The organism is Corynebacterium sp. KPL2861, from assembly GCF_040225475.1.
In the GTDB taxonomy this organism is placed as follows: Bacteria; Actinomycetota; Actinomycetes; order Mycobacteriales; family Mycobacteriaceae; genus Corynebacterium.
Window position 1 is genome coordinate 1 of record NZ_JBEHFW010000002.1, and the last position, 56,509, is coordinate 56,509.

Genomic DNA, 56,509 nt, shown 5'->3' on the forward strand with positions numbered 1-56,509 from the left:
CAATCGGTCGGCCGTACTGGTGTCTGCTTTGACAATGCGATGGCCGAGTCGTTCTGGTCGACATTGAAGACCGAATTCTACGATCGGAAGAAATGGCGAACCCGTGACGAAGCCCGGAAGGCGGTGGCTCGCTGGATTGAGATTGTCTACAACCGGCGCCGTCGACACTCAGCCATCGGGATGGTAAGCCCCGTCGATTTCGAAGCCCAGCTCGCTGATCAAAATGGTAATAAGAAAACCGCTGCTTAACCCCTAAGCAGCTTAACTACGTGTCCACGATTTGCGGGCAACCCCAAAAGGCATATGACGATGACCGCTGCACCACATTCTATCGACCCGACAACCTACTTGGATGATCTGCTCGCTCAAGCCTCCCCTGACTTGATGCGCCAGATGCTGCAAGGGTTTATCAACCAAATCCTCTCCGCCCAGGCCGACACCGTCTGCGGCGCCGAATACGGCGTTGCCTCCACCGAACGCGTCAACCACCGCAATGGGTACCGCCACCGCGACCTTGACACCCGTGTCGGCACGATCGATGTCGCAGTACCGAAGTTGCGTCACGGCGCATTCTTCCCAGACTGGTTGTTAGAACGCCGTACGCGGGCAGAACGGGCCTTATCGACCGTCATTGCAACCTGCTACCTCAAAGGGGTTTCCACCCGCAGAATGAACGACCTGGTAGCCACGTTGGGTATTGCCAACATGTCGAAATCCCAAGTTTCACGCATGGCAGAAGAACTCGACGAGATGGTCGCCGATTTCAAAAACCGTCCGCTCGATCCCGGCGGCTACGCCTACCTGTCCTGCGACGCGCTGACAATCAAAGTGCGCGAAGGCGGCCGTGTGGTCAAATGCTCAGTGCTGCTTGCTACTGGGGTCAACGCTGACGGGTATCGCGAGATGCTTGGCATGCATGTCGCCACCACGGAATCCAACGCGTTGTGGAAAGGCTTCTTCCAGGACCTAAAAGCCCGCGGACTTACCGGCGTATTCCTTATCACCAGTGATGCCCACGAAGGCATCCAACACGCCATTTCCGAAGTACTACCTGATGCGTCGTGGCAGCGCTGCCGCACCCATTTTGCGAAGAACCTTTACGAGAAGGTCCCGAAGACACAATGGCCTATGGTCTCTGCAATGTTCCAGACCATCTTTCAACAACCAGATGCCCAATCCACCTGGTCCCAAGCCCGTGAGGTAGTCGATCTACTAGAGCCGAAGTTCCCGCAAGTTGCGACCTATCTGGAGGAATCACTCGATGAAGTATTAGCGTTTACCGCAGCCCCGAAGTCGGTGTGGTCGAAGGTCTGGTCGAATAACCCCACAGAACGGTTAAACCGGGAAATCCGCCGGCGCACCGATGTTGTGGGCATCTTCCCGAACCGAGAATCCATCATCCGGCTTGTCGGTGCGGTCCTAGCCGAGCAACACGACGATTGGATCCAACAAAAACGCTACATGTCACTGACCGCACTCGAACACACCAGACACCTCATGCACCGCACAGGAGACGCCAATGGTGACCACACCCAGCTAACCGCCTGACCTCAAACACAGAACTGAATACCGAGCCGAAAGCACAAACGGCTACACCACTACACGGGACTTGACCTCAAGGGGATACGATTTTTTGCGAGGATCCAACCTATCGCGGAACTTTGGAAGCGTTATCGCTCAAAGGTATTAGGACGCATGCGATTCCACGGGCCGCTCTCGGGACTTCAAGCCTAGAGAGATATTTAGGCGGGACGCATGACGAAGTTTTATATTGTCAGGCCAGTGTACATAACCCCACAGGAACGATTTTATCTGAAGAGCGTGTAACAAAGCTCGCTGAGTATGCACTGCACTATAAAGTAAAAATTATTGAGGATTGCAGTAGTTTTGATCTCACATTAGGAATTTCGGTAGGTAGGACATTGGCCGGACGTATTCCGGATGACAATCACTTATTGATTGGAACCCTCTCGAAGCTTTTTTGGGGAGGTTTGCGTATTGGTTGGGTTCGTAGCTCTGAAAACAATATTCACATGCTACGCGAGGTTAGAAAAGTGTCAGATTTGGCTCCACCAGTATTCGAGCAGCTAATCGCGGTTAAACTATTGGATAAAGCCAAGGAGGCTCGAAGCGAGCGTCGCAAAATGCTCACAAAAGGTTTCGAGCTTACAACACGATTTGTTTCTGAATTACTACCCGAGTGGGATATCTTGCCGGTCGATGGAGGCACTTCCATTTGGATAAATACTCACCGAGACGCTACAACGTTGGCGTCCTTCGCTGCATCAGCTGGAGTGCTTTTAGCACCAGGGAGTATGTTTTCACCTTCGAACGGATTCGCAAGTTTCTTGAAATTTCCTATTTGGCGTAACGAGGAAATCCTTTCTAGAGGGCTTCACAAAATCGCGAATAGTGTGTGAAGGGGTCCAGACCTTATGCGTTGGGGCACAAGGGGGCATAGACGCTGACTAAACGACGCATTCGCGAACAAGTCTGCTCATGTACCTGGGTTCACCCCGCGTGTCCATAATGAATCGCGGCAGAGGTAGCCTGAGAACCATGAGAAGCTTGTGGAATCATTTCCGGCCATTTTGCGTGTCAGCCTTGATAGTCATCGTGCTCGGGGTTCTGTTTAATGACTATCACTGGGCACTGACTTTAATGGTCACAATTTTGCTCATAGGCGTTGTTTTATCGCTGGCGGATTATGCTTCCGAACGGCGTCGAAAGAATAAGGACAAGTGATGAATCGGAAATTGCGGTTGTCGTTGGCTACCGGATTTCTCGGTGTGGTTTTGGTCATCGCGGCGCCTATTTTAATTAACATGGGAATTGATACTGCCGATGCTGGGCAGCAATCAGGCAATGCTGTGGTTCCATTGCTTTTAGCGGGCCTCGGGACCGTGCTGGTGATCCTCGCGCTGGCCCGTTCCGGTCCTGTATTTGAAAAAATATAAAAGCCGAGCGCTAGAAGCGCTAGTTTTGGTGCTGCACTCCTTGCGGGACCTGAAGTGGTCCCGAGGTCACTCTCTTTGAATCAACCTACTGGTTGATTCAAAGTTCAACCGCCTCTGCGATTCAAAGCCGGACAAGTCGGGGCAAGATATGTATTTAGAGAACTTGATCCCCTCGGCTATACAGTCACAGCGATGACTGGGAAGGAGTAATAATATGAAGGCTTTGTACAGGGCAGCGATTTTCTACCTCGTCTTGGGCTTGGTCGCCGGCTTGTTTTATCGGGAGTTTACGAAGCTACAAGATTTCCCGGAAGGCGAATATACGCAGCTAAGCGTGGCTCACACCCACTTGCTGGCGCTAGGCTTCATGCTATTCCTTATCTTCTTGGCGTTGGAAAAGGTCTTTGCACTGTCGCGGCACCACCAGCTGTTCAACTCGTTCTTCTGGCTCTACAACGTAGGCGTGGTGCTCACCGTCGGCATGCAAATTTCACACGGCATATTGACGGTGTTGGGCAAGGAATCCAATGAGATGATTTCGGGCATCGCCGGGCTGGGCCACATCTTTATCACGGTGGGGCTGACGGTCTTCCTCGTAAATCTGGGGCGGGCCATCAAGGACCCGGATGACGGCAGCGCCAATGCTTCGGTGAACGCCTAACAATGAGCGAGCACAGCGCACAAGAAAACGTCACAGCGCCTACTCGCCGCGATCGGATAAGCCTGGCGGTCCTTTCCATCGGACTGGGCGTCATCGTTCTTGATGGCACGATCGTCGGCGTGGCATTGCCATAGATCATTACTGACCTGCAGCTCAACCTGACGCAGGCGCAGTGGGTCAACAGCCTCTATGCGGTGCTATTAGCTGCGCTGCTGCTGTCAACGGGCAAGATTGCTGATACCTGGGGACGCAAGCGCGCCTTCCTCATCGGCCTGACAATATTTGTGGCAGGCAGCGTATTGGCGGGATTTTCTACCTCCGCCGCCACGCTGATCTCCGCGTGCGCAGTACAGGAAATCGGTGCTGCGTTCATCATGTCGTCCGTGCTTTCGACCGTTAATGCCGTGTTTCGCGGCAAGTACCGCGCCGCAGCCTTTGGTGTGCGGAGCGCGGTGATTTCCGGCGAAGCAGCGGTCGGACCGCTTGCCGGTGGCGCTCGCGATTTCGGCTGTGGGGTTCGCGCTGTTTATCCGGCGGAAAAGCACCGTGAGCGGGGTCACCTCTCGGCGCTGCTGGACCTAGGCTTGTTTTCTTATTCCACGTTTTCGTGGGGCAATATCACCGCTGGTGCGGTAGCAATCGGCGAGTTTGCCATCATCTTCGCGTTGCCGCTGTACCTGATTAATACGTTGGACCTTAGCACGATGTCGGCAGGCCTTGTGCTGGCGGCCATGGCAGTCGGTGCATTCTCTCCGGCGCGGCAGCCCCCACGTCGCGGCACGGTACGGGGGCGCCTGGCACCGTGCTCATCGGGCTCGGATTGGAAGCCGTCGGCGTCCTTATCCTCGTCCTGCTTATGGGGCCGGATACGAATGGTTGGATCATCGCTGCGCCGCTGACCCTGTACGGCTTGGGCCTAGGGTTCGCCTCCGCAACGCAAAGCACCGTGCGCTTGGAGCAGTGGTGCAGGCCTTAAGCGAGGGCTTGACCAACGCCGCGCAGTGGTCACTCGTCGCCGCTACCGCATTCCTCGCTCTGGGCTTTGTTGGTGCACTTCGGGTGCGCCGTGCTGCGGGGGAGAAGGGTGCCCCGCAAACAACGTCGATCTCGGTGCCCGCGTTAATCGCGTCCCGAACTGATTTTCCACCCGCGTGCTGCTTTGCGTTGCTGCCAGAAGTGACGGTAGATACCGGGGACATCGGAAAGCTCAGAATGCGTGCCCAGCTGGCTGACGTGCCCGTGTTCATCCAAGACTACGATTTGATCAGCAGATTTGATTGTATCCAGCTTATGGGCGATAACGATAAAAGTAGACTTCTCCCGTAGCTCGTCCATTGCGGCAAGGATATTTGCCTCATTTTCTGCATCGAGTGCGGAAGTTGCTTCATCAAAGAGGACAATCGGCGCTTGCTTGAGCAGCGCGCGAGCAACAGATACGCGCTGGCGCTCGCCGCCGGACAGAAGCCGTCCCCCTTCACCAACCGGAGTGTGCCACCCTAGCCGGTTCGCAATAGACGTCACGCCTGAAAGATTAGCTGCACGGAAGATTTCCTCATCGCAGGCATCGGGACGACCAACGCGGATATTAGCAATCAGCGAATCATCGAAGAGATAGACGTCCTGAAAGACCATGGATAATCTGGACATTAGCTGTTCGGTTCCAAGCTCGCGGATATCTACGCCGTCAACCATCACCGCCCCGGAATCTACATCCCAGAATCGCGAGATAAGGCGCGCAATTGTGGTCTTTCCGGAGCCAGAAGGACCGACAATGGCGGTAACGGTGCCCGGTTGGGCGTGGAAGGCGACATCGACCAATACCGGCTTATCTCCGTATCCAAACGTGACATCGCGCAGCTCAACACTGCCCGAACCGTCTCCTGTGCGCGGAGTAGTGGGTTCTGGCAGGGAAGGGGCATCGGTGATGAGTTCGGTTTCTGCGAGTGCGATACGGCCGACGTCTAAACCGACGAAAGAAGAGCCCAGCTGCTCAAGCGTGCGGGTAAACCTCAAGCTGATTCCGATGATCGCAATTGTTTCTAGTGGCGATAGGGCGCCTTCAACGGCAAGATCCGCGGAGACCGTAATGAGCGCCACGATGAAGATCTGCACTACTATGCCGTTGAGTAGCAAAGCTAATGTGGATACCCATAGCTCGCGTATCCGTGCTTTATGATCGATTTCTAGTGCTTGCTCAAGTGGCGTAAACCCTTGTGATTTTCCCGCCGCGCGCAAGGCCGGCTGGCGGTTAGCAAATTCTACGATGCGCTGGGAGAGCTCTTTACTCGGCCCGAGTGCGCGGTTCGATGCTTTCTCACGAATCCACGCAGCCAACTGCATCACCGCCAGCGCCACTGGTGCGATGATTAGAAAGACCAATCCCAACCGCAGATTCCAGAAACACGCTCCTACTAACAAGGTGACAAGTGCCGCGCTATCGCGGTATATCGTGCCTTGAATATGCGCAATGGTCTCGGCCGCCGCCATAAAGCGATCTGAGACGAGGCGAGATAGGCCGCCGGTATTAGCCGGTACGAACCAGCCGAGCGGTAGCGTTGCTAATTTATCGCCCACAGTCGTGTGCGCGGTTCGGATGAAATCCAAGGCCGTGTGGTAAGAGGCCATGGTTGCGAAAAATCGTAGCGCAAAAGCTACGAGCGCAATTGCCAAAAGCGTCCACACCCATGGTGCGATCGTCGTATCCCCATCGAGTGCCTTTGTAAGTGGCACGAGCGTGAGAACGGCGAGGCCGTCAAGCACGCCAACGATAAGCGATAGACAAGCATGCCTTTTATTGAGCTTATGGCCTACAGGACTTTGCAGCTTTTTGACACTGCGAGTAAGTAGCGGATCACGAAGACGCGAACTAGCAGGCGTGGTGGCATTAGACATGAGAATTATCCTTCACAGGCTTGAGGCGGATTATTTGGTCTGCGCCTTGGATGGACTCCGGCTTGTGGGCGATGACCAAGACGGTCTTGTCTCTTACGAGTGTGGCCAGAGCCGCTTGAATTTCTGCTTCGCAGTCAGGATCAGTTGCCGCAGTAGCTTCATCCAGGATCAAGATTGGGGCATTGGTAATAATTGCCCGGGCAATAGAAATGCGTTGCTGTTGTCCACCGGATAAAGAGATGTCCTCACCAACAACGGTGTCGAGCCCAGCCGGTAAAGCGCGAATATCAGCAGCTATGTGCGCAGCCTCTGCTGCTTGCCAGATTTCTTCATCGCGAGCTTCTGGGCGTGCAAGGCGAATGTTTTCCCGAATACTCATGCGCAGTAAGTGAGGATCTTGTAAGACGAAAGCCACAGTGCGGTACAAACTGTCGAAAGTGAGATCACGGATATCCACGTTGTTGATAGTGATTGTGCCCGAATCTGGATCCTGGAAACGCGCCAGCATCGTTGCTGCTGTGGATTTGCCAGACCCGGAGGGGCCAATCAATGCCGTGACAGTGCCTGCGTTTAATTGCGCAGAAAAGTCTTGGAGGACTGGTGTGTCTGGGGCGTAGCTAAAGCTGACCTTGTGGAATTCCACCTCCATGTCTTGACTACTGGCATCGAGGCTCTTTGAGCCTTCATTCACGTGGGAAATTGTCATGACTTCATCGAGGCGCAACGCCGCATTGCCAGCGAGCTGGTAAGACCACATCATGCGGCCGACGGTTTGAATCGTGCCTGGGATCACCAGTGCAATCAACGTTGTGGCGATGACTTCAGCAACCGTGACATAGTCCCCGGCTATTAGCAGAGAACCGACTCCTATATTGATAAGGATGAGCACGGGAACCGCCACCACGGATTCTGAAATTGCGCTAACGCGAAGAAGCGGACGTACCCACTCGTAATAGAAGTCAGCGAATTGTTTAGCAGCTTCGCGGTACCGAGCGTGGGCTTTGCCAACGGTGCCAAAAGCCTTGACGACGGAAATACCTTCGGAGAACTCCACTGCAGTGGCAGAAACCTCTCCAAGATAATCGTCCATTTCCGCAGTTTTTGTGCCCATATCTTTCATTGAATACGCCTGGATTGCTAGGAAAATGGGCACAGTGGCAATAGAAAGTAGGCCAAGGCGCCAATCCAAGATAAAGGCATAAACTAGAAGCGCAAGAGGCGTGAAGATTGCGGCAACTTGCTCTACAGGAGCATGGGCTGTCAGGGTGTGCAGAGTTAGCGTATCGTCCTCGACTGCTTTGCGGACTTTGCCGGAATTAGTCTGGCTAAACCAAGACAGCGGTGCTTTCGCAATAGCGGTAATAATTCGGCGCCGGTTGATCCCCACCAGCTTTGCATCAGCGAAGTGGGTGATCGTAAGGGCAAGGAAATAGAAGAATAGCTGGCCCAAAAATGCTGCAAGGAGCCATTTCACAATGGACGCGACGTCATCAGTATTGCCGTCGATTAGAGCATTTCCCAGTGCCACCAACGCGACGTAGGGTGCTACGGCGAGTACCGAGGATATAAGCGCGAGAAACTGTGCGAAGTAGATGGTTGTTTGCACTGGGGCCAGTAGCTTTTTTAGAGCGACTTGGCCGGCTTTTTGTTTTGCGCGAGCCTCTTCTTCCGGTGACGCACCGTGTGATTCTGGTGCGTGGGTTCCGCTTGATTCTGTGGAACTTTGTTTTACCTCAGACATTTCTTTCTCGATTCTTATTGATTTCCGTCATATCGATGATTCTGGTGACTGATTCTTGGATGAATTCGTGGTCATGGGTGATAACGATGACCACTGCGCCGCTTGCTGCAAGAGATCGAAGCAGCGCAGAGATGGATTGCAGTTGGCGCCAGCCCACTCCAGAGGTAGGTTCATCGAAGATGTAGACCTCTGCTTGCTCGGCTTGGGCTGAAGCTATGGCTAAGCGTTGCCGTTGCCCACCGGACAGAGACTGCGGATGCCGTTGGGCCATCTCTTCCAGATCGAGGCGATGGAGAATCTCGTTGACATCGATGTGGTCCCGCTTCTTCTTTGCCAGTCCGAGCGTGACCTCTTCTTCGGTGGTGCCAGCGAATAGCTGGCGGCCAACATCCTGCATCACCATGTACGCGCTGCGCCTCCGAGCTGCTGCTCCTACTCGTTTGCTGTTCAAACGGAGGCTACCGCCGCGTTTGGGAGAGGCAAGACCACAAATGATTCTGGCGAGGGTGGTTTTGCCAACCCCGTTGGGCCCGATTAAGGCGGTGACTTCGCCGCTGGGGAAAAATGCGTGGTCAATGTTTAGCACCTCATGCGTGCCATAAGAAAAACGGATGTTGCTTAACTCGAGTCCGCTCCGCTGGGGATCGGCGTTTTCGGGCGTGGGTGGTGCCGGCACGCTCGCGGGCAGGGGAACGTGGTGTAAGCTGCGTAGCCCCAATTGTTTGCGTTCGGGTTCGTCTAAGGCATAAAACTCTTGCGCGTGGAAACTCCGCGCTATTTTTCCCTGAGTCAAGTAAATAACTTGGTCAGCGATATCTTTTAAGAAAAAGAGGCGGTGATCAGCGATAATGATCGTTGTGCCTAATTCCTTCAAGCGGTGTAGCACGCGTGCGAGAATCTCGATGCTTTCCATGGAGAGATTGGACGTGGGTTCATCGAGAAGCACGAGACTGCCCGGAGACACAAGCGCGCATGCGCATGCCACGGTTTGTAACTGTCCACCGGATAATTCTTTGAATCGCCGGCCCCGAAGATCGTTAATGCCTAGCAACTCGACCGCTGATTGAATCCTCGACTCAATTTCTGCGGGATCCATACCAAGGTTTTCTAGTCCGAAGGCTAATTCTGCATTGACGCTTTCAGTGAAAAACTGCGTCCGTGGATTCTGGAATACTGAGGCGCTGAACTCGATGGCGCGGGAGAGCGGTTCCTGCGCAGGGTTAAAAGCCTGGTCATCCTTTGTAATAGTGATGGTGCCTAGTAGCTCTCCTGGATTGAAATGGGGGATGAGTCCGTTGATCAACTTGAGTACCGTGGACTTTCCCGATCCGGAATCACCGGTAATCAGTAGGCACTGTCCTGGAGAGACAGAAAAAGACACATCAGATACACCTTGAATGCCTGGCCGAGCGCCCAATGGATATGTAAAAGAAACGTTATGGGCGTTTACACTGGTTGCGATACTGCGTTCGTTCATAAGTGGACCTCCGTGGGAAGCCAGACAGAGGCAACAACGAGGCCCAACCCAGCTATTGCAGTTGCATCGACAAGCTTGAAGGAAAGATCGGCGGTGGTGGTTGGGCGTGTGGGTCCTCCCAATCCGCGGACAAGAGCAGAGGCAGCGAGCTCATCACCAGCGCGGACGACGGCGCCTAATAAGGGGATGATCAGCATCGCGGATGATTGTGTGGGCTGTGTGAACCAGCTTTTTACTCCGGGTTGGAGACCCCGAAGGACCATGGCATCGCGGATGGCTTTGGCTTCTGCCACGATGATCGGCAAAACGCGCAGGAATACCGCCGGTGGAATGGTGGCCCAGCCTGGTAAACGCAGGTCCCGCAGTGCTGAGGTCAACGTGGATGGTGTGAGAGTGAGCAAGCCGAATGCGCCGATGGACATGCTGATGACAAAACGGCTTAGCCACGAAAAAATTGCCGCCGAAAAAGCGAAAAATGTGGAGCCAGGAAGCTGTAATAGGCCCCAATACCCTAGATAGGATAATGCAAAAGCGCACAGGCAAATAAGACCATAGTGTGGCTTTACTGTAGCTAGTGCGATGGAGCTGAAGGCGATAGAAATCAGCAGTGTCGGTAGGTGGCCGTGGCTGAGAGCTACCGCATTGATTACTAGAACAGAAAGCAGCACGGTCCGTGGATCGATCGAAGCTCGACGAAGCACGCCCTGTTTCTGCAGGCTCACAGGAGACCAGCGCTTTCAAAGTGTTTGCGGCTGACGCGAACTCCGACCTTTCCTCCGATAAAGCCGACGATGAGCGCGCAAATGGCCAGTGCTCCAATGGTCCATGGCTGGAAGATATCCGACATAGCATCGGCGTATTCTTGGCCCATTTGGTCTGCGATATCGACGTAGTATGAGTCCGTATCCATAATTAGCGGGATAAAAGGCAAAGAAACCCAGGCGCAGAAGACGCCATAGGCAATAGGGAAGGACTTGGCAATCCCGAGGTGGCTTTTTGTGATAATCAAATCCGCGATAAACCCAAGAATTATGCTTCCCAGCAAGGTCCAGAAGTAGTGCCCGGTGAGCATGAATGCTAATCCGTTAATACCGCCGACAAGGGTGAAAGCGCCCATTTTGGGCGTGCGGGCGGCATAAAGCGCTAGCACGATTCCATTTGCGATTGCCGCGATGAACCAGCCAATGAACATGAATTGGGGTCCTGCGAATCCAACCATCCCGGTTACAAAAGTGATTACAAAGTAAAGTGCGGAAAAGATGCCAGCGTTGATGAGATCTCTGGTGTTTAAACGTGCCGTCGACCCACTGGATGAGCTTGTATTCCGTGCAGGCGTAGAGGACTGTTGGGTCATGGTAAACCTCGATTCATAAACAGTAGGGAAAGTAAGGCTTACCTAAAACGTATAATACTGTTTATAAGGTATTTCTAGTTTGATCTGAAGATTTACCCTTAATGGGGGCGAATGCAGATAAGCGGTTTATAGGGATCATAAAATAACTATTTGTTGATATGAGGGAACTAAGGTGTACCGCCTCTGCATGCTTGGACCGAATGAAATCAGACAGCAAACGGATCGTTATCGGGATTGCTGTTGACGATGAGCTCAATATGGTTGGTCACTGAGAGTGCTGTTTCTTCACCGAAGAAGTGAGTAATGAAGGCCACCGCCATATCAATTCCTGCCGCCACACCGGATGATGTCCAGAGATTGCCGTCGTGGACCCATCGAGCTTGCTTTTTCCATTCAATTTTCTGGCCGTGCGTTCTAACCCAGTCGAACGCGTTCTTATTTGTGGTAGCGGTGTGGTTTTCTAAAAGGCCCGCGGCGGCGAGTAGCGCTGACCCAGTACAAACTGAGGTGATGATGTCCGCCGAGCTTGCAAGGGCGGTTAGCTGGCGGAGGAATTCTGGATCTTGAGCAAGTGAGCGTGTACCGCGTCCTCCTGGTACAAGCAGAGTATCTCCAGAGAAAGATTCAAAACGCATTGTCGGAACTATGCGTACCCCTTGAGCGCTGCTTACCGGACTGTCATGTTTTGACAGATAGTTGACTTCAAGGCCTGGTGTATTTGCGAGTACTTCTGCGGGGCCAAAAACATCGAGTAACTCGAACCCATCAAAAAGTACGATGCCAATGTTGTGCGGACGCGTCTGGCTCATGACTAAACCGTATCAAAACCGATTTTGACGACCTTAGTGTTTTGGTACGCGGGGTCAATAAGCAGAAGCGTGGAAAAATCTACCCCTCTGATGCAGGTCAGAGGGGTACAAATTGGTGCCCCAGAGAAGATTCGAACTTCCGACACCGGCTTTAGGAGAGCCGTGCTCTATCCCCTGAGCTACTGGGGCGGGGATGTTGCGTATGCAACTCGGATCATCATAGCAGTGGGGCGCGAGTGCGCCCCAAAAGGCTGCGTGCGCGGCCATTTGTATAGGTCCGGCCAGCAGCCTTAGCTATGAGGTTTAGGTGTCTGCCAGTTCTTCCTGCTTGTTGCGCACGGAGGATGCGGGCGGGTTGGTTTCGTGGGTGCCGTCGGAATACAAGACGGTGGGGATGATGCGGTTGCCGTCGTTGACGGACTTGATCCACTCGTTGATGTCATCGGCGTTATCGCCCTCTACGTCCACGAGCTCGTACGGGGTTTCGGTGCGGTCCAAGTTCTTAATGAGCTTGGCGCAAAATGGGCACCAGTCGGCGTAGAAGATGGTGACATCGGCATTGGTTTCGGGTGCTTGTACAGTCATTATGCTGCGTCCTTTCTATCGTAAGTTAAAAAGCGGTACTTCATGGGTAGCTCGCTGGCCGGCTGCTCGGGAAGCTCTAAATGCCCTTTGTCAGAGGTAAGCCAATCCGTGCTGTAGGCCAAGCCGAACGTATCGGGGATATCCGGGGCAAAGACGGCATCCTCGCCATAGATATCGCCGATGTTTACGCCCATGAGAGTGACCTCGATGCGGTCCACCTGGTCCAAGGCGGCGGTGTAGATTTGGCCGCCGCCGATGACCCAGGCATCGGCAAGCGCGGGCATCGTCTTGCCCACCGTAGCACCAGTTGACCACGTGCCAGGCGCGCGCGAGGAGAGCACGTAATTGTCCCGGCCGGGTAGGGGGCGGAACTTGGGGTTGAGGGACTCCCAGGTCTTGCGGCCCATGATGACAGGCGCGCCCATGGTGACGTCCTTGAAGTGCTTGAGGTCCTCCGGCACGTGCCAGGGCATCTGTGCGCCATCGCCGATGATGCCGTCCAGGGACTGCGCCCAGATCGCGCCGAGCATTAGACCGACACCTGCGCCTTGATGGCCGGGTGTGGGTCGTAGCCCTGCACCTCAAAATCGGCGAAGTCATAGGAGAAGAGGTCCTTCGCCCTGTTGAGCTTGAGCTGCGGGTACTCACGCGGCTCGCGGGAAAGCTGCTCTTGGACTTGCTCCACGTGGTTGTTGTAGATGTGGCAATCGCCTCCGGTCCAGATGAGATCGCCCACCTTGAGGTCGGCTTGCTGGGCAAACATGTGGGTCAGCGCCGCATAGGAGGCGATATTGAAGGGCACGCCCAGGAACATATCCGCCGAGCGCTGGTAGACCTGCAGCGACAGCGTGTCATTGGCCACGTAGAGCTGGAAGAGCAGGTGGCAGGGCATAAGTGCCATCTGGTCGAGCCCAGATACATTCCACGCGGAGACCAGGTTGCGGCGCGAGTCCGGGTTATTCTTCAGGGTGTCAAGCGCCTGCTGGATTTGGTCGATGTGCTTCCCGTCCGGGGTGGGCCAAGAGCGCCACTGCACGCCGTAGACTGGGCCCAAATTGCCATTCTCATCGGCCCACTCGTTCCAGATGCGCACGTTATTATCCTGCAGGAATTTCACATTGGAATCACCGCGCAGGAACCACAGCAGCTCGCCGATGACCCCGCGAAAGTAGACCTTCTTCGTGGTCAGCAGCGGGAAGGATTCCGACAGGTTATAGCGCAGCTGCGCGCCGAAAATGGAGCGCGTGCCGGTGCCGGTGCGATCGCCTTTGGCCGTGCCTTCTTCGAGGACGCGGCGGAGGAGATCCTCATAAGGAGTCTCAATCATAGGCACCAGTTTAGAAGCCGCCATTCTCCTCGGCAAAGGCCGCGGCGTGCTCTAGAATCTCGTCTTTGAGCTCGGGGCGGCAGATGAGCAGATCGGGGATGAAGGTGTCCTCGTTATTGAAGGTGATGGGGCTGCCATCGAGGCGGGAGCAGTGCAGGCCGGCTGCCATGGCCACGCCTACCGGGGCGGCTTGGTCCCACTCGTATTGGCCGCCGGCGTGAATATAACCGTCATAATCGCCCAGCAGCACGTGCATGGCCTTAGCGCCGGCGGAACCTATGCCCTCGGTTTCATAGCCCATCTGTTCTGCGATATAGCCGGCCACCTTGGGTGGGCGATTGCGGGAGATGACGAATTTCTTAGACAGAGGGCCGTCGACGGCGCGCACATCGGAAGACTTGAAGGTCACGCCGTAATCCGGCAGGCCCACCGCAGCGTGGACCGGGGTGCCATCCTCAATGAGCGCGATGTGTACCGCCCAGTCCTGGCGGCCGGTGGCAAATTCCTTGGTGCCGTCAAGCGGGTCCACGATCCAAACGCGCTTCTTTTTTAGCCGGGCGAGATCATCGGAGGCCTCTTCAGAGAGCACGCCATCGCCGGGCCGGTGCTGTTCTAATACACGGGCGATCCATTCTTGGGCGGCGTCATCGCCGGCATCGCCAAGCGAAAGGCCCCGCAGCAGGCCACCATTGCGCACACCCTTTAAAATCTCGCCGCAGCCTTGGGCGAGCGAATTGGTCAGGCGGGAATCAGAAATCTCGACGGTCATGGTGCCCACATTACAACGGGGACTAGAGTGTGGTCATGCCAGAAAACATCCTCGAACGCTTTCGCCCCCAAGTGGCGCAGTGGTTCCAGGATGTTTTTGCCGCTCCCACCGCGGTACAAGCCCAGGCATGGGACAAGATTTCCCGCGGGGATCACGCTCTGATGGTTGCCCCCACCGGTTCTGGTAAGACGCTCGCGGCGTTTTTATGGGCGCTGAATAACCTGGTGGAGCGCGAAGGACAATTGACCCTGCCGGTAGGCAATGCTTCCGGCTCCGCGACGGGCGTGCGGGTGCTGTATATCTCGCCGCTCAAAGCGCTGGGCGTGGACGTGGAAAATAACCTGCGGGCGCCGCTAACCGGCATTGCGCGCACCGCGGAAAAGCTGGGGTTGGAGGTGCCGAATATTTCCGTGGGCGTGCGCTCGGGCGATACGCCCTCGGCAGAGCGCTCCCGGCAGGTGCGCAAGCCGCCGGATATCCTCATTACCACCCCGGAATCGGCGTATTTGATGCTGACCTCGAAGGCGGCGGGGATTTTGAAAACCGTCGATACCGTCATCATCGATGAAATCCACGCGCTGGCCGGCACCAAGCGCGGCGCGCACCTCGCCCTGACGCTGGAGCGCCTGCAAGAAATTGCGGGGGATTTTCAACGCATTGGGCTTTCTGCCACGGTGCGCCCGCTTTCGGCCGTCTCGGATTTCTTGGGCGGCAACCGCCCGGTGGAAATCGTGGCGCCGGAAGCGCACAAGAAGTGGGACTTGGATGTGCGCGTGCCGGTAGAGGATATGTCGGATCTCCCCACGCCGGAGGCGGGCTCGACCATTGGGGAGCTCACCGTCGATGATGCCATTGGTATTACCGGCGGGCCGGAAGGCAGCGGCGACGGCGGGGAGGACTTCGGCGGGGAAGAAGACACCGCGCTGCCCACCGCGAATTCCATCTGGCCGTTTATTACCCAAGACCTCTACGCCGACATCATGGCGCATCGCTCCACGCTGGTCTTTGTGAACTCGCGGCGCAGCGCTGAGCGCCTGACCAGCCGGCTTAACGAGCTTTACGCGCAGGAATACGACCCGGATTCGCTCTCACCGGAAACCCGGCGCGATCCCGCCCAGCTGATGGCGCACTCTCATGTTGCGGGCAAAGCGCCGGCGGTCATCGCGCGGGCGCACCACGGCTCGGTGTCCAAGGACGAGCGCGCCATGACGGAAACGATGCTAAAGGAAGGCACGCTGAAGGCCGTGGTGGCCACGAGCTCGCTGGAGCTGGGCATCGACATGGGCGCGGTGGATTTGGTGGTGCAGGTGGAATCGCCGCCCTCGGTGGCCTCGGGCCTGCAGCGCGTGGGCCGCGCCGGGCACCACGTGGGCGCGGTATCGCACGGCGCGTTTTATCCCAAGCACCGCGCGGACCTGGTGCAATCCACGCTGACGGTTGCGCGCATGCGCGGCGGGATGATTGAGAAGATGCATACCCCGCGCAACCCGCTGGACGTGCTCGCGCAGCAGACCGTGGCGGCGGTAGCTGCAGCGGGCGAGGAAGGCTTAAGCGCGGATGACTGGTATGACACCGTCAAGCGCAGCCATCCTTACCGCGAGCTGGCCCGCGAGGTCTATGATTCCGTGATTGATCTGGTCAGCGGCGTTTACCCATCCACGGATTTTGCGGAGCTAAAACCCCGCGTGGTGTATGACCGCGTATCCGGTGTGATGACCCCGCGCCCAGGGGCGCAGCGAGTAGCCGTGACTAGCGGCGGCACCATCCCGGATAGGGGAATGTTTGGCGTCTTCCTCTATAGCGGTGGGGAGTCTGGGAAGGCCCCGCGCCGGGTGGGCGAGCTTGATGAAGAAATGGTTTATGAATCCCGCGTGGGCGATGTCTTTACCTTGGGCGCGACCAGCTGGCGCATCGAGGAGATCACCCGCGATCAGGTCCTAGTCACGCCCGCGCCGGGGCATACGGGCCGGCTGCCATTTTGGAATGGCGATGGCGCCGGGCGCCCGTACGAGCTGGGCCAGGCCTTGGGCGAGTATCGCCGCGAGGTGAATACGGACCCGAGCATTATCGCGGATGCTGATGAGAATGCCCGCAGCAATATCTTGTCCTACCTGCGCGAACAGCAGGAGGCCACCGGCATTATTCCGGATGAAAAGACGCTCGTGCTCGAGCGCTTCAAGGATGAGTTGGGGGACTGGCGCGTGGTACTGCATACGCCCTTTGGCCGGCCGGTTAACTCCGCCTGGGCCTTGGCGGTGGGTGCGCGGGTGGGGGAGCGCACTGGCATGGACCCGCAGGCGGTGGCCGGCGATGATGGCATCGTGCTGCGCCTGCCCGAAGGCGAGGCCGATCCTGATGGCACGATTTTTGCCTTCGACGCCGACGATATTGCCGATGTCGTGGCCGAGCAGGTGGGCAATTCCGCGCTCTTTGCCTCCCGCTTCCGCGAGTGCGCGGCCCGCGCGCTGCTTTTGCCCCGCCGCAATCCCGGCAAGCGCGCCCCGCTATGGCAGCAGCGCCAGCGCGCCGAGCAGCTCTTGGACGTCGCCCGCAAATACCCGTCCTTTCCCATCATTTTGGAAACGGTGCGCGAGTGCGTGCAGGACGTCTACGATGTGCCGGCGCTGCAGGAGGTCATGCGCGATCTGGGGCACCGCCGCGTGCGCATTGCGGAGGTCACTACGGATCAGCCTTCGCCCTTTGCCTCCTCGCTGCTTTTTAATTACACCGGCGCCTTCATGTACGAGGGCGATTCCCCGCTGGCGGAAAAGCGGGCGGCGGCACTCGCACTTGACCCGGCGCTTTTGGCCAAGCTGCTCGGCACGGTGGAGCTGCGCGAGCTCTTGGATCCCGCGATCATCGATGAGGTCCATGCCCAACTGCAGCGCACCGCTCCCTCGCGCCGGGCGCGCACCACCGAAGAGGTCGCAGATCTCCTCCGGGTGCTCGGCCCCATCCCGGTCGAGGAGCTGGGCGAGCATACGGATGTTCCCTTAGCCGCCCTGGATAGCCTGGGCACGCGGATTATGCGGGTGCGCATCGGCGGGCGCGAGCACCTGGCCCAGTCCCAGGACGCGGCGCTGCTGCGCGATGCCCTCGGTGTTCCCATCCCTCCCGGCATCCCCGCCCAGGTCGCCACGCTTGCCGATGCCCTCCCACAGCTCATCAGCCGCTGGGCGCGCACCCGCGGCCCGTTCGTGCTCGCGGACTTAACCGCTGCCTTCGGAATTTCCGTCTCCGCTGCACATACCACCCTGGCTGGCCTGGATTCGATCGTGGAGGGCCACTACCGGCAGGGAATAGAGGACCAGGAGTACTGCGCCGCCGAGGTATTAAAGACCATCCGCTCCCGCTCGCTCGCGGCCGCGCGCGCGGATACCGAGCCCGTCTCCGGCGCCGCCTTCGCCCGGTTCCTCCCAGAATGGCACGGCATCGCGCCCGCTGGTAAGCGGCCGGCACTCCGCGGTGCCGATGGCGTATTTTCTGCCCTCGAACAGCTCGCCGGGGTACGCCTTCCCGCCTCCGCATGGGAGTCCATCATCCTGCCCGCCCGCGTGGGCGATTATTCGCCGCGCATGCTGGATGAGCTGACCGCCAATGGTGAGGTGATGATCGTCGGTGCTGGAAAAGCCGGGGCCGCTGACCCGTGGGTGATGCTCCTGCCCGCCGATTACGCCGCCCAGCTCGCCCCCGAAACCGATCCGGAGGGCGTAAGCATGTTGCAACGCGCCATTTTAGGCGTGCTCGAGCGCGGTGGCGGCTTCCTCTTTTCCGATATCGCCGCCGAGGTCCCCGGTACCGCCGAGGAAACCCGCGAGGCCTTCTGGGGGCTGGTGGAGATGGGCTTGGCCAGCCCGGATTCCTTCGCGCCCATCCGCGCGCGCTTATCGGCAGGCGGGCGAGGGGCTTCCCGCGCTGGCCGCGGCTCTACCGCCCACCGCTCCAAGCGGCGCCCCACGCGCTCGCGGCTGCGCATGGGCCGCACCTCGTTCGCCCAGACCCAGAACGCGACCGGCGGAGCCGGCCACACCCCGCCCGATATGCTCGGGCGTTGGTCGCTGGCGGTGCCCGCCGCCCAGGACGCCACCTCGCGGTCTGTGGCGCACGGCGAGGCTTGGCTAGATCGTTACGGCGTGGTCACCCGCGGTTCCGTGGTGGCAGAAGACGTCCTCGGCGGCTTCGCGCTGGCCTATAAGGTCCTTTCCGGCTTCGAGGAATCCGGCAAGGCCATGCGCGGCTACGTCATCGAGGATCTCGGTGCTGCGCAATTTTCCACCCCGGCCATCATTGATCGCCTCCGCGGCTTGGCGGATTCTCCCGATGTCACCGGCTGGCCGTCTGGCACCACCGATCCAGAGACCTTCGTGCTCGCCGCCGTGGATCCCGCCAACCCCTATGGTGCGGCGCTGCCCTGGCCGCAGCGCGACGATGCCGATGGCAAGGCCACTGGCGGGCCTGCCCGCTCCGCCGGGGCATTGGTCGTGCTGTGCGATGGCCTGCCCATCGCCCACCTCACCCGGGGCGGCAAGACCTTGACCACGTTCATCGACGCCCTGCCCGATGGAATCGAGACCGCCGACGTCTACGCCCGCCTCCTGTCTGCGCTCGTAGAACTCATCGCGGCCGGGCACATGTCGCCGCTGGTAATTGAAAAGTGCAATGGCAGCCCCATCCACCAGACCGATGCGGCCGGCATCTTGCGCTCGCTCGGGGCCGGCATCACACCGAAGGGCGTGCGCATTGCCGGGCGCGCCGCGCCGCCGCGCACCCCGCAGGCACCGCGCGGCGGGCAACGCGCCGGGCGGCGTGCCTCCGAGGCCATTGAGGAACTCAGCTTCGACGATCCGCCCCCGCCGCCGCGCAATTCCGGTGGCTTCCGCCCACGCGGCGGATACCGTCGCTAGCCCTATCCGCCCGCAGGTGTATTTTGGTGGGGCCACTGTGCGCGCGAAAGGAGGATAGGCAATGCCCGAAGGCGATTCCGTTCTGCAGCTTTCACACCGCCTGCAGTTTATGGCCGGACGCGAGGTCACCGGCTGTTCTGTGCGCGTGCCGCAGCACGCCACGGTTGACCTTACTGGCACCATCTGCGAGCGCGTGTGGCCGTATGGCAAGCACCTCTTCATGCAATTTGACCAGACCATCGTCCACACGCACTTGAAAATGGAGGGCACCTGGGCCATTCACTACTCCGGTGACCGCTGGCGCAAGCCCGGCCATAGCGCGCGCATCGTCTTGCAACTGGCCCACCAACCGCGCGATGTTGAACTCGTGGGCCACTGGCTGGGCTTTGTCGATATCTTCGACGCGGATGAGTACCACAGCCGCATCGCACACCTTGGCCCCGATATCTTGGACCCCGACTGGGATCGCGAGGAGGCGGTGCGCCGTCTACGCGCGCGACCAGAGCGCAGCATCGGCACCGCGCTGCTGGATCAAAAGGTGGTGGCGGGCATTGGCAATGAATACCGCGCCGAAATCTGCTTCCTCGCCGGCATCCACCCGGTTACGCCGGTTGCCGGTGTCAATACCGAGCAGATACTCGACATCGCCCGGCGCATCATGTGGGCCAACCGGAACTCGCCTATCCGCGTGACCACAGGCGTGCGCCGCGCCGGGGAAACCACCTATGTTTTCGGGCGCAATCGCAAGCGCTGCCGCCGGTGCGGTACCACCATTGTCAAGGGCACACTCGGCGGCGTGGATCGCGGTGGCGATGAAGGTGAGTTAGAGCGCATCATCTGGTGGTGCCCGCACTGTCAGCCACTTCAGGGGAAACTCTAAGCAAGAATCGTTATGCTGGCGGGCATGCGTTCATTGCTTAAATTCCTATTCAATATCATTTGGCTCCTGTCCGGCGGCGTCTTCCTCGCCCTGGGCTACTTCCTGTTTGGCATCCTTGCCTGCGTGCTCATCGTGACCATCCCCGCAGGTGTTGCGTCGTTCCGCATGGCTAACTTCGCCTTGTGGCCCTTCGGCCGCTCCGTGGTACAACCCAAGAAGGGCACCAGCGGGATGAATGCCTTTTCCAATATCGTGTGGTTCACCATCGCGGGCCTCTGGCTGTCTATCGGCCACCTGATTACCGCGGTAATTCAGGCCATCACCATCATCGGTCTGCCCGTTGCCTGGGCCAACCTCAAGATGATTCCGGTTACCTGCTTCCCGTTTGGCCGCCGAATTGTGAACTCGGAAGAGATTCCCTTCGGCTGGGAGCCGATGGTCAAGCTCTAGCTCCAGCTCGGGGAATTCTTTAATGGCGCAGGCAGTAGCAGTCAAGGACTGCTTACGCGGCTCGGTGCTGCACCTGGCGATGCCGCCAGTATGTCGGCAAAGAGCTTTTTAGTCGTCGAAGTCTGTGCCTGCCGCTTGGGCTTGTTTGAGCTTTTGCTGCAGCTGGGTTGTATCGCTGAACAGGTCAGTGAGTTGCTTCTTGAGCAGTTGCAGGGTGGCGGCAGTGCCAACGAGGCTGAACGTGCCTGCTTCGCTGTCAAACTCGATGCCGTCGGTGGAGACATTGGATTCAAGCAGTAGTTGTTGGGCTAAGTTTTCGAGGAAGTAGCCGTTGGGGTTGTGTCCGGCTTTCACTATGGTGCTCACGACTTCTTCTGGCATGGCGTTCGGGGCGGCGAAGAGGGTAGTCATGCCGTCGAGCTCGGCGAGGTGGAATAGTGGCTGGTCTTCTTGAGGCGCCTCAGCAGTCATAGTGTCTTGCCCTTGTTCTTTATCGTCGCTGAAGTCGGGGTGGGCGGGCCGCGGGGTGTCGATCAGGCCGTGGTGGCAGAGTGCATCCTCTAGCGCGAACTCTATATGAAGGTCTATGTGCAAACCGGCAGGCATGAAGAAAGCTCCTTCGGGTGCTTCGTCAACTATTCCGCCTTGGGGAGGATTGGTGTCATGAAGGGTGTATTCAATATGCCTTTCTTGCTTGGGCATAAAAGTTCCGAGCTTGTCCGTCGGTAGCGATTCTGAGCTTGGGACGAAGGCTTGTTCTTCTGGGGACCATGGAAATGACGACCGGTAGTTAAAGTAGCGATCAAAGGGCACAGGATGTGGCGCATTCTTGTCTTTTATTGGATAAAAATCGCCCCCCTTGCGGAAATCACTTTTGATGATTTGAAGGGGTGGAATAAGTAATTCATTCTTTTCAACAAGCGGGTACCACGTGGTGTCTTTGATATCAGAAATAAGTGCACGATAAGGGTGGATTATCACGGCTGCGCCGAAGAATGCCTCTGTGGAGACGACGCCGACGAGGATGTATCCGAGGGTGGTTTTCATCAGGTAAAGCTGTCCGGCTTTGGGACGGCTGCCTTTAGGGGATCGAAGATTAATTTGAGTGCCATTTTCTTTCCGCCTCGAAAGTTTCTATAAGGTCTTCTTCTTCCGCGGAATCCCATAGGATTCGACCTTCGTGCCCGATAAAAGATATGGCGTAGGCCGATTCGGGGATAGTGGCGAATCGGGAGGCAGAAAGCCATTGAAATTCTGGTGCGATACGAAATTCATCGTTCCTTACCGCTTTGCGCAGGAATTCAATTTGGTTGTCGAGGAGTGCTGGTCCCTTGAGACTTAGATAGCGGTTGAACTGTTTGAAATTTGATGGGCAGATGACGTCGAGAAGACCCGCTTGGTCATCGTCGATCATGTCCAGCACATCTGGGTCTGTCGACTCCTGGTAGTGCTCGGCCTCATCGACTATGGGGGTTATATCAAGGTCGGTGGCGCCGAGATTGATGGCGATGGCGAAAAACTGTCGCGTTGCGGGGTCTTCGAAACTTGCAGTCGCAAGGGGCTTAAGTAGTTGGATGATCTGGTTGAGCTGTTCTGGAGTCGAGCGGCGTATGATCTCTTTGCGCCAACCCATTCCAAGGGCTGGGGCGTCAGGCAATACTTGTTTGGTGAGGTCCCACACTTTCTCATCGACACCAGCCACCGGTAGCACTGGGGATACTACTGTCTTTTCGGTCCCTTGGGGAACGCTTAAGTGAGACGAACTGCTCGGACTGTAGTTAGCGCGATACTCGCTAGAATCAGTGTTGCTGGGAAATGCCACCTCAATGACGTCGAGATATGAGTAAAAGTCGCGGTTCATCCAAGAAATGTTGACTATCTCATCATCTTCGATGAAGAACTTAGTCCAATGCTCGTAGAGAACGATTCCATCGTCGTCAACCATTGAAAAGGGAATTGAGGCCTTTTCTAGTTCTGCGCAAAACTCCTTTGGAGCTAATTTCAGCGGGATGTCATAAAAGGAATCCGGATTGACAACTTTTTGGATACCAATTTCCGCGATTACACCGTCCAGTTCTTCGATAGTGGTTAGCCGGGCAGGATCTATGAATTCTGCTTGGCCAATATGGCGCACGATGCTATCTTCTGGGGTCCTAAACCTAACTTCTGGGGTGCTAAACTTTAAAGTTATTTCGCGAGAAGTTCTATTCGAGAGGTTTCCCAAAAGAGCATGGGCGTCCTGCGAAAAAGAGAATTGAGGTGGTGGACTTGACTCGAAACGCATTTCTCTCCATTTCGGGAGTAATCGATCTGGTTGACAGTCAGGATGGGCCCTGTGTGCAATCGAGTCTACAGTCAACGTTCATTATGGACTGTGAATACTGAGTGAACATCCTGTGATTGTCCGCTGAAAACTTCATGCCGGATGCTCCCTTGGATACGTGTGCACAAAGGTTTCATCTCCGTGCATAGTGTAGAAAAAATCCTCCCGGTGGGCCGGGAGGACGTCGCCAAGCAGTGCTTAGCGGTGGTTGCGGTACCAACCGATGAGCTCGTCGGTGGAGCCGTCGCCGGATGCGGCTTCCTCCTTGCCGGAGACTGCCGGTGCTAGGTCATTAGCTTGCTGCTTGCCCAGCTCCACGCCCCATTGATCGAAGGAATTGATATCCCAGATGATGCCTTGGGTAAAGACGATGTGCTCGTAGAGCGCGATGAGCGCACCCAGGGTGGTAGGGGTAAGTTCCTCGGCCATAATCGTGGTAGTGGGGCGGTTGCCCGGCATCACCTTGTGCGGCACGAGGTCTTCCTCCACGCCCTCGGCGGCAATTTCTTCTGCCGTCTTACCAAAGGCCAGCACCTTGGTTTGGGCGAAGAAGTTGCCCATGAGTAGATCATGCATCGAGCCGGTGCCGTCCGCGGTGGGAAAGTCCTCCTTGGGGCGGGCAAAGCCGATGAAGTCCGCTGGGATGAGGCGGGTTCCCTGGTGCATGAGCTGGTAGAAGGCGTGCTGGCCGTTGGTGCCCGGCTCGCCCCAGTAAATTTCGCCAGTCTGCCCAGTGGTTACCGCGGTGCCATCGCGGCGCACGGACTTGCCGTTGGACTCCATGGTCAGCTGTTGCAGATAGGCAGGGAAGCGGCCGAGATCCTGCGAGTAGGGCAGGACGGCGTGGGTTTGGGCGCCGAAGAAATTGGTGTACCAGATGCCCAGCAGACCCATGAGCACGGGCACGTTGCGCTCGAGCGGGGTGGTGCGGAAGTGTTCATCCATGGCGTGGAAGCCTTCCAAAAAGCGCATGAAGTCCATGGGGCCAATGGTGCACATCAAAGACAGGCCGATGGCGGAATCAAGCGAGTAGCGCCCACCCACCCAATTCCAGAACGGGAACATGTTGTCCGTATCGATGCCAAATTCCTCCACCTGCTCCGCATTGGTGGATACGGCCACGAAGTGCTTGGACACCGCGGATTCATCGCCATCGAATTGATCGATGAGCCAGCGGCGGGCCGCATGCGCATTAGTCAGGCTTTCCTGGGTGGTAAAGGTCTTGGAGGAGACAATAAAGACAGTGGAGCCGGCATCGAGTCCATCCAAGGTAGCGGCCATATCGGCAGGATCCACGTTGGAGACAAACTCCGCGGAAATACCGGCCACCTCATAGGAGCGCAGGGCCTGTACGGCCATGGCAGGGCCGAGATCAGAACCACCGATGCCGATATTGACCACCTTTTTGATGGTGTGGCCGGTATGCCCTAACCAGGAGCCAGAGCGCAAGGCCGTAGCGAAATCGCGCATGCGCCCCAAGACTTCGTGGACATCGGCGGCGACATCTTGGCCATCGACGTGCAAGTCATCTTCCACCGGCAGGCGCAGGGCGGTGTGTAGCACGGCGCGATCCTCGGTGTTATTAAGGTGCTTGCCCGCAAACATGGCATCGCGGCGGCCCTCCACATCGGCGGCGCGGGCTACCTCGACCAAGTGCTGGAGGACGTCTTCATCGAGGAGGTTTTTGGATAAATCCACGTGCAGGCCAGCGGCGTCGAAGGTGTAGTTCTCGGCGCGGTCCGCGTCCTTGGTGAAGAGATCGCGCAGGCGCAGATCCTGCTTTTCTTCATAAACCTTGACCAGGTCTTTCCACTGGGAAGATGCGGTGATATCCATGGCAATTGGCCTTTCTGGCGACGAGCGCATTGGCAATGTGTACCCCTCCCACCGTAGTCGAGAATAAGTCTCAACGGCACCGCGAAAAGTGTGGCATTTAGAGGATAAGAGCGCCCGCCCAGCCGGCGATTAGCAAGGGAATATTGAAGTGGATAAAAGTGGGGATGACCGAGTCGCGGATGTGATCGTGTTGGCCATCGGCGCCGAGGCCGGCGGTGGGGCCGAGGGTGGAATCGGAGGCGGGGGAGCCGGCATCGCCAAGCGCGCCCGCCGTACCGATGAGCGCCACCGTGGCCGCGGGGCTAAAGCCGAGCGAAGCGCACAGGGGAACGTAAATAACGGAGATGATGGGCAGGGTGGAAAAGGACGAGCCGATGCCCATGGTGACCACCAAGCCGACTAAGAGCATGGCGCCTGCAGAGAGGAACTTATTGGTGCCAAAGAGGCTGGCGGTGGCATCAACCAGCGGGCCCACTTCCTCTGTCGCCGTCATGACCGAGGCAAAGCCCTGCGCGGTAATCATGATAAAGCCGATAAGCGCCATCATTTTCATGCCGTTAGTAAATACGTCATCGGCGTGCTTCCAATCCACCGCGCCGGAAATGAGCAAGATGCCCAGGCCGGTCAGCGCTCCGACGAGCAGGCCATCGGATTCGAAATCGAGTGCCTGCATGATGATCTGGACGGCAAAGGTGGCGATAATAGCCAGGATGGAGACCCAGATTTTATACGTCGAGGGCGTTTCCTGGTGCTCTTCGGCGGCGATGGGAAGGTCCTCGTACTCGCGCGGGGCGCGGTAGCTAATAAAGATGGCGATGAGCAGGCCGGTGAACATGCCCAGCGCGGGGATGGCCATGACCTGCATAATATTGATACCGGAAGTATCCAGGCCGGCCTCTTCGATATTAAAGAGCAAAATATCGTTCAAATAGATGGACCCGAAGCCCACCGGAATGAACATGTAGGTGGTAATAAGGCCGAAGGTCAGGCACGTGGTGATAAGGCGGCGATCCAGCTTGAGCTTATTCATTACCGCCAAAAGCGGCGGAACAAGCAGCGGGATGAAGGCAATATGGACGGGGATGAGGTTTTGGCTCATCACGGCCATGGCGATAAGGCCAAGGATGAGCATCCACTTGGTGGTGGCTGCAGCCTTGGGATTTAATTCGCCGGTGCCGCCGAGCTTGGCGATGAGAAAGTTGGCCAAGATTTGCGGCAGCCCGGCGGAGGCAACACCCATCGCGAAGGCGCCCAAGAGGGCATAGCTAAGGGCAATCTTGGCGCCGCCGCCGAGCCCGTCCTGGAAGGCGAGCATCGTGGCATCCAGGCCCATGCCGGATAGAAGGCCGCCGACGATCGCGCCGATGAAAAGTGCCACCACCACATGCACGCGCAGGAGGGTGAGCGCGAGCATGACGATGACTGCGATGAGAACTGCGTTCATGCCCCGAAAGCGTACTGCATAGTATGGGCTAGCCCGTAATTAATCCGAGACTTTAAACGCGGTTTTTACCCCAAGCGGCCGCGCCCCATGCGCAGCAGGGCAGAGGCGATGGTGGGGCCTTCCTCACCAAGCTCGGCGCGGAACTCATTGAGGATGGCGATCTCGCGGGTGTGTACCAAGCGCGTGCCGCCGGAGCTCATGCGGGTGCGGCCTACTGCGCGGGAGACCTCGGTGCGGCGCTTGACGGCGTCCAAGATGATCTGATCAAGGCGGTTGATTTCCTCGCGATACTGCTGGATTTCCGCATCAGATAGGGGATCATCCGTGCCGGTGGGCGTGCGGATATCCAAGCCATTGTCAACGATGGAATCATTATCTTCAGCGGTCATGGTCTCATATTGTGCCACTTCGCTGTACCAGTGTGCTACTTGGCCGGGGTTAGAAAGCGCTGTGTACGCCGCAAATACGGGCCATGTCCGGTGTGGCTAGTAGGTTGGTAGGCATTATGACGAATAACTCTCCATTTAGCCCTTCTTCCACCCCGCGCGAACCCGCATCCGGTACTAATTCCCGCGGTGGTTTTGCCCCCAGCGGGCAGCCCGAGCCGCAGAACCCCTTTGGCAGCACGCCCAGGCCTGCGGAATCCGATCCTTTAACCCAAGGCCTGAACCCACAGCAATTAGAGGCGGTCACCCATACCGGTAGGCCCCTGTTGATTGTTGCCGGTGCCGGTTCCGGTAAGACGGCGGTGCTTACCCGCCGCATCGCGTATCTCATGCGTCACCGCGGGGTAAATCCATGGGAAATCCTCGCCATTACCTTTACCAATAAGGCCGCCGCGGAGATGAAAGAGCGCGTGGGCACTTTAGTGGGGCCGGTGGCCGAGCGCATGTGGGTGTCCACCTTCCACTCCATCTGCGTGCGCATCCTGCGCCAGAACGCGCAGCTCGTACCGGGGCTTAATACCAACTTCACCATTTATGATGGTGACGATGCCCGCAGGCTTTTATCCATGATTGCCAAGGACATGCAGCTGGATTTGAAGAAATACACCCCGCGCGTGCTGGCGAACCAGATCTCCAACCACAAAAACGAGCTCGTGGGCCCGGCTGAGGCGGCCGAAAAGGCGCAGCAGACCAAGAACCCCTTTGAGACTACCGTGGCGGATGTCTACGGCGAGTACCAGCGCCGTCTGCGCGCTGCTAATGCGGTGGACTTCGATGATCTCATCGGGGAAGTAGTGCGCATTTTCACCGAGCACCGGCAGGTAGTGGAGTTTTATCGCCGCCGGTTTAAGCACGTGCTAATTGATGAGTACCAGGACACCAACCACGCCCAGTACGCGCTGGTAGCAGCGCTGGTGGGCAAGGGCGAGCTGGGCCCCGATGCCCCAGAGCTGTGCGTGGTGGGTGACTCCGATCAGTCTATTTATGCCTTCCGCGGCGCCACCATTCGCAATATCGAGGAATTTGAGCGCGATTACCCGCAGGCGCACACTATCTTATTGGAACAGAACTATCGCTCCACGCAGACCATTTTGAACGCGGCCAATGCCGTGATTGCGAAAAATGAGAACCGCCGGGAGAAAAACCTGTGGACCGCGCATGGCGATGGCGAATCCATCGTGGGGTATGTAGCGGATAACGAACACGATGAAGCCCGCTTTATCGCAGCCGAGATTGATGCACTAGCGGATAAGGGCCACAGCTATTCCGATATCGCCGTGATGTACCGGACCAATAATGCTTCCCGCGCGCTGGAGGATATCTTCATTCGCTCCGGCATTCCCTATAAAGTCGTGGGCGGAACGCGCTTTTACGAGCGCCGTGAAATCCGCGATATGGTGGCTTACCTGCGCATTATGGATAACCCCGACGATACGGTGAGCCTGCGCCGCATCATCAACGTTCCCAAGCGCGCCATCGGCGATAAGGCCCAGGGCCAGATTGCCCTGCACGCGGAAAACCAGGGGATAAGCTTTGGCAAGGCGCTTGCTGATGTCCCCCGGGGTGACGTCCCCGGCTTCGGAACCCGCGCCGTCAATGCCGTTACCAAGTTCAACGACATGATGGATGGCATCCGCGCACAAATCCCAGGCATGCGCGATGAGGTGACCGGCCAGCCTGATTTGGGGGAATTGCTCACCGCCATCCTGGATGCCACCGGCTACAAGGCGGAGTTAGAAAACTCCAACGACCCGCAGGACGGTGCCCGCCTCGATAACCTCAATGAGCTCGTGTCCGTGGCCCGCGAATTTACCTCGGAAGCTGCCAACCAGTTGGCCGCCGCCGGTGCGGATGCCGTCGATCCCAACGACCTATTAGAAGAAGGCGAAGCCGCGCCGGGCTCGCTGCAGGCCTTTTTGGAAAAGGTCTCCTTGGTTGCGGATGCGGATCAGATTCCAGATTCTGAGACCGGGGTAGTGACCATGATGACCCTGCATACCGCCAAGGGGTTGGAGTTTCCCGTCGTCTTTGTCGCCGGTTGGGAGGACGGCCAATTCCCGCATATGCGCTCGCTGGGTAACCCGAAGGAACTAAGCGAAGAGCGCCGCTTGGCGTATGTGGGCATCACCCGCGCCCGCGAAAAGCTATACCTCACGCGCGCCATCTTGCGGTCTGCGTGGGGCAATCCGGTAACCAATCCCGCCAGTCGCTTCCTCGCCGAGATCCCAGAGGATCTCATCGACTGGCGGCGAGAGGATTCTGATAGTGACCTCACCGGTTCCTGGGGAGCCGATGATTATCAGTATGGCCGGAGCTATCGCCGCGGTACTCGCGGCGGCTATGCCGGCGGCGGGAGTACTGGGTTTGGCCAGCGCGCTACGTCTTCCCCTTCGCAACGCACTCGCCAACCTGCGGCTAATTCCATGCCGAAGAATAAGAACCTCAACCTTGCTGTGGGGGACCGCGTCAACCACGCGAAGTACGGGCTCGGAACCGTGATTGAAACGGCCGGTTCCGGTGCCCGCGCCACAGTGACCGTGGACTTTGGCTCCTCTGGCAAGGTGCGGCTCATGCTTATCGGCGGTGTGCCGATGGAAAAGCTTTAAACCGAAATCCCGCGCTCGTTAAACCAGCCCACCGGGTCAACGGCTGCGCCGCCGCCGGGGTGGATTTCGAAGTGCAGGTGCGGGCCAGTGGAGCGGCCTTCATTGCCGATGTCCGCGATGTGGTCGCCCGCAGAAACATGGTCGCCCACGTTGACGCGCAGCGAGTTGGCGGACATGTGGCCGTAGACAGAGATGCTGCCATCGACGTGCTGGATGCGAATCCAGTTGCCAAAGCCTTGTGCCGGACCGGAGTTAATGACCGTGCCGTCCATGACGGAGTGGATTGGGGTGCCGACTGGGTTAGCGACGTCGATGCCGTTGTGCATCGCGCCCCAGCGCATACCGAAGCCCGAGGTTAAGGTGCCGGAGGTGGGGAAGACCACCGTATTGCCAGCGGCGTCCTTGCCACGCTCAGGGGTGAGGCCGGAGCGGTCTCCCTCGGGAGTGAAGGCTTCTCCCAGACCAGGAACGGAGGAGGGGTCTAAGACGATGTTGACCCCGCCGGAGTCATTCTGGCTAAGTTTCGGGGTGGCATCGCCGTTGAGTACACCAACAGCGGTATTCGCGAGGCCGACGGCGGCGTCGATCACGCCCGCGTTATCAACGTTGGTGGCTTGGGGCTCAGAGGAGCCATTCGAAACGTCCACGCTGGCCACTGGATCAGCAGCAAAAGCGGAGGTGCCGGTAGCAAAAACGGTGCCAAGCGTGATGATGCTTAGCGCTACATTCCTGCGTGCGCGGTTCATGCGCTTCATAAGTTTAAGTCCTTTTCATGGCTGTGCATGGTCTCGAGGCGAGCAAACCTTGAAGGTTTGGCGTCTTTCAACTGCCCTGTGCGACACGCCGAGGGAATGGAAATACCCCATTTGGCGTTCACTTGTGGCAACGAGTTAAAAGTTAGCCTGCCCATGGGTGTTGCGCAATCTGGAAAAATGCTGGTAGAAACCATGATTATTCGAAAAGTTTCGAACATGCCAGCTTGTTGCGCGTGTTACGAAAGTGGCTAAAGTTGCGGGTTTGAAGTACTGGTTTAAGCTCTGGGGGTGGCTAGTGGGGGTGGCGGGCTGAGCTTGTCGGTGTCGGGGTAGAAAACTGCCATTCACCTGCGACAAGGCCCTGTACTGGACTCGGCTGAAAGCGTTTTGAGCCCCTGTCGGGCAGGGGCCTCTCGAACGGCACTAGAAGGGGAGCTGGCAGCTAAATTTCTGCAGTAGCTGTTGAATTTGTGGCCCGAAAGCGTTGGCCGCACCGATTCCTATACCGATGGCCAGTGCACCCGCAATGGCACCGATGATCCCCCAGAACTGCGGCTTGGAAGAGAGGGAATCATCAACCGGTGCTTGGTGATCTGCAGCGTCTTCAGCGTCAATAAGGTGGGCTTGAGAGTGATCTGAGGTGGAGCCTAAGGGCAGGCACTCGGCCAGTTCCTCGATGGTATAAAACGTTGAGTTAGCGGCAATAGGCTCACAGCCATCGTGGAATGGGATTTCCTTTTCGTTGTAGAGCATCCGCACGAGGGTCTCGCCGCGATCATTTTGGAATGCGTCCCATTGGATATTCGCGCCCATCGGTGAGACAGAATCACCACGCCATGCGGAGTTATCCCAGCTGTATAAATCATCTTCCGGGACACCTTGCTCGGACCCTGGCAGCTTCAGTAGCGCCGCGAGCGGGATGATGGTCTCGGCATGACCGAAGCGATAATTGGCCGCTACGTCGCCGCCAGCAGCGCGGTCCTGAACGTTTCTAATCATCTCTTCAAGCAGTGGTTCATAGTTGTCGTAGGCAACCGTCTGCCCCTTGATAGCCGGGCCTTTCTCATAGAAGTCTTCTACGTCAAGCAGGTACGCGAAGGTTGGTCCGCTGGTATCGTCCATGTACTTATCAAAGATCCAGCCCTCCGCTGGGGCCTTTTCCTCATGCTCTAGAGCTGGAGCGATGATGTAAAGGTTGTAGAACTGTAAGGCAGCATCGACGATGCCCTCAACGGATTTATCGTCCTTTTCTCGGGCAGAAAAGTGCACGGAATCATCTGCTAAACCGTCGATAAACTCTGGCGCAAAAATCTTAGCCAGCAAGCTGCGTGCAGCCTGCTGCGACTCTGGCTTGGCGTAGGCCTGTTGTACTTTTCCTGTAAAACCTGAGAGTCCTTCCACTCCGTATAGCGCTCATAGGATGCAGCTTTTTTATCCTTGTGTGCGTACATCAAGTCAGGGCGTGCGGCGATATTAACGTGGCCATCTGTCATTTCATCGCCCAAGTGCTCGGCCAGTGCCGGGGACTGTTCCAGTAGACCTTCCCCGAAATTCCACCCAGAGTCATTGGCACGGTCCTCTCCTGAGGAAGTAAAGCTCACCTTGAGGTCATCGTTAGCAATCGATCCCAGTAGTTCCGCATTGCGCTGTGCATTGCGCTTGCCGATGCCCCTGAGCTCTTCTCGTCCTACCTCCGTCAGGTTTCCATACCCGGCCTCTTGACCAGGGCCACCGGATAGCTCTCGGTTTACCGCTATCATGGCCTCTACTTGCGGGATGAGCTTTGTACCGAGCTCGGTGAGCTGATCGCGTTGTTGGGCATACTCCAGCATCTGCTGCGCGAGGTCATCGTATTTAAAGCTTGATAGCCCGCGGGATCCATGGCGATCTACCGTTGAGGTGTAAATCTGGTGAAACCCACTGGGCGCTTGAGCGTAGCTTGAGCCCTGTGGTTGGTAATGCTGCTTGGTGGAGTAGTAGGTAGCACCTTCGGAAGCTAGAGCTGGTGCGGGCGCGAGGGCGCAGCTAAGGGCGGTGATGAGGGAGAGAGTGCGTGTACGCATATAAAGGTATTCCTTGCTGGAGAGCTGGATAAAAAGACAGCTGACAGCTTAAGGGCCACATCTTGCGGCCACATGGCATATAGGTAAATTGCAGGAATACTTTTCGGCGCTTTGCGGTGTGTTGGCGGATTCGGGTCCCAGACCCTGCAGCCGCAACGCTGCGTTGAATGATTGTGATTGCGAGCGACCGGAGGTGCCGAGGCGGAAGGCATAGTAAAAGCGCCGCAGAGGGAATCTGCGGCGCTTTAACAAGAAGGAAAGAAGGCTCTTAGAGCTGAATGCCTCGCTCGGCCAACCATGCCTGTGGGTCAACGGCGTCACCGGAGTTCGGGTGAACCTCGAAGTGGAGGTGGGAACCGGTGGAGAAGCCCATGGAGCCCATGCCGGCGATCTTCTGGCCTGCGTGCACGTGCTCGCCCACGGCAACGTCGAGGGTCTGCATGTGGCCGTAGACGGTCATGGTGCCGTCATCGTGGAGGATGCGAATCCACTGGCCGTAGCCGGAGGCTGGGCCGGAATCGATAACGGTGCCGTCCATGATGGAGAGGATGGGGGTTCCAATGGCGTTGGCGATGTCAACGCCCGAGTGGAACGAACCCCAGCGCGGGCCGAAGCCAGAAGTGAAGGCGCCTTCGGCGGGGCGGGCAATGGAAGGAGCGCGAGCGGCAAGGTCCTCGGCGGCGCGGTCAGCGGAAGCCTGGATGGACTTGCTCAGCTGGTCAACCAGGTTGGTGACCGGTTTTGCCTCAGCCACGTTGAGGATCTGCGGTGCAGCATCGGAGGAGCCTTCTGGCGCGTTGTTAACCTCGGAAGTATCAGCGGCAAGCTTGTAGTCAACAGACTGCGTCTTGGTGGTGGCAGTTGCAGTGTTGTCGGACTCAACGTTAGCGGCAGCTGCGCCGCCTACGCCGGCGGTGGACACGGCACCGGCTGCAACGGTCATGACAGCGATACGACCCTTGGTGGTCTGCGAGGTGACAATCTTGCGATGGCGGCCGGCGCCACGCTGAACTTTGCTTCGCATTAAATCTTCTTTCGTGTCTTTCACAATCTTCAAAAAGAGCGTTACAGCGTCTTTAGGTTAGTTACGAGATTGTGACCTTCTTGTTACCAACGAGATGTAACAGTAGCGTCTCAAAAAGATAACAGCAAGCCAAAAGTGAATTTTTTCTCGCGCCGGTCTGGAATAAGCCTACATGCAGGCAACTTCTGGAGAATTTTACGCATAGTGCGATATAAATCTCTCAAAGCCAAACCCTCGCGGTAGCCCCGAGGCTGTAATAGTGCACCTTAGGAGCCGGTTGGGGAAGCCTCCTAGTGTGAAATTACTGTGACCAGTGGGGAATAAGGGGGGAAACTTCATTCCTTATATATATGTCTACAGTAGTTACTGAAGAAGTCCACGGTGATTTTGGAGGCGCCTCGTCGCGCCACCCCGCTACCGCGCGCAAAAGGTGGCAAAGTGGACGCCGATGAACAAAAACACCAGCCCCCAATCTCGGTCAACGCCCCGCCCGCGTAGCCAGGCGCGGGGCCGGACAGTGCAGACAGAGCGCGCCCCTCGTGCACCGCACGCCACCGCGACGCAGAAGCCACATAATTCTGCAGAACGCGTCGCTCGCAAAGCCGGATCGAAGGCGAAGGCCCGTCGCACGCCGGCCCCGCTGACGAAGGCCGGGCGCATCCGCCAATTATTCATGTCGGCGGCGCTGCCGAATATTATTGTTGTCCTTATTATTCTGGCGCTCGCATTCGGTGCGCTCTTGCTTTTCGGCTCGCCCCTTGCGTGGCTGCCCACCGTCGTGGCGGAAGCGTGGATGGTCTTTAACCTCGCGCCGGTATCTGCGGCCGGGGTGGATCTGTCGTTCCTCCCAGCCTTGCCCGCCCTCATCCTCGCTACGGTGGTGGCGGTGCGCGTGCGCGCCGCGGTAAAACACAAAGTCAGCGTGAAGGACCTGGCGATTCTTGTCGCCTGCGTGGTTGGCGTGCCGGTGGTACTGACCTGCATCGCCTGGGTGATGCTGTGGGATGCCGGCAAGGTCTTCGATGTATCCCCACCGAACCTCGCTGCTGCGCTTGCCCGGGTCATCGTGGTGCACCTAGCGGCGATGGCGGCCGGCATGGGTACCCGCCTGTGGCGCGCCTTGGCCAAGCGCTATGGTGCCCCGCCGCTGCTTGTCGATGCCGCCCTTATCGCCCTGCGCTATCTCGCCTACCTCGCCATTGGCGCGGCGGTAGTATTCGTGCTCGTTTTCATCGTGAACTTTTCGCGCCAGGGGGAGATGATGGATGAGTATCCTTCCATCTCAGGGCTGGGCGTTTTCACCCTCATCTTGTTGAGTCTGCTGTATATTCCCAATGCCATCGTCAGCACCGGGGCAGTGCTTGTTGGTTCGGAGTTTTCGGCAGGGGAGGCACAGGTAAGCCTCTTTAGTACCCACCTTGTTCCGCTGCCGCCGCTGCCTATCACCGGTGGCATCCCGGCATCCTCGCCCGGCTGGGCGGTCGTCTTCATGGTGGTCCCCCTCATCGCGGCGACGATGTCCTTGTATAAGAAGCGCCCGTCCTTCCAGAAGGTGCTCGCGGCCACGGTGGCTACCGCGGTCATCATGTTCTTCGCGTGCTATCTGGTTAGCGGCACGCTTGGCTACTACGGTCACACCGGCCCGCACCTGTGGACCGCTGCTGGCCTTGCCGCAATCTGGATCGCCGTCGTGGGCTTGGCCGTCGCGGCAGCCTTTGCGCTTATGAACTGGCGTGACGCCCGCGCCGCCGAGGCGGAGTCTTCGGCGGCGGAGTCCGCCGAAGAGGATTCAGAAGACGCTGCAGAGTCTGCAGAAGATACCGCTTCCGAGAACACCGCTGACGCAGAGCAGTCTGATGCAGACAAGGCCGAGGCCGATGAGGCTGATGGCGACGATGCTGATGCCGATGTGGGCGAGAGCGACACGGACAAGGACGAGGACGAAGACAATTCGGAATCTGGCGACGGTGAGGACTCCGAGTCAGCAGCGAATGACGCGGACGACGCAGCCGACGACGATGACGCTGCCGCAGAACCCACGGACACCGCAGACACCGCCGAAGACGAGGTCATCGAAGGGGAGGTCGTCGAAGACGGCGACGACGGCGCTGATGCGGAGGACGCCGCGGGAGATGGTGAGGACGAGGGGGCATCGGCAAGCAGCGAGCCCGAAGCGGCAGCCCCGGCCGAGGATGCAGACCCCGAGATCTTGGAGGGCGAACTCGTGGAAGAATCCGAAGAGAGCGACACAGGCGCGGCAGAAGGCGGCGAAGCAGCGCAATCGGAAGCGGCAGATTCTACTGAAAGCGGTAGGAGGGACTAGGCTATAGCGCGTGACTTCACCGATGCCACCACGCGCTACTGCTGCCACTGATCGCCTACGAGTTGTCGTGCTTGTCTCTGGGACGGGCTCGCTTTTGCAAGCCATCTTGGACGCCCAGGATGAGCGCTACCGTGTGGTGAAAGTGGTGGCGGATAAACCGTGTCGAGGTATTGAACGGGCCCGCGAACGCGATATCGATACCGAGATCGTGGAAATGGGCGCGGACCGTGCCGAATGGAATAATTGTCTGGCTGATGCAGTAGATGCTGCGCAGCCAGACATTGTTGTTTCTGCAGGCTTTATGAAGATTTTGGGGGAGGGATTCCTCCGCCGCTTCGAGGGCCGCACCATCAATACCCACCCAGCGTTATTGCCCGCTTTTAAGGGTGCGCACGGGGTGCGCGATGCGCTGGAATATGGCGTGAAGGTCACAGGCTCTACTGTCCATTTCGTGGACGCGGGAGTGGATACCGGCTCCATCATTGCGCAGCGGCCGGTTGCCGTTCGGGCAGACGATGATGAAAGTAGTCTTCACGAACGCATTAAAAAGGTAGAGCGCGAACTCATCGTCGATGTGCTGCGCGCGGCGCAGCCCCGCGGCGAGGAGCTTTTTATTCAACTCGCAGACTAAGACTTTTCGAAAGGCTTAATCCTCCTCATGAGCGAAGACCGCAAGCAGGTAAAGCGCGCACTCATTAGCGTGTACGACAAGACGGGGCTGGAGGATCTGGCCCGCGCACTTGATAAGGCAGGCGTAGAGATTGTCTCTACCGGTTCCACCGCCAAGAAGATTGCAGACCTGGGAATCGAGGTCACCCCGGTAGAAAAGCTCACCGGCTTCCCCGAGTGCCTGGAAGGCCGCGTCAAGACGCTCCACCCGCGCGTGCATGCCGGGATCTTGGCAGATACCCGCAAGGAAGACCACTTGGCGCAGCTCAATGATCTTGAGGTAGAGCCCTTCCAGCTCGTCGTGGTGAACCTGTACCCCTTCCAGGAAACGGTCGCCTCCGGCGCGGACTTCGATGGATGCGTGGAGCAGATCGATATCGGTGGACCTTCCATGGTGCGCGCGGCGGCCAAGAATCATCCGTCCGTTGCCGTGGTCGTGGATCCGGCGCGCTATGGCGAGGTGACCCAGGCTGTTGAGGAGGGTGGATTTAGCCTTGACCAGCGCCGTGGGCTCGCCCGCGATGCTTTCCTCCACACCGCTAACTACGATGCGGCGGTCTCCGCATGGTTCGTGGACCAGCTGAGCGACGGCGAGGAGACCACCTCCCTGCGCTACGGCGAGAATTCCCACCAGGCCGCCACCGTCACCCGGATTGGCACCAAGGGACTGGCCAATGCCAAGCAGCTCAACGGCAAGGAGATGAGCTACAACAACTACCAGGACGCCGACGCTGCCTGGCGCGCGGCCTGGGATCACGAGCGCCCCTGCGTGGCCATTATCAAGCACACCAACCCGTGCGGCATCGCCGTATCGGACGAGTCCATCGCTGCGGCCCACCGAGCGGCGCATGCCTGCGACCCGATGTCCGCATTCGGCGGCGTCATCGCCGTGAACCGCGAGGTCAGCGTAGAGATGGCCGAGCAGGTCAAGGGCATTTTCACCGAGGTCATCGTCGCGCCCGCCTATGAGGATAAGGCGCTGGAGATTCTGCAGTCCAAGAAGAACCTGCGCGTGCTTTTGGCCGAGCCAGGGGAGCAGGGCGAGGAGCGCAAGTACATCTCCGGCGGCGTGCTGTGCCAAGAGCCGGATACCTACCAGGCAGAGGGCGATAAGCCCGAAAACTGGACCTTGGCAGCGGGCGAGGCCCTGAGTGACGGGGACCTAGCCCAGCTCGAATTCGCCTGGCGCACGGTGCGCGCGGTCAAGTCCAATGCCATTTTGCTGGCCAAGGACAACGCGACCGTCGGCGTGGGCATGGGCCAAGTTAACCGCGTGGATTCCGCCAAGCTTGCGGTCGAGCGCGCCAATACGCTTGCCGATGCCACCAACCGCACCCAAGGCTCCTTCGCCGCCTCCGATGCCTTCTTCCCCTTTGCCGATGGCCTGCAGGTGCTTCTCGATGCCGGCGTTAAGGCCGTTGTCCAGCCCGGCGGCTCCATCCGCGATGAAGAAGTTATCGAGGCAGCTAAGGCCGCTGGTGTTACGATGTATCTCACCGGAACACGCCACTTCGCGCACTAGCGATAGCGCCTGAAACCTAAGGATCCTGATCATGCTCGCACCCACCCGCACCGCACCGAGGCGTACCGCTCCGAGGCGCATGGCGCTCGGCAGCCTGCTAATGGCTGGGGCGCTGTGTCTTAGCGCGTGCGGGCAGGGCGAGCAGGAGACGGAATCAGAGCCGGACATCGCCAAGCAGGAAACGTCGCGCTCTACGGAGAGCGCGACGGATAGGGCGGATAGCCCGCGCGCTTCCGCAGAGAAGGGCGCGACTGCACCGGCCGATGCCCAGCCAGATGCCCCAGCCGGTGCCAATGCTGGAGCCGGAGCTGGTGACGGTGAGTTGGCTTCGGCCGGCGACCTGCAGCGCGAACTCGACCGCATCGCCGCCAACTACGGGAATGTTGGTATAGCGGTTTCGGATGGCACCACCACCATTGCCGCCGGGCGCACCGCGCCCGAAACCGCCTGGTCCACCTCCAAGGTGCCGGTGCTCATCGCCGCCCATCGCGCAGGGCTTATCGGCCCGGATGTGGTGACATCTGCGATTACCTATTCCAATAATGAAGCGGCGCAATCCGCCTGGGACGCCCTTGGCGGCGGCGTACAAGCCGCCCAGGCCGCGCAACAGGTATTAGCTGAGGCCGGCGATACCACTACCCAGGTACAAAGCCAGGTCACCCGCCCGGAATTTAGCGCCTTCGGGCAAACGCAGTGGAGCGTGGGCGACCAAGCCGCGTTCATGGCGAAGCTGCGCTGCGTCAACGGTGCCGAGCCCATCCTCACCGCGATGTCTACTCCCGACCCCGCCCAAAGCTATGGCCTGCGCAACCTAGAGGGTGCCGCCCTTAAAGGCGGCTGGGGCCCAGATACCGCCGGCGGTTATGATGTGCGGCAGATGGGTCTTGTCACCATCGGCGGCCGAGAGGTGGCGGTAGCGCTCATCGCCTCGGCCCCCGATGGTCAATACGCCTCCGCCCAACCAATACTTTCGGGCATGGCGCTCGATCTTTCCAAGGCCGACGTTGCTTGGCCGACCCCAGCTTGTTAGCCCTCACCCCGTCTTGTGAGAAAGGACTTATCATGCCGCACTTTAATCTAACTCCTCGTGTGCGCTGGGGATTGCACCTCGGCGTAGTAGCGACCGCGGGCATCGTTTTAAGCGCCTGCAGCAGTAGCACGGATGGGAAACAGCCCGACTTTTCCGGCGACGGCGGCATGACCACCGTCGAAAGCACGACGGGGACTTCCACCGAAGAAACCTCGACGGCGACAAAGTCCCCGGAAACCCAAGACAAAGAACCGCCCGTGGTGACGGTGACCGAGACCGAACAAGAACAGGCACAGCCGCCGAAGACCACTAGTGGCGGCGGAGGCGACTTCATCGGCGGCCTGGGTGAATACGGCTGGACCGATATTAATACCTATGCCGATTGTCACCGTTTTGAGCGCGTCGTCTTCGCCGGCAAAGGCCCAGACGGTAGGGCGATTGTCTGCGAAAACACGGGAGGAACGCTGACCTACCGGTCCACCATCTTCGGCGGCGAATTTACCGGATCCATCATTGGCCAAGACGGCGGTAACTACTACGTGGATGCTACGCCATCGACCATCGTTGTAACCCCCAGCGGGATTAGCGTGCGCGAGGGCGGCGGATTGGCCGCCACCGCGGACTTTACCGATTCCTGGCAACGTTAACCACTGGTTAGTGGTTAACGATTCCACAGGGAAGTAGTTAACGATCCCACAAGGAAAAGGTTAGCGAGACTTTTTCTTCTTGCGGTCTGCAGCAGCCGCCGCAGCCGCAGAGATCGAGTCATTGCGGTTCTTTAGTAACTCCAGCGTCATGGCTTCCGCGTCCTCGGGGACGGTGGCGCCGAGGACTGCAAGGGCGGCATCGGCAAGCATGGCAGCGGTCTCCGGAACCGACTGAGCCGCTGCATAGGGAGGCGTGCCATCATTGGGGCGCATCTCGATGACAGATAGCGCGATGTGGAAAGGCAATTCGATACGCGGGTCCGCGTCTCCCACAATGGCAGCGGCGGTGGTGCGGAAGTGGTTCTGCAGCCGCTCGCGGGAGCTGTGGTACTCCGAGAACTCCGGCGAATTGGCCACCGGCAACTGGTACAACCGGCCGACGTTCCAACCACTGGTGAGCAAAAGGCGCGATTCCGCGGCGACCAAGGACCACAGGCGCTGCTCCGGCTCGGCATCAGAATCCACCAGCTCATCGGCTAGCTCCAGCGAAGGCTCAATGGTGGAATTAAGCAGCGCGAGGAAAATCTCCGTCTTGGAGGGAAAGTGGTAGTACAGCGATGCCTGACGTATGCCCACCGCGTCCGCGATTTGGTGAGTCGACGTTGTGGCAAAGCCCTGGGTGGTAAATAACTCTGAGGAGGCGTCCAAAATCTCTTCCCGGGCGCTATTGCCTCTGCGGCGGGGGCTATGTTTACGCGGCCTACCGACGTTTCCTGACATGCGGCGGACGCCTCCTTTCTCTCAGCAGAAAATGCTTTTACTCAACAACTCTACAGCCCTGCAGCCCGCCGGCGCGGACCGCATGCGTGGCAGAAGAACTTTGTGGCGATTCTAATTCGCGCCATCCGCGGTGCGTTGGGAGATGGACTCGAAGGTCGCAGACACCATGCGGCAGGCCGTGCCGTAGGCTGTGCGCTCCAGCGGTGGCAGGTCCTGCAGGATGGATTCGCGGCCGTGCACATTATCGAACCAGCGCCGCATTTCTACCGAATACCCCGTGCGCCACGCAAGGTCCAAGGTCTCTGCGTCTTCTGCTGTGAGCATCCCGCGTTCTTGGCCGATGGCGAGGCGATCGACCGTGGGGCGCGGGCCCGGTGCCGCCCAGCGCGCAATTGCGGCGATGGGGGATAACAGCATGGACTTGATATCTACGGCCGCGTTGCGATCGGGCAAACCGCCAACGCGCTGAAGAAGCGGCGGGCGCTGGGCCAACGCCTCCTCCAGCAAAGCCTGCTCGCCGCCGCGGCCTAAAGGCAGGCCGGCATCGACGCGCGCTGCCATGGAATCGGCCGCTTGGTGCACCTCTAGCCCGACATCGCGAAAGACGGACTCCAAATCGCCGTCTTCTCCCATCCACTCGATGGGCATGCTGGGCAGCTGATCACCGCGCGCGGCCGCACCGGTTAACCGGACAATCGCGTCCACGCCCGGTGCGCGTACGATATCTGTCAGCAGCCGCGAAAACCAATTGGCTAATTCAATCTCATCGTCCTGGTGTGCTACCGCATTGCGCAAGACATCTTGTGCCTCCGCCAATAAGCCGCGAGCGGTTGCCCGGGACTGGCAATGGGGAGCAAGCTCCGAAAGATCGAGAAGGGATTGATGCAGGGCCATACAGTCACTGCCTTTCACTCATTGCAAAGCGGTGCGCATCTAAAAGTTGTGCGGCGCAGGATTGCTATAAATGTAACACTTATGCAATAGCACAGTAGCGCTTGGGGGAGCGTGCGGCGGGTGCGCCCAGACTGGGTGCTGTGAGTCTGTGGAGCGAAGCTTTCTTGCTGGTGCTGGAACGAGGTGTGGCGCTTGCGGTGTAGCGCTCGAAAAGACCCCAAAACGACTTTCGCCGCCTCACCTCGAAAGGTAGGCGGCGGAAGTTTATGGTTCTTTTACCGTGTCACACTTGCCAGCGGCAAAAGTGCGCTGTTGATACCCAGCTACTGTTTAGCGGGTGGTGAACGGCAGGAGAGCCATTTCGCGTGCGTTCTTGACTGCGGTAGCAACCTGACGCTGCTGCTGCGGGGTCAAGCCGGTGACGCGACGGGAACGGATCTTGTGGCGATCCGAGATGAATAGACGCAGAGTCTTGGTGTCCTTGTAGTCCACCTTCTCAATGCCCTCAGCCTTCAAAGGGTTCTTCTTCGGGCGACGGCTCTGCTCCATACGGAACTTCTTTTGGTTATTGCGCTTATTAGCCATTGTGCAATTACCCCTTTACCAGCTGGACTTGCGAACGCCCGGCAGCTCACCACGGTGAGCCATGCCGCGCATACGGACACGGGACAGGCCGAACTTGCGGAGGTAACCGCGTGGGCGGCCATCGGCTGCGTCGCGGTTACGAACGCGGGCTGGGGAAGCGTCACGGGGCTGGCGGTTCAGCTCGAACTGAGCCTCCAAACGCTCCTCATCCGGGGTGTTCGGGTTCTTGATGATCTTCTTGAGCTCAGCGCGACGCTCCGCGTAGCGGGCGACGATTTCCTTGCGCTGCTCGTTCTTAGCGATCTTGGACTTCTTAGCCATGAATTATCGCTCCTCGCGGAATTCGACGTGCTTGCGGGCGATCGGATCGAACTTCTTCAGGGAGATGCGATCCGGGTTATTGCGCTTGTTCTTACGGGTCACGTAGGTGTAACCGGTGCCCGCAGTGGACTTCAGCTTGATGATTGGGCGAATATCGTTACGTGCCATACTTAAATCTTCTCCCCACGTGCGCGGATCTTGGCAACAACGGACTCGATGCCGTCGCGGTCAATGATCTTCATACCCTTGGTGGAAACATTCAGAGTAATGGTACGGCCCTCAGAGGGCAGGTAGTAGCGACGACGCTGCACGTTGGGGTTCCAACGGCGCGAAGTGCGGCGGTGCGAGTGCGAGACCTGCTTGCCGAATTCCGGCTTGCGGCCCGTTACCTGGCAAATAGCCGACATGGGTCTTCTTTCTCCTAGCCGCCCACATCGTGGCTATAAACGACTACGTGCCGACTGCCGTGTGAGGGTGGCAGTGCTCAAAAAGTGAGGTGTGAGCAGGTGCGGCATCGTCGTCAAAAACCAGTAGACGGGGCGTAATACGTATATTTTGACAACAGCAAGAGCAAATCTTACAGCCTTACTCGCGATATACCTAATCGCTGCCGCGATAGTCTCGCGCATTAAGCCGTCGGCTTGGCGTCGATGATCAAGCAGCACTGCCTAACGTATTGGAGAGGTTCGAAAGCGCACTATAACGAATGGGGCGTAGATGTGCGCCTGTGGTGGCTGTGATTGCCGCAGGTGAGCAATTTCGTATATAAGGCAGTGGAATGTAGGATAATTCAGGTTATCGGTCGGCGCATTGTGTGGCGTCGGGCGAGCTGTAACTGTACATCCCAACTCGGGCACGATCCGTACCGGCATAATTCAGTGTGCGGAACCGACCCGTAGTCCAACCCTGAGGGAATATCTATGAAGAAAGACATCCACCCAGATTACCACCCAGTGGTCTTCCGTGATGCTGGTACCGGTCACTCCTTTTTGACCAAGTCCACCGCTACCTCTTCTCGCACCGTTGAGTGGGAAGACGGCAACGAGTACCCGCTCATCGTCGTTGACGTTACTGCTGAGTCCCACCCGTTCTGGACTGGTGCACAGCGCGTTATGGATACCGCTGGCCGCGTCGAGCGCTTCAACCAGCGCTTCGGTGCCATGGCTCGCCGCAAGAAGAAGAACGCGTAAGGAGAAGAAGAGAAAATGGCAACTCCTAAGTTTAAGAAGTCCCGTGCGAACACCCACGCACGTCGTTCCCAGTGGAAGGCCGACAACGTCGCCCTCCAGGAAGTCACCATCGACGGTCAGACCGTGCGCATCCCGCGCCGTCTGGTCAAGGCCGCTAAGCTCGGCCTGGTTGACGTAGAGCAGTTCTAAGCCTGCTTTCAATCCCACCCCCTCCCGGTTGCTTATTAGCGACTGCGAGGGGGTTGTGATGTTTTAGGCCCGGGAAAGGGATGTTAAAAAGCGCCTTCCGGCCTGGGCGGCGCCAAGAGGTGGGGGAGACTTGGGCTGTGCCAGTGCTGCCTACTCCTCGGGTCTTAAAGGCTAAGGAAATCCACTTCAAGTTAAGGCCAGGCTAATCCTAAAATTAATATAACAGCGCACTAACCCGATGGTGGATCAGTTTTTCTCTGCGATTGTGCTCGTGGCGGCTCGCGCCCCAGCATGAAAGATGCGTAGTGCGGCGATTGTGAAGGCGTGTACGAGCGTGAAGGGGGCGATGTGTGCGGCGAGTTTGGGCAGCTTATTGCCTACAGTAACTTCACAGGAACTTCTAGTACGTTGGCAGAGTAGTTTAAGTTGTGACTAAGCGAAGCGAGGCATAGTGTTCCTATGAACATGAGGAATGATGACAACCGCGGCAATAATGGTCAGTCGCACGGTGTCCCGCAGGAACCCTACGGCATGAACAATGGGCAGGCGCCGTATAACCAGCCGCGCGGTGAGCAGCAGAATTCTGGATCCGCATATTCCAACGGAACCTATTCCCAGGGCTGGAACCAGCCGCGCATCAACGAGCAGGATGCACAAGCTTCCGCATACGGGCAGCACACCCCGCCCAGCAATCGCCTCTTTGGTGGCGCTCAGCCGAGTGCTACCCGGGGGCAGGATGAAACATCCAGCTTCTCTAGTCAGCAGGGCGATTATTCCCAGCAAGGGCCTGTAAACAACCAACCCGGCCAGCCGCCCGTGCCTGGGGTAACGCCTTTGCCGCCGCAGCCTAAGGAGAAAAAGAAGATCGGACTTGGCGCCGCGACCGCAATCGCAGCGGTAGCGGCAATTGCAGCAGGCTCCATTACCGGTGTGGTCGTGGGGAAGAACCAGTCCAGCAGCGGCACGTCCGTGGTCAATGAGGCTCTTCACAGCCAACCGGCCGCCAATAGCATGGGTAAGGAACCAGAGGAAGGTTCGGTGGAAGCGGTTTCCTCCAAGGTTTTGCCGGCCGTGGTATCCATTCAGACCGCTACTCGGACCTCGGCTGCGGAAGGCTCTGGCTCGATCATTTCTCCCGATGGTTACGTGTTGACCAACCACCACGTCATCGCCGGTGCGGAACAGGGCGGCATCATGCAGGTGACCTTGAACGATGGCAGCAAGCACGAAGCCGATCTCGTGGCTTCCGATGCCAATACGGATGTCGCCGTCATCAAGATCAAGGACGTGCAAGACCTGCCGCACCTCCAATTCGGCGACTCGGATGCGGTAGCGGTTGGCCAAGAGGTAGTCGCCGTAGGTTCGCCGCTTGGACTCAATGCCACGGTGACTTCTGGCATCGTATCCGCAAAGAACCGTCCGGTGCGTGCGTCCCAGGAGGGTGGCGAGTCTTCGCTTATCGATGCCATCCAGACTGACGCCGCCGTTAACCCCGGCAATTCCGGCGGTCCTTTGGTGGATATGGACGGCAATATCGTTGGTATGAACTCGATGATTGCCTCGTTGTCTGATAAAGCCACGGGCGAGGGCGGCTCTATCGGCCTCGGGTTTGCCATCCCTTCCAACTTTGCTAAGCGGATGGCGGATGAGCTCATCAATAAAGGCCAGGTAACTCACCCCACCTTGGGGGTTAAGGTCTTGGCGCGCGATGACGGTAATGGCGCGCGCATTGCCGAGGTCGAGCCGGGCAGCCCAGCGGAACAAGCAGGATTGAAGCAGGGCGATATCGTCACCCGCGTCAATGACCGGCTGATTGAAAACGCCGATGCGCTTATCGCGGCCGCTCGTTCCCAGGACTTCGGTGCGACCGTCACCTTGGAAGTATCCGATGGAAATTCGGATGATACTCGTCAGGTAGAGGTAACCCTGACGGGCGAGTAGATTAAAAGCCAGCCCGCGCCGTGTCCGCATTGCGCCCCCGACGTTTCTTTGAAGGAGAAAAATGGCAGACTCTCAGCAAGACTTGACCGACTCCACTAGGTTGGAGGATTCGGCTTCCACAGACGCTTTGCGGGATGTGGCGGAGCCGGATGACGCCTACCTCTTGGCCAGCGAGAAGGAGGACCGGGTGGCGGCGCCGCGCCGCGCGCTCGTCGTGATCGTCACGGATCACCCCGGCGAAAATTCAGATAGCACCGCCAAACTGGTTACTGAGCTTTTGGCAGAGGCGAATTTCCGCATCGATGGTTCGGTGGTCGTGCGCTCGAAGAAATCCAAGATCCGGCAAGCCATCGAAACTGGCGTCGTCGGCGGTGTGGATCTCGTGCTCACCGTCGGAGGAACCGGAGTAGGCCCGCGCGATAAGACCCCGGAGGCTACTACTGGGGTCATCGACAAGATGGTGCCGGGCGTGGCCCAGGCCTTGCGCTCTTCTGGTCAGGCTTGCGGCGCGGTCGATGCGTGTGCATCCCGCGGCATTTCGGGCGTTTCTGGTTCCACCGTTGTGGTCAACCTCGCACCGTCGCGCGCTGCCGTGCGCGACGGCATGGCCACGTTGACCCCGCTGGTCCACCACCTTGTGGATCAATTGCAAGAATCCAGCGTGCAATAACGCGAAGGAAAGGGTTGAAAATACTGCCATGACCTCTCAACCACGCCGCCAGCGCAGGCGTGTATTCAGGCAATCAGATGCGCCGGAATATGACCGCAGCGCGGACCTCCCGGTAGAGCAGGAATTAGCTAGTGGAGAAGGTGCCGATGCACAGCGCATCGTCACTCTCGATGATGCCGCAGCGGAAGGCGACGGCGCTCAAGCAGCCGAGCGCGGCGAAGAGTTTTACCGCGAGAACCAGCCGCCGCACCACGGCGGGTAGCCCGCGCATCCTATTCGTGAGCTTGGGAATACTAATGCAGCCTTAACAAAAGCCCGTGTCCTCCCTCATTGCGAAGGTGGGCACGGGCTCAGCTGTGTCTTTAGTAAGAATTAGTCGTCGTGGCGGCTGTGCTTGCCCTCAGAAGCAGTGGAGTTATCGGTGTCCTCGGCTGCAGTAGCATCCCCAAGTGCCTTATCTGCGGCGGTGATAGCATCAGCGTTCTGGGCCTGCAGAAGATCGCGGATTTCTGCCAAGAGTTCTTCCGAGGTTGGTGCCGGGGCCTCTGGGTCCACACCCTGGCGGCGCTTAGCAGCTTCAGTGAGCTTGTTCAGCGGCATGACAATGAGGAAGTAGACCACTGCGGCGATGATCAGGAAGTTAATCGCGGCGGTAATGACGGCGCCAAAGTCTACGAGGGTGGACTTATTATCGGTGATTTGGAAGCCCAAGCCATCGACCTCGGCGGAGCCGAGGGAGTTAATGATCGGCTGGATGATGGAATCCGTCACGGAAGTGACGATCGCCGTGAATGCGGAACCGATGATGACTGCGGTGGCAAGCTCGACCACGTTGCCGCGCATAATGAAGTCTTTAAAGCCCTTAAGCATGGGAGAAGACGAACCTTTCTGGGGGTAGGTAAGGATGGGTGTGAACCATGAGCAAGCAGGGAGTTTAGTTCAAGCTAAAAGTATTGACAACTTGGAGGGGCAGAGGCGGCAATATTGTTGCCTTGTTAACTAATGCACACCGGTTGCGATATAGGTATTCAGTGTTAGTGTGAAAGTGGAATATAAAAATATTGTTTGTAAAAATAACAGTATTCTAATGCGTGGGCAGAAGGGATCCCAGCATGAATATCGCACTCGCTCTATTTGCCTTGGCAGTTACCATTGGTGCAGGCTACTTCCTTGTTAAAGGTCATAAGCCAGTCATTATTTTATTGCTTGCCGGGTTTATTCTCATTGCAGTTTCCACTGCGGCCAAAGCTGGCTACGGAGTTTTAGATGAGGAAGACTCCACCGGCTCCCGGTGGTTGGACATCATCGGCATATTCGAACAAGTTGCTGGTAGCCAATTAACGGGCGTCGGTCTCATCATTATGGCGGCCGGTGGCTTCTCAGCATATATGAATAAGATCGGCGCCTCGCAGGCGCTGGTTGAGGTGCTAGCCGCTCCAATCGCAAGGTTCAAGCACCCCTACATCACGCTAATTCTCACGTATTTCCTCGGCGTGGTGCTTTTTATGTTTATCCCCAGCGCTGCTGGGCTCGCTATTTTGCTTCTAGTGCTATTGCTGCCAGTGTTGAAGGCGGTAGGGGTTAGCCCCGCCGCAGCAGACGCGGTCATCGTGTCAGCCTCCGCGTTGCCAATGGGGCCGGCATCGGGAACCTCGGTGCTGTCGGCGCGAACCATTGATTTATCCCCAGTCGTCTATTTCGTTCAATACCAGCTGATTGTGGCCATTCCTACTGCCATTGCAATTGCTATAACTCACTACTTCGTGCAGCAGCATTACGATAAGCGGGAGTTGGAAGAGTACAAGGAAACCGACACCATGGGCGATGGTTCTGGTGAGGCTGGCCCGAAGTGGTACGGGGTATTTCTCGCACTGCCCATTATCTTGTTGGTGATCTTTAGCCCCTTGGTGAATGACAGCATCGAGCTATCCACAGTGGGAGCATTCGTCATCGTCTGGCTATTGGCCATGCTGTGCGAAATCATTCGCCACCGTTCTTTTTCCACCGCGACCGAACAAGCCACATCCTTTTTTACGGGCATGGGAAAGATGTTCGGTGGCATCGTCGCTTTGATTATCGCGGCACAAATCTTTGCCACCGGCTTGACGGCTACAGGCGCCATTTCCATGCTTATCGATGGAGGCCAGCAACTCGGTGCAGGCGCGATCGTCATTACCCTCCTATTCACCTTGATTGTGGGCTTGGTGACGTTCCTGACCGGTTCCGGTGTCGGCGCATTTTCTTCCTTTGCCAGCCTAGTGCCTGATGTCAGCCGCGGACTCGGTGCTTCTGCGGCGGCAGTGATTACCCCAATGGAATTTGCCAGCGGCCTATTCCGCGCGGTTTCTCCGGTCTCCGGAGTAATCATTTCCGTTGCTGGTGGCGTGGGAATTTCTACCACCGAGCTTATTCGCCGCACGCTGCTTCCAATGGGAGTTGGCTTCGTCGTGATGATCGTATCCAGCCTGGTCTTGCTCTAAGCACGTTCTGGGATTGCAGCCTAAACCTCTAAGAATAAGGAATTTATCATGGGAATCGGTGCATTGAACTCGTCTTTTCAGAAGAAGGGCTATGTCACAGCGGACATGGAAGCCCACTGGGAAGAAGCACAACTTATCCGGAAGATTTTCGCTGTTGAAGCGGCAATGGCGCGGACGCAGGGACACATGGGAATTATCCCGCAGGAGGCTGCCGAGGCGATCTCAGATAATGCAGTCGCCAGTAATGAGCTGATAGAAAAGGCCCAAAGCGGCGGGGTTGGCAATCCTTCGGTTGCTGTCCTCGATGCATTGCGGGACGCGATTCCGGAAGACCAGCGTGGTTGGGTCCATTTCGGGGCGACCACTCAAGATATTTTGGATACCGCGCGGGCCCTGCAGATCAAGGCAGCTACCGACCTGATACTGGAACGCCTGAACGCCGTTATCGCTGCTACCGCCAACCTCGCTCACGAGCACGCCCGAACGTTAATGGTCGCGCGTACCAATGGACAGTATGCACTGCCGACGACACTGGGTACGCGCTTTGCGCGGTGGAACGCGGAGCTGCGCCGGAGCCGGGAACGCTTGGAAGCGATGCGAGAGCGCACGGAACAGATTCAATTTACCGGTGCTGTAGGCACGCTGGCGTCCTTTGGAGAACAAGGACCTGAGTTAAGTCGGCGCCTTGCCAAAGAATTGGAACTGGTTTATCAACCGGTTTCCTGGCATGCGAGTTCGGATACAATGACAGAGCTTGCGACGACCGTGGCTACCTTGGGGCAAAGTTTGGCCAAGATTGCAGAGGATCTCTTTGCTATGCAGCAATCCGATCTGGTCGAGGCCCGCGAGGACATGGATGTGCATACCTCTGGATCGTCTACCATGCCGCAAAAACTTAATCCCTTTGCCACAATGAAAATTTCCGTGGGAGCCAGCATGGCTTGTGGCATGGCGGCAAACATGCTGACGCAAGCACCGGCCACCTTCGAGCGCGATCACCGCCAATCCGAGGTTCATCGCAATCTGATTCCACAAATCTTTGTTGCCGTCGATGGAGCGCTGGAAAAGCTGGACCAGCTCTTTCCTCGTTTGCGTTTTGATGCACAGGCATTAGAAGGCAATGTAAAAAGCGCGGGTGTCTCATTGATGACTGAAGGAATCATGATGGAGCTGGCTCCGCATATTGGTCATAGTGCCGCACACGACGCTCTTCAGGAATTCGCCCGAGAAAATAGAGACAACGGCACCTGCCTGGAAGAGTTTTGTGCTGCCCACCCGAAGCTCGCGGGCGTTTCGGAAAAGCTGGACTTTGATTCCTTGACAAACCCAGCCAATTACATCGGCCAAGCCGTTGAAATCGCGGAATCGGCGCAGGAATAAATACCACCAGTACGCATAAGGTTCAGGCGGTCTTTAAATAGCAGAATCTGCCACATCAACGGCTTGGGGTTGGGCGCGATCACCGACGATAACCACGGTCAGCGGTTGGTTTAAAGAGGCGGCGGCCACGTCATTGGCGTGCTCATTGGGAAGTGCGAGCAAGACGGTGGCAGAAGACACTTCGCCCTCAGCGGTGGTGGAGACCACCCGGGCGCCGGAGGCAATGACGCGGGCGGTCGCGGGCTCTGAATCGGTGGCATCGCTGGCCGTGACGATGTCGACGGTATCGCCGTGGTGCAGGTGAGGGATGATATCAGGATCGGCAAGTTTGACCGGGATCATGCGGCCGGAGCCGCCTTCCTTAGAATCGGCAGCCCCCGAATCCGTGACGAGGCTCGACACTAACTCTTGGCCGAGCAGCCGCTGGCTGGTGACGACTTCGCCCTTGCCCGCGGCGGCGGTGATAATGCGGCCGGCGAGATCGGAGGGGGCATCGGCAAGCGCGCTGCTAGGAATGGAGGAAGAAGGCAGGCGCTCGAGCGAGACATCGGCGGCGGAAAGCTCCGCGCCGGCGGGTAAATCGTGGCTAAAGACCAGTACCTGCGGTAGTTCCTTCGCGCGAGAGACTGCGGAGGCCAGCGCGGCGATGAGCAGGGCTAGCGCGATCGCGCGGCGCACGAGCACGCCGCGGCGGTGGCCAGGGGTGCGCAGGGTGCGGAAGAACTGTGAGATTCGCGGGGACGGGGAGTGAGCCATGCACAATTAGACTGCGCTACCGACCGCGCGGTTCCCTCCATTTAAGAAGAAAACCGGTGGATTCCTGCGGCGGTAACCACAGCCTCGACGCGGCGATCTTGGGATGTGGCCGGGATAGAGTCAAGGAATTCAGTGGGATAGACCATGGCGAGTACCGCGGGGTGGTTGCGCGGCACCAAGGAAAGCGCGCGGTCGTAGTACCCGCCGCCCTTGCCCAGGCGGTTTCCAGCGGCATCGATGGCCATGGCGGGGGCCAAAATCAGATCGCAACCGCACAGCACACGGCTATCAAAGCGCGGGCCGGCGGGTTCGGAAATGCCCAGCTGGCCAGACTGCATGCTGTGCGCGCCCTTGTATTCTGCCCAGTTCAGCACGCCGTTGCCGCAGGTGATGGGCAATAATACGCGATCGACGCGGCGGGAAAGCCAGGGGATGAAGTCCGCCCCGCCAGGCTCCGTGCCCAACGGCCAATAGGCGGCAACGCTCGAAATGCCGGCAAGCTCAGGTTCTAGCTGCTCGCGCAGGGCAGCGGACCATTCCGTGCGCTTCTCGGCGGTTAGGCCGCGGCGCGCGCGAAGCAGGCGGGTGCGCAGTTGCTCTTTGATATCGCTGGAAGAAGGCATAAATAAATAATAGCGTCCGTGGCGTAGCGCTACACAGGAAAATAGTGCGCCGTTGTACCCTAAGATCCATGGCTAATGAACGCGAAGATTCCGCCACCGGAATCACCACGGTTGTAGTTCCAGCGGCTGGCATGGGCACCCGCTTTCTGCCCGCCACGAAAACCGTCCCCAAAGAATTGCTGCCCGTTGTGGATATTCCCGGCATCGAATTGATTGCTGAGGAGGCAGCCTCTGTGGGCGCGCGCAGGCTTGCGGTCATTACCGCACCCGAAAAGCAAGAAGTAATGCGCCATTTTGCGGAATTTCCGGATCTGGTAGAAACCCTAGATTCCCGCGGCAAGGATGAGCAGGTAGCTAAGGTCAACCGCGCCCACCAGCTCATTGAGCCCATCGCGGTGGAGCAAGAAAAGCCCTTGGGCTTGGGCCACGCCGTGGGGCTGGCGGAAGAAGTCTTGGCAGAGGACGAGGATTCTTTTGCCGTCATGCTGCCGGATGACATCGTATTGCCGGCCACCGTCATGGCGGATATGGCGCGCGTTCGCGCCGAGCTCGGCGGCAGCGTGCTGTGCGCCTTTGCGGTGCCGCAGGAGCAGACGTTTAACTACGGCGTATTCGACGTAGAAGATACTGACGCGCCGGGCGTGAAAAAGGTTATCGGCATGGTAGAAAAGCCGGATCCGGAGGACGCACCGTCCAACCTGGTGGCTACTGGGCGCTACCTTCTGGACCGCAAGATCTTTGATGCGCTGCGCCGGATCGAACCGGGCAAGGGCGGCGAATTGCAGCTGACCGATGCCATCGAGCTGCTCATTGAGGAAGGCGAGCCCGTCCACGTGGTGGTCCACGAGGGCAAGCGCCACGATTTGGGTAACCCCGGTGGCTATATCCCGGCCAACGTGGACTTTGGCCTGCGCGATGAAAAATACGGCCCGGCGCTGTATAAAGCTATTAAACAAATCATGTCCGATTTCGAGGCGGAGCAAGGCCTTAATTAAGTACTTTGCCGTGCGCACGTGCGTTGAGGACAGCAAGGTAAAAGGGCAATAAGAAAGGGCGGGCAGAGACCGTATGCGTTCAGTTGATGACCAGTTGGCGCTGGTTACTGATGCGGCGACGACCCCAGAGCCGGTGCGGATGAGCATTTCTAATGCGCTGGGGTTAATGTGCGCCGAGCAGGTGCAGGCCAATCAGCCTTTACCGGGCTTTCCCCAGGCAGCCATCGATGGGTACGCGGTTCGCGCGGTTGATATCGGCGGCGAGCGCGGGCTGAAGGTGCGCCGCCCCAAGAATCAAGACCAGGAAGGCAGCGAGGGTGAGGACGCCCCCGAACAGGCCGAGGACGCCGCCGCGCAGCCCGCCCCACCCGAGGTCGAGCGTTCCTTGCCCGTCGTCGGTGAGGTTCCGGCCGGTTCGAAGCAGCCGCTGCGCCTGCAGCCCAAGCAAGCCGTGCGGGTCTATACGGGAGCGCCCTTGCCCGCGCTTGCCGATGCCGTCCTGCCCCTCGAGTGGACCGATCGCGGCCGCAAGCGCATCACGGCGCACCGGACGGTGCGTTCAGGCGACTTCGTCCGCCGCGTGGGCGACGATATTCAGCCAGGCGATGTCGCCGTATCCTCCGGCACCGTCCTTGGCCCGGCGCAGATTGGCCTGCTGGCCGCCGTGGGGCGCTCCAAGGTGCTGGTTTATCCGCGGCCCCGCGTGACCATCGTGTCCTTCGGTCGCGAGCTCGTCGATGTGGACAAGGAACCGGGCCTGGGCCAAGTCTTTGACGTGAACTCCTACTCCTTGGCCGCCGCCGCAAAAGAAGCGGGGGCGGACGTGGTCCGCGTGGGCATTGCCGAAGGCGAACCCCGCCGCATCCGGGAAGTGCTAGAAACCCACATCACGCGCAGCGAGGCGCTCGTCATCACCGGTGCCGTTGGTGGTGCCGGTGCCGAACAGATCCGGGAGATCTTGGCGGAAATCGGCGATATCGATACCTCCCGCGTGGCCATGCACCCAGGATCCGTGCAAGGCTTTGGGCTGGTAGGAGATGAGCGCATCCCTACGTTCCTCCTTCCCTCGAACCCGGTATCGTCGCTGGTTATTTTCGAAATTTACATTCGCCCCTTGATTCGCCTGGCCCTGGGCAAGCGCAATGCCCACCGCCGGGTGGTGCGTGCCCGCGCACTGAACCACATTGATTCCCGCCCCGGACGCCGTGGTTTCATCCGTGCACGCTTGATGCGCGATGCCGAGACCGCCGATTACCTGGTCGAGGGTCTTGGCGGTGCGACCGGCGCACCGGCCCACCTTCTGGCAGGACTCTCTGAGGCCAATGCCATGATTCGAGTGCCAGAGGAAGTCACCGAGATCCGCCCGGGCGATGTTGTTGACGTCTTATTCCTCACCCAGCGCAGCTAATGCTTGACCCTTTCGGTACCGCCGCAGCCAAGCTGCGCCATCCAGTCACCGGGCCGACCGATGATCTGCACCCCGGTTGGCCGGAGGCGACGCCGACGGTGCAGCTTCCTCCCTCGGGGGCGCTGCCGTCTGGTGGGCGGTTGCGGCTGCGCCCCTTGCTGCGCTCGGATGGTCCCGAGTGGCGGCGCCAGCGTATTGAGGACGAAGCTTTGCTCCGGCCGGTGGAGCCGACCCAAGCGACCACTTGGGCAGAGGCCCACAGCTCGCAGGCCTGGTGGAATTACCTCATTTTTCTGCGCAACTCCGCGCGCGATGCGCAGGTGATCCCCCTGGCTATCGAGCTCGAGGGAAAGTTTGCCGGCCAGGTAACGCTCGGCAATATTCAACACGGCAGTATTCGAGATTGTTGGATCGGCTATTGGGTTTATTCCGCTGTGCAGGGCGCTGGCGTTGCCACCGCGGCCACCGCCCTGGGCGTGGATCACGCCTTTGGGCGGGTAGGCCTGCACCGAGTGACCGCCACTTACCTGGAACAAAACCCCGCCTCCGGGCGCGTGCTAGGTGCCAACGGCTTTCGCTCCGAGGGGTATTTGCGCCGCAACCTGCATATAGATGGCGCCTGGCGGGATCACCATTTCGTGGCCTTAGTCAAGGAAGACTTCTCATCCACGGCGGTTGAGCGGCTGCACCAAGCTGGGCGTTTGGTGTGAAAATCCTCTCTAAATCCAAGTAATGCTTTCTCAATTTTCACATAAGTAACAACATTGTAATTTACAGCTTCTGTGGCCCCTAAAGTGCGGTTTTGGCGATTAGAGTGGAGTAATCATCTGCACCCCAAGGGAAGGTCCTTAAGTCGTGTCCACAGCTGTGCCAGTTATTGCAATCATCGTGGTGTGGCTCTTCGTGCTCGCGCCGTGGCTATTGGGCAGGAGCAATCGCCCGATGAGCCATACCGGCGAGGCCTTTGAGGATACTCGCGTGCTCTTTTCCGGCGATTCCGGCAATGTCGCCGGCCGCCGCCGCCCGCGCTTGCGGGCCGATGATGTCCACCGCAGCGGCTCGGATGAAGACCACGACTACGAGGTTGTATCCGCTGCCGCTGAGGACCCGGACAGCGAGGCAGACGTCGATGACGTGCTGATCGACGAGGAAGCAGAAGACCGCGCTTCCCGAGCGCAGTCGCGGACCATTGCTGGCGCGGCCCGTCGCGCACGGGCGCAACCCTTTGGCGTAGGTGGCCGTGCATACCGCTCCGCCGCCGATGAGAACGAAGCGGACGCGCGCAATGGGCACGCCACCCCAACTGAGGAGACGGCAGAGACCATCGAGGGTGAAGTCATTGAGGAATCCGCGGTTCCAGCCGCTGCCGCTGATACCACCGATGCGACCAATGCCACCACTCCCGCCGATAGCGCGCGTACGTCTAGGGACTCCGACGATGCAGATGTGAACACGGACGATGTCGATGATGTCTTGCTCGATGATGACGAGCGCGCCGGCGAGGAAGCAGGCGGTGCAAAGCGCAAGGGCCGCCGCGGCGATGTGGTTGCCAATTCCACCGAGTCCTTCACCGCGCCGGTGGCAGCGGACATTGCAGAAGACGCGTATGACTATGACGAGACCTATACCTCCCCGGTTGACCTGATGTATCCGGGCGCGGTGGACCCCGCCCCAGTCATTGATGCAGAAAAACCGGACTCCGCAGAAACCGACTCCGCAGAGTCTGAATCCGAAGGCGCAGCAGAGGAATCGGCGGAAGCAGATGAGTACAGTGCCCAGGGTGCTGAGGACGCGGCGTTGAATACGGACCTTTCCGAGGACGAGGTGGCATTTGCTCAGCGGCGCCTTGGCCGCGGTGGTTGGGACCCAGTAGCGGAAAAGGAGAAGTCCGCTACCCGCTACCAGCGCCGCCAGCGCACGCTCATCGGCCTAGCCATCGCAGTGGTCCTCACCGTGGCCCTGGGCATTGTGGCCGGTGGATGGACTTGGTGGCTGGCAGGCATCGTCGGCATCCTGACTGGGACCTACCTGGTGGCGCTGCGCGCGCAAGTCCGGCAAGAACAAGCACTTTTGCGCCGCCGGGTAAAGCACCTGCGCCGGGCGCGGTTGGGCGTTCACAATACCGATGATGAGGCATTGAAGATCCCCCGCAACCTGCGCCGCCCGGGTGCGGTCGTCGTCGAAATCGATGATGAAAGCCCCGACTTTGAGCACCTTCCCTTAAGCTACAGCGATGATGAAGATGGCGACTTTGATGGCCCGCACGCCGGGCCCAGTGGGGTAGGGCGCCGCGATGACCTAGCCGCTCGCCGCGCAGGTTAATTAGCCGGCTGCGCCCTCGCTTCCGTGGAGCTTTTCGGTTTCCTCCGGCCATACACCGGAGGTAGCCCGGCGGTGGGAGCCCAAGAGATGGGTATCGACCATCCCTATTGCCTCCATGAGCGCAAAGCAGGTCACCGGCCCCACGAACTTAAAACCGGCCTTTTTCAATTCCCGCGACATGGCCTGCGATTCTGGGCTCTTGTTCGGAATATCCTCCATGACCTCGGGGTAGATATTTTCTGTGGGCTGAAAGCTCCAAATGAAATCCGCTAAGCCACCCTCTTCGCGCAGTTTAATGGTGGCCTTCGCATTATTAATGGTGGCGCGGATCTTGGTTTCGTTGCGGATAATGGTGGCATCGGCAAGCAAGTGCTCCACCTCGGCCTCGCCGAATTCCGCGACCTTTTCCGGATCGAAGTGGCAAAAGGCCTTGCGGAAGGCGGGGCGCTTTTTTAATACCACGGCCCAAGACAGCCCAGAC

The 56,509-nt window shown here is 58.5% G+C and carries 56 protein-coding genes and 1 tRNA gene (1 of these 57 cut by a window edge); 27 read left to right on the forward strand and 30 right to left on the reverse strand.

Going from position 1 to position 56,509, the window contains the following annotated elements; translation table 11 throughout:
• From ABRP84_RS01590 to ABRP84_RS01620, 7 genes are all read left to right on the forward strand, one after another.
• Positions 1–249: integrase core domain-containing protein (locus ABRP84_RS01590; RefSeq protein ID WP_349852346.1), on the forward strand; the 249-nt coding region annotated here is incomplete at its 5' end.
• A gap of 60 nt (positions 250–309) precedes the next feature.
• On the forward strand, positions 310–1,548 hold the full coding sequence (locus ABRP84_RS01595; RefSeq protein WP_349852348.1) for an IS256 family transposase: 1,239 nt from the start codon (positions 310–312) through the stop codon (positions 1,546–1,548).
• Positions 1,549–1,628: 80 nt separating this feature from the next.
• Entirely contained in the window at positions 1,629–2,420 is a 792-nt protein-coding gene (locus ABRP84_RS01600; RefSeq protein ID WP_349852644.1) for an aminotransferase class I/II-fold pyridoxal phosphate-dependent enzyme, read from the forward strand.
• Positions 2,421–2,744: 324 nt separating this feature from the next.
• The gene (locus ABRP84_RS01605; RefSeq protein WP_005281909.1) at positions 2,745–2,957 is read left to right on the forward strand and encodes a hypothetical protein; all 213 of its coding nucleotides are present in this window, start codon (positions 2,745–2,747) and stop codon (positions 2,955–2,957) included.
• A 214-nt stretch (positions 2,958–3,171) separates the two neighbouring features.
• Positions 3,172–3,618, forward strand: a complete 447-nt coding sequence (locus ABRP84_RS01610; protein ID WP_005281911.1) for a DUF2871 domain-containing protein — start codon at positions 3,172–3,174, stop codon at positions 3,616–3,618.
• A 2-nt stretch (positions 3,619–3,620) separates the two neighbouring features.
• Positions 3,621–3,752 carry a hypothetical protein gene (locus ABRP84_RS01615; RefSeq protein ID WP_005281912.1) on the forward strand — a complete coding sequence of 44 codons (132 nt, stop codon included), beginning with the start codon at positions 3,621–3,623 and terminating at the stop codon, positions 3,750–3,752.
• Positions 3,753–3,812: 60 nt separating this feature from the next.
• Positions 3,813–4,517, forward strand: a complete 705-nt coding sequence (locus tag ABRP84_RS01620; RefSeq protein WP_005281914.1) for an MFS transporter — start codon at positions 3,813–3,815, stop codon at positions 4,515–4,517.
• 220 nt (positions 4,518–4,737) lie between these two features.
• Here the strand turns inward: ABRP84_RS01620 and ABRP84_RS01625 are convergent, their stop codons facing one another.
• From ABRP84_RS01625 to ABRP84_RS01675, 11 genes are all read right to left on the reverse strand, one after another.
• Complete coding sequence (locus ABRP84_RS01625) at positions 4,738–6,510, reverse strand: ABC transporter ATP-binding protein (protein WP_349852351.1); 1,773 nt, start codon at positions 6,508–6,510, stop codon at positions 4,738–4,740.
• Positions 6,503–8,251: an ABC transporter ATP-binding protein gene (locus ABRP84_RS01630; RefSeq protein WP_023028512.1), complete on the reverse strand. Its 1,749-nt coding sequence runs from the start codon at positions 8,249–8,251 to the stop codon at positions 6,503–6,505. Before ABRP84_RS01630 ends, ABRP84_RS01625 begins: the two co-directional genes overlap by 8 nt.
• Positions 8,244–9,728 (reverse strand): ABC transporter ATP-binding protein, encoded by a 1,485-nt coding sequence (locus ABRP84_RS01635; protein ID WP_349852354.1) that lies wholly within the window; start codon positions 9,726–9,728, stop codon positions 8,244–8,246. The genes ABRP84_RS01630 and ABRP84_RS01635 overlap by 8 nt, the downstream gene beginning before the upstream one ends.
• Positions 9,725–10,450 carry an energy-coupling factor transporter transmembrane component T family protein gene (locus tag ABRP84_RS01640; RefSeq protein ID WP_349852356.1) on the reverse strand — a complete coding sequence of 242 codons (726 nt, stop codon included), beginning with the start codon at positions 10,448–10,450 and terminating at the stop codon, positions 9,725–9,727. Before ABRP84_RS01640 ends, ABRP84_RS01635 begins: the two co-directional genes overlap by 4 nt.
• Positions 10,447–11,082 carry an MptD family putative ECF transporter S component gene (locus tag ABRP84_RS01645; protein WP_284631136.1) on the reverse strand — a complete coding sequence of 212 codons (636 nt, stop codon included), beginning with the start codon at positions 11,080–11,082 and terminating at the stop codon, positions 10,447–10,449. Before ABRP84_RS01645 ends, ABRP84_RS01640 begins: the two co-directional genes overlap by 4 nt.
• Before the next feature lie 206 nt (positions 11,083–11,288).
• Complete coding sequence (locus tag ABRP84_RS01650; RefSeq protein WP_349852358.1) at positions 11,289–11,891, reverse strand: DJ-1/PfpI family protein; 603 nt, start codon at positions 11,889–11,891, stop codon at positions 11,289–11,291.
• Positions 11,892–12,004: 113 nt separating this feature from the next.
• Positions 12,005–12,080 (reverse strand) — tRNA-Arg (locus ABRP84_RS01655).
• A 114-nt stretch (positions 12,081–12,194) separates the two neighbouring features.
• Entirely contained in the window at positions 12,195–12,476 is a 282-nt protein-coding gene (locus tag ABRP84_RS01660; protein ID WP_023017602.1) for a glutaredoxin domain-containing protein, read from the reverse strand.
• The gene (locus ABRP84_RS01665) at positions 12,476–13,006 is read right to left on the reverse strand and encodes a dihydrofolate reductase (RefSeq protein WP_349852361.1); all 531 of its coding nucleotides are present in this window, start codon (positions 13,004–13,006) and stop codon (positions 12,476–12,478) included. Before ABRP84_RS01665 ends, ABRP84_RS01660 begins: the two co-directional genes overlap by 1 nt.
• A complete protein-coding gene (locus ABRP84_RS01670) occupies positions 13,006–13,812 on the reverse strand; it encodes a thymidylate synthase (RefSeq protein WP_349852645.1) in 807 nt (268 codons plus the stop codon). Before ABRP84_RS01670 ends, ABRP84_RS01665 begins: the two co-directional genes overlap by 1 nt.
• 1 nt (position 13,813) lies before the next feature.
• On the reverse strand, positions 13,814–14,572 hold the full coding sequence (locus tag ABRP84_RS01675; RefSeq protein WP_349852363.1) for a 3'(2'),5'-bisphosphate nucleotidase CysQ: 759 nt from the start codon (positions 14,570–14,572) through the stop codon (positions 13,814–13,816).
• Positions 14,573–14,607: 35 nt separating this feature from the next.
• On the opposite strand from ABRP84_RS01675, the gene ABRP84_RS01680 reads away from it, so the two are divergent.
• The 3 genes from ABRP84_RS01680 (at position 14,608) to ABRP84_RS01690 (ending at position 20,806) form a co-directional block, all read left to right on the forward strand.
• The gene (locus tag ABRP84_RS01680; RefSeq protein ID WP_349852365.1) at positions 14,608–19,476 is read left to right on the forward strand and encodes an Lhr family ATP-dependent helicase; all 4,869 of its coding nucleotides are present in this window, start codon (positions 14,608–14,610) and stop codon (positions 19,474–19,476) included.
• Positions 19,477–19,537: 61 nt separating this feature from the next.
• Positions 19,538–20,356: a DNA-formamidopyrimidine glycosylase family protein gene (locus tag ABRP84_RS01685; RefSeq protein WP_349852367.1), complete on the forward strand. Its 819-nt coding sequence runs from the start codon at positions 19,538–19,540 to the stop codon at positions 20,354–20,356.
• A 24-nt stretch (positions 20,357–20,380) separates the two neighbouring features.
• Positions 20,381–20,806: a YccF domain-containing protein gene (locus ABRP84_RS01690; RefSeq protein ID WP_349852369.1), complete on the forward strand. Its 426-nt coding sequence runs from the start codon at positions 20,381–20,383 to the stop codon at positions 20,804–20,806.
• 108 nt (positions 20,807–20,914) lie between these two features.
• On the opposite strand, the gene ABRP84_RS01695 is transcribed toward ABRP84_RS01690, so the two are convergent.
• The 5 genes from ABRP84_RS01695 to ABRP84_RS01715 all read right to left on the reverse strand — a co-directional run bounded on the left by ABRP84_RS01695 (position 20,915) and on the right by ABRP84_RS01715 (position 26,798).
• Positions 20,915–21,853, reverse strand: coding sequence for an Imm51 family immunity protein (locus tag ABRP84_RS01695; protein WP_349852371.1), 939 nt, complete (start codon positions 21,851–21,853; stop codon positions 20,915–20,917).
• Between the two features lie 49 nt (positions 21,854–21,902).
• Positions 21,903–22,940: a hypothetical protein gene (locus ABRP84_RS01700; RefSeq protein ID WP_349852373.1), complete on the reverse strand. Its 1,038-nt coding sequence runs from the start codon at positions 22,938–22,940 to the stop codon at positions 21,903–21,905.
• A gap of 387 nt (positions 22,941–23,327) precedes the next feature.
• Positions 23,328–24,965: a glucose-6-phosphate isomerase gene (pgi, locus tag ABRP84_RS01705; RefSeq protein WP_349852375.1), complete on the reverse strand. Its 1,638-nt coding sequence runs from the start codon at positions 24,963–24,965 to the stop codon at positions 23,328–23,330.
• A 97-nt stretch (positions 24,966–25,062) separates the two neighbouring features.
• Entirely contained in the window at positions 25,063–26,409 is a 1,347-nt protein-coding gene (locus ABRP84_RS01710; protein WP_349852377.1) for a Na+/H+ antiporter family protein, read from the reverse strand.
• 65 nt (positions 26,410–26,474) lie between these two features.
• Positions 26,475–26,798: a chorismate mutase gene (locus ABRP84_RS01715; protein WP_284832352.1), complete on the reverse strand. Its 324-nt coding sequence runs from the start codon at positions 26,796–26,798 to the stop codon at positions 26,475–26,477.
• A gap of 116 nt (positions 26,799–26,914) precedes the next feature.
• On the opposite strand from ABRP84_RS01715, the gene pcrA reads away from it, so the two are divergent.
• Positions 26,915–29,461 (forward strand): DNA helicase PcrA, encoded by a 2,547-nt coding sequence (pcrA, locus tag ABRP84_RS01720; RefSeq protein WP_349852379.1) that lies wholly within the window; start codon positions 26,915–26,917, stop codon positions 29,459–29,461.
• Here the strand turns inward: pcrA and ABRP84_RS01725 are convergent.
• From ABRP84_RS01725 to ABRP84_RS01740, 4 genes are all read right to left on the reverse strand, one after another.
• Positions 29,458–30,216 (reverse strand): M23 family metallopeptidase, encoded by a 759-nt coding sequence (locus ABRP84_RS01725; protein WP_349852381.1) that lies wholly within the window; start codon positions 30,214–30,216, stop codon positions 29,458–29,460. The two genes, pcrA and ABRP84_RS01725, sit on opposite strands and share 4 nt — an antisense overlap.
• Before the next feature lie 423 nt (positions 30,217–30,639).
• On the reverse strand, positions 30,640–31,539 hold the full coding sequence (locus ABRP84_RS01730; protein WP_349852383.1) for a histidine-type phosphatase: 900 nt from the start codon (positions 31,537–31,539) through the stop codon (positions 30,640–30,642).
• Complete coding sequence (locus ABRP84_RS01735) at positions 31,497–32,279, reverse strand: histidine-type phosphatase (RefSeq protein ID WP_349852385.1); 783 nt, start codon at positions 32,277–32,279, stop codon at positions 31,497–31,499. The genes ABRP84_RS01730 and ABRP84_RS01735 overlap by 43 nt, the downstream gene beginning before the upstream one ends.
• A 268-nt stretch (positions 32,280–32,547) precedes the next feature.
• Positions 32,548–33,303: a M23 family metallopeptidase gene (locus ABRP84_RS01740; RefSeq protein ID WP_349852387.1), complete on the reverse strand. Its 756-nt coding sequence runs from the start codon at positions 33,301–33,303 to the stop codon at positions 32,548–32,550.
• 517 nt (positions 33,304–33,820) lie between these two features.
• Here ABRP84_RS01740 and ABRP84_RS01745 point away from each other — a divergent pair.
• The 5 genes from ABRP84_RS01745 to ABRP84_RS01765 are packed head-to-tail and all read left to right on the forward strand — an operon-like array spanning position 33,821 to position 39,494.
• A complete protein-coding gene (locus ABRP84_RS01745) occupies positions 33,821–35,626 on the forward strand; it encodes a cell division protein PerM (RefSeq protein ID WP_349852389.1) in 1,806 nt (601 codons plus the stop codon).
• Positions 35,627–35,648: 22 nt separating this feature from the next.
• Positions 35,649–36,257: a phosphoribosylglycinamide formyltransferase gene (gene purN, locus ABRP84_RS01750; protein ID WP_349852646.1), complete on the forward strand. Its 609-nt coding sequence runs from the start codon at positions 35,649–35,651 to the stop codon at positions 36,255–36,257.
• 27 nt (positions 36,258–36,284) lie between these two features.
• Positions 36,285–37,817 carry a bifunctional phosphoribosylaminoimidazolecarboxamide formyltransferase/IMP cyclohydrolase gene (gene purH / locus ABRP84_RS01755; protein ID WP_349852391.1) on the forward strand — a complete coding sequence of 511 codons (1,533 nt, stop codon included), beginning with the start codon at positions 36,285–36,287 and terminating at the stop codon, positions 37,815–37,817.
• A 31-nt stretch (positions 37,818–37,848) separates the two neighbouring features.
• Entirely contained in the window at positions 37,849–38,847 is a 999-nt protein-coding gene (locus ABRP84_RS01760) for a hypothetical protein (protein WP_349852393.1), read from the forward strand.
• Positions 38,848–38,879: 32 nt separating this feature from the next.
• Positions 38,880–39,494: a hypothetical protein gene (locus ABRP84_RS01765; RefSeq protein WP_349852395.1), complete on the forward strand. Its 615-nt coding sequence runs from the start codon at positions 38,880–38,882 to the stop codon at positions 39,492–39,494.
• A gap of 60 nt (positions 39,495–39,554) precedes the next feature.
• Here ABRP84_RS01765 and ABRP84_RS01770 read toward each other — a convergent pair whose 3' ends face one another.
• From ABRP84_RS01770 to rpmB, 6 genes are all read right to left on the reverse strand, one after another.
• Complete coding sequence (locus tag ABRP84_RS01770) at positions 39,555–40,274, reverse strand: TetR/AcrR family transcriptional regulator (protein ID WP_349852397.1); 720 nt, start codon at positions 40,272–40,274, stop codon at positions 39,555–39,557.
• A 111-nt stretch (positions 40,275–40,385) separates the two neighbouring features.
• Positions 40,386–41,168: a putative nucleotidyltransferase substrate binding domain-containing protein gene (locus ABRP84_RS01775; RefSeq protein ID WP_349852399.1), complete on the reverse strand. Its 783-nt coding sequence runs from the start codon at positions 41,166–41,168 to the stop codon at positions 40,386–40,388.
• A gap of 330 nt (positions 41,169–41,498) precedes the next feature.
• Positions 41,499–41,753, reverse strand: a complete 255-nt coding sequence (gene rpsR / locus ABRP84_RS01780; RefSeq protein ID WP_005279904.1) for a 30S ribosomal protein S18 — start codon at positions 41,751–41,753, stop codon at positions 41,499–41,501.
• A 15-nt stretch (positions 41,754–41,768) separates the two neighbouring features.
• Positions 41,769–42,074, reverse strand: a complete 306-nt coding sequence (rpsN, locus tag ABRP84_RS01785) for a 30S ribosomal protein S14 (protein WP_005279906.1) — start codon at positions 42,072–42,074, stop codon at positions 41,769–41,771.
• 3 nt (positions 42,075–42,077) lie between these two features.
• Positions 42,078–42,242: a 50S ribosomal protein L33 gene (gene rpmG / locus ABRP84_RS01790; protein WP_023025964.1), complete on the reverse strand. Its 165-nt coding sequence runs from the start codon at positions 42,240–42,242 to the stop codon at positions 42,078–42,080.
• A 2-nt stretch (positions 42,243–42,244) separates the two neighbouring features.
• The gene (rpmB, locus tag ABRP84_RS01795; protein WP_005279911.1) at positions 42,245–42,481 is read right to left on the reverse strand and encodes a 50S ribosomal protein L28; all 237 of its coding nucleotides are present in this window, start codon (positions 42,479–42,481) and stop codon (positions 42,245–42,247) included.
• Between the two features lie 513 nt (positions 42,482–42,994).
• Here rpmB and ABRP84_RS01800 point away from each other — a divergent pair.
• The 5 genes from ABRP84_RS01800 (at position 42,995) to ABRP84_RS01820 (ending at position 46,326) form a co-directional block, all read left to right on the forward strand.
• Complete coding sequence (locus ABRP84_RS01800) at positions 42,995–43,264, forward strand: type B 50S ribosomal protein L31 (protein WP_005279912.1); 270 nt, start codon at positions 42,995–42,997, stop codon at positions 43,262–43,264.
• A 15-nt stretch (positions 43,265–43,279) separates the two neighbouring features.
• On the forward strand, positions 43,280–43,453 hold the full coding sequence (rpmF, locus tag ABRP84_RS01805; RefSeq protein WP_005279913.1) for a 50S ribosomal protein L32: 174 nt from the start codon (positions 43,280–43,282) through the stop codon (positions 43,451–43,453).
• A 459-nt stretch (positions 43,454–43,912) separates the two neighbouring features.
• Entirely contained in the window at positions 43,913–45,394 is a 1,482-nt protein-coding gene (locus ABRP84_RS01810) for a S1C family serine protease (RefSeq protein ID WP_023025967.1), read from the forward strand.
• A 61-nt stretch (positions 45,395–45,455) separates the two neighbouring features.
• Positions 45,456–46,064 carry a MogA/MoaB family molybdenum cofactor biosynthesis protein gene (locus ABRP84_RS01815; protein WP_349852402.1) on the forward strand — a complete coding sequence of 203 codons (609 nt, stop codon included), beginning with the start codon at positions 45,456–45,458 and terminating at the stop codon, positions 46,062–46,064.
• Between the two features lie 28 nt (positions 46,065–46,092).
• Positions 46,093–46,326: a hypothetical protein gene (locus tag ABRP84_RS01820; RefSeq protein WP_349852404.1), complete on the forward strand. Its 234-nt coding sequence runs from the start codon at positions 46,093–46,095 to the stop codon at positions 46,324–46,326.
• A gap of 110 nt (positions 46,327–46,436) precedes the next feature.
• Here the strand turns inward: ABRP84_RS01820 and mscL are convergent, their stop codons facing one another.
• Positions 46,437–46,934 carry a large-conductance mechanosensitive channel protein MscL gene (gene mscL, locus ABRP84_RS01825; RefSeq protein ID WP_349852406.1) on the reverse strand — a complete coding sequence of 166 codons (498 nt, stop codon included), beginning with the start codon at positions 46,932–46,934 and terminating at the stop codon, positions 46,437–46,439.
• A 242-nt stretch (positions 46,935–47,176) separates the two neighbouring features.
• Here mscL and dcuC point away from each other — a divergent pair, with 242 nt between their 5' ends.
• Both dcuC and ABRP84_RS01835 read left to right on the forward strand, forming a co-directional pair.
• Positions 47,177–48,544 (forward strand): C4-dicarboxylate transporter DcuC, encoded by a 1,368-nt coding sequence (gene dcuC, locus ABRP84_RS01830; RefSeq protein WP_349852408.1) that lies wholly within the window; start codon positions 47,177–47,179, stop codon positions 48,542–48,544.
• A 48-nt stretch (positions 48,545–48,592) separates the two neighbouring features.
• Entirely contained in the window at positions 48,593–49,924 is a 1,332-nt protein-coding gene (locus ABRP84_RS01835) for a lyase family protein (RefSeq protein WP_349852410.1), read from the forward strand.
• A 33-nt stretch (positions 49,925–49,957) separates the two neighbouring features.
• Here the strand turns inward: ABRP84_RS01835 and ABRP84_RS01840 are convergent, their stop codons facing one another.
• Both ABRP84_RS01840 and ABRP84_RS01845 read right to left on the reverse strand, forming a co-directional pair.
• Positions 49,958–50,680: an SAF domain-containing protein gene (locus ABRP84_RS01840; RefSeq protein ID WP_349852412.1), complete on the reverse strand. Its 723-nt coding sequence runs from the start codon at positions 50,678–50,680 to the stop codon at positions 49,958–49,960.
• A 41-nt stretch (positions 50,681–50,721) separates the two neighbouring features.
• The gene (locus ABRP84_RS01845; RefSeq protein WP_349852414.1) at positions 50,722–51,303 is read right to left on the reverse strand and encodes a 5-formyltetrahydrofolate cyclo-ligase; all 582 of its coding nucleotides are present in this window, start codon (positions 51,301–51,303) and stop codon (positions 50,722–50,724) included.
• Positions 51,304–51,371: 68 nt separating this feature from the next.
• On the opposite strand from ABRP84_RS01845, the gene ABRP84_RS01850 reads away from it, so the two are divergent.
• The 4 genes from ABRP84_RS01850 (at position 51,372) to sepX (ending at position 56,028) form a co-directional block, all read left to right on the forward strand.
• Positions 51,372–52,298, forward strand: a complete 927-nt coding sequence (locus ABRP84_RS01850; protein WP_349852416.1) for a UTP--glucose-1-phosphate uridylyltransferase — start codon at positions 51,372–51,374, stop codon at positions 52,296–52,298.
• A 73-nt stretch (positions 52,299–52,371) separates the two neighbouring features.
• Positions 52,372–53,706, forward strand: coding sequence for a molybdotransferase-like divisome protein Glp (glp, locus tag ABRP84_RS01855; protein ID WP_349852418.1), 1,335 nt, complete (start codon positions 52,372–52,374; stop codon positions 53,704–53,706).
• Positions 53,706–54,416, forward strand: a complete 711-nt coding sequence (locus ABRP84_RS01860) for a GNAT family N-acetyltransferase (RefSeq protein ID WP_349852420.1) — start codon at positions 53,706–53,708, stop codon at positions 54,414–54,416. The genes glp and ABRP84_RS01860 overlap by 1 nt, the downstream gene beginning before the upstream one ends.
• Positions 54,417–54,573: 157 nt before the next feature.
• On the forward strand, positions 54,574–56,028 hold the full coding sequence (sepX, locus tag ABRP84_RS01865) for a divisome protein SepX/GlpR (RefSeq protein WP_349852422.1): 1,455 nt from the start codon (positions 54,574–54,576) through the stop codon (positions 56,026–56,028).
• Here the strand turns inward: sepX and ABRP84_RS01870 are convergent, their stop codons facing one another.
• Positions 56,029–56,509: the 3' portion of a DNA-3-methyladenine glycosylase I gene (locus tag ABRP84_RS01870; RefSeq protein WP_349852424.1), read on the reverse strand. Its footprint extends 179 nt past the window's final position; 481 of the gene's 660 nt are visible here — the last part of the coding sequence; the start codon falls outside the window, past its right edge — the gene reads right to left on this strand; its stop codon occupies positions 56,029–56,031. It abuts the gene before it with no gap.

Coding starts and splice junctions, on each gene's coding strand:
- pcrA (WP_349852379.1), top strand. CDS start 26,915: ATGACGAATAACTCTCCATTTAGCCCTTCTTCCACCCCGCGCGAACCC.
- ABRP84_RS01680 (WP_349852365.1), top strand. CDS start 14,608: ATGCCAGAAAACATCCTCGAACGCTTTCGCCCCCAAGTGGCGCAGTGG.
- ABRP84_RS01645 (WP_284631136.1), bottom strand. CDS start 11,082: ATGACCCAACAGTCCTCTACGCCTGCACGGAATACAAGCTCATCCAGT.
- ABRP84_RS01675 (WP_349852363.1), bottom strand. CDS start 14,572: ATGACCGTCGAGATTTCTGATTCCCGCCTGACCAATTCGCTCGCCCAA.
- rpmG (WP_023025964.1), bottom strand. CDS start 42,242: ATGGCACGTAACGATATTCGCCCAATCATCAAGCTGAAGTCCACTGCG.
- ABRP84_RS01815 (WP_349852402.1), top strand. CDS start 45,456: ATGGCAGACTCTCAGCAAGACTTGACCGACTCCACTAGGTTGGAGGAT.
- ABRP84_RS01770 (WP_349852397.1), bottom strand. CDS start 40,274: ATGTCAGGAAACGTCGGTAGGCCGCGTAAACATAGCCCCCGCCGCAGA.
- ABRP84_RS01695 (WP_349852371.1), bottom strand. CDS start 21,853: ATGAAAACCACCCTCGGATACATCCTCGTCGGCGTCGTCTCCACAGAG.
- pgi (WP_349852375.1), bottom strand. CDS start 24,965: ATGGATATCACCGCATCTTCCCAGTGGAAAGACCTGGTCAAGGTTTAT.
- ABRP84_RS01660 (WP_023017602.1), bottom strand. CDS start 12,476: ATGACTGTACAAGCACCCGAAACCAATGCCGATGTCACCATCTTCTAC.
- rpsN (WP_005279906.1), bottom strand. CDS start 42,074: ATGGCTAAGAAGTCCAAGATCGCTAAGAACGAGCAGCGCAAGGAAATC.
- ABRP84_RS01665 (WP_349852361.1), bottom strand. CDS start 13,006: ATGCTCGGCGCGATCTGGGCGCAGTCCCTGGACGGCATCATCGGCGAT.
- ABRP84_RS01710 (WP_349852377.1), bottom strand. CDS start 26,409: ATGAACGCAGTTCTCATCGCAGTCATCGTCATGCTCGCGCTCACCCTC.
- ABRP84_RS01850 (WP_349852416.1), top strand. CDS start 51,372: ATGGCTAATGAACGCGAAGATTCCGCCACCGGAATCACCACGGTTGTA.
- ABRP84_RS01615 (WP_005281912.1), top strand. CDS start 3,621: ATGAGCGAGCACAGCGCACAAGAAAACGTCACAGCGCCTACTCGCCGC.
- ABRP84_RS01625 (WP_349852351.1), bottom strand. CDS start 6,510: ATGTCTAATGCCACCACGCCTGCTAGTTCGCGTCTTCGTGATCCGCTA.
- ABRP84_RS01775 (WP_349852399.1), bottom strand. CDS start 41,168: ATGGCCCTGCATCAATCCCTTCTCGATCTTTCGGAGCTTGCTCCCCAT.
- ABRP84_RS01685 (WP_349852367.1), top strand. CDS start 19,538: ATGCCCGAAGGCGATTCCGTTCTGCAGCTTTCACACCGCCTGCAGTTT.
- ABRP84_RS01650 (WP_349852358.1), bottom strand. CDS start 11,891: ATGAGCCAGACGCGTCCGCACAACATTGGCATCGTACTTTTTGATGGG.
- purN (WP_349852646.1), top strand. CDS start 35,649: ATGCCACCACGCGCTACTGCTGCCACTGATCGCCTACGAGTTGTCGTG.
- ABRP84_RS01765 (WP_349852395.1), top strand. CDS start 38,880: ATGCCGCACTTTAATCTAACTCCTCGTGTGCGCTGGGGATTGCACCTC.
- ABRP84_RS01820 (WP_349852404.1), top strand. CDS start 46,093: ATGACCTCTCAACCACGCCGCCAGCGCAGGCGTGTATTCAGGCAATCA.
- mscL (WP_349852406.1), bottom strand. CDS start 46,934: ATGCTTAAGGGCTTTAAAGACTTCATTATGCGCGGCAACGTGGTCGAG.
- rpmF (WP_005279913.1), top strand. CDS start 43,280: ATGGCAACTCCTAAGTTTAAGAAGTCCCGTGCGAACACCCACGCACGT.
- ABRP84_RS01630 (WP_023028512.1), bottom strand. CDS start 8,251: ATGTCTGAGGTAAAACAAAGTTCCACAGAATCAAGCGGAACCCACGCA.
- ABRP84_RS01715 (WP_284832352.1), bottom strand. CDS start 26,798: ATGACCGCTGAAGATAATGATTCCATCGTTGACAATGGCTTGGATATC.
- ABRP84_RS01835 (WP_349852410.1), top strand. CDS start 48,593: ATGGGAATCGGTGCATTGAACTCGTCTTTTCAGAAGAAGGGCTATGTC.
- ABRP84_RS01810 (WP_023025967.1), top strand. CDS start 43,913: ATGAACATGAGGAATGATGACAACCGCGGCAATAATGGTCAGTCGCAC.
- ABRP84_RS01635 (WP_349852354.1), bottom strand. CDS start 9,728: ATGAACGAACGCAGTATCGCAACCAGTGTAAACGCCCATAACGTTTCT.
- ABRP84_RS01800 (WP_005279912.1), top strand. CDS start 42,995: ATGAAGAAAGACATCCACCCAGATTACCACCCAGTGGTCTTCCGTGAT.
- rpmB (WP_005279911.1), bottom strand. CDS start 42,481: ATGTCGGCTATTTGCCAGGTAACGGGCCGCAAGCCGGAATTCGGCAAG.
- ABRP84_RS01725 (WP_349852381.1), bottom strand. CDS start 30,216: ATGAAGCGCATGAACCGCGCACGCAGGAATGTAGCGCTAAGCATCATC.
- ABRP84_RS01610 (WP_005281911.1), top strand. CDS start 3,172: ATGAAGGCTTTGTACAGGGCAGCGATTTTCTACCTCGTCTTGGGCTTG.
- ABRP84_RS01840 (WP_349852412.1), bottom strand. CDS start 50,680: ATGGCTCACTCCCCGTCCCCGCGAATCTCACAGTTCTTCCGCACCCTG.
- ABRP84_RS01760 (WP_349852393.1), top strand. CDS start 37,849: ATGCTCGCACCCACCCGCACCGCACCGAGGCGTACCGCTCCGAGGCGC.
- glp (WP_349852418.1), top strand. CDS start 52,372: ATGCGTTCAGTTGATGACCAGTTGGCGCTGGTTACTGATGCGGCGACG.
- ABRP84_RS01860 (WP_349852420.1), top strand. CDS start 53,706: ATGCTTGACCCTTTCGGTACCGCCGCAGCCAAGCTGCGCCATCCAGTC.
- ABRP84_RS01605 (WP_005281909.1), top strand. CDS start 2,745: ATGAATCGGAAATTGCGGTTGTCGTTGGCTACCGGATTTCTCGGTGTG.
- ABRP84_RS01845 (WP_349852414.1), bottom strand. CDS start 51,303: ATGCCTTCTTCCAGCGATATCAAAGAGCAACTGCGCACCCGCCTGCTT.
- ABRP84_RS01690 (WP_349852369.1), top strand. CDS start 20,381: ATGCGTTCATTGCTTAAATTCCTATTCAATATCATTTGGCTCCTGTCC.
- rpsR (WP_005279904.1), bottom strand. CDS start 41,753: ATGGCTAATAAGCGCAATAACCAAAAGAAGTTCCGTATGGAGCAGAGC.
- ABRP84_RS01735 (WP_349852385.1), bottom strand. CDS start 32,279: ATGCGTACACGCACTCTCTCCCTCATCACCGCCCTTAGCTGCGCCCTC.
- dcuC (WP_349852408.1), top strand. CDS start 47,177: ATGAATATCGCACTCGCTCTATTTGCCTTGGCAGTTACCATTGGTGCA.
- ABRP84_RS01740 (WP_349852387.1), bottom strand. CDS start 33,303: ATGCGAAGCAAAGTTCAGCGTGGCGCCGGCCGCCATCGCAAGATTGTC.
- ABRP84_RS01595 (WP_349852348.1), top strand. CDS start 310: ATGACCGCTGCACCACATTCTATCGACCCGACAACCTACTTGGATGAT.
- purH (WP_349852391.1), top strand. CDS start 36,285: ATGAGCGAAGACCGCAAGCAGGTAAAGCGCGCACTCATTAGCGTGTAC.